Here is a 57407-nt window from a genome sequence, read left to right on the forward strand (position 1 = left end):
CGTCCAGCCGCGGCCATATCAGCATGCCGGCAGGCCGCGGCGGTGGCGGTCATATCGGCGGTGGTGGCGGCCGCGGGGGCGGCGGCGGTCGCGGCGGACGGCGCTGATTGGGGGACATGATCATGGCACATCACGCTTGGATTTCAGTTCGGGTCTCGCTCACTGTCCTGATGATGGCGGGCCCTGCCGCAGCCCAGCAGAGCTTCCCGTCACCCGATGCGGCGTCCAGTGCACTGATCGAGGCGGCGCGGGCGCGCGAGCCCGCGCCCGGCGTCCTTGATCGCATTTTCGGGTTGGGGGCCCGCGACGTGCTGAGCACCGGCGACGCCACTCTGGACCGCGAGAGACTCGAGCGCTTCAACGAAGCTGCGGCGGAAGCCGTCACGCTGACGCCGCGCGGCGACGCGACGCGGATCCTGACGATCGGCAAACGCAAGTTCGAGTTCCCGATTCCGATCGTCCGGCGCGGCGAGGCCTGGATGTTCGATATCGCAGCCGGGCGGGACGAAATCCTCAACCGCACGATTGGCGCGAATGAACTGCGCGCCATCGAGGCCTGCCAAGCCTATATCGGCGCCCAGCGCGAGTATTTCCGCATGGACCATGATGGCGATCAGGTGCACGAATATGCCCAGAACCTCATCTCGACACCTGGCACGCAGGACGGGTTGTACTGGCCAAGAACCGGGCAGGCTGATGTCAGCCCGCTCGAGGGTGCCTTGAGCGAGGCGCTGCTTAATCAGGAGAACCGGGCGTATGGCGGTTACCTTTTTCGCATCCTGAAGGCACAAGGACCCTGGGCGCCCGGCGGCGCGCATTCCTACGTCATCAACGGCAACATGATCTCTGGCTTCGGCCTCGCGGCCTGGCCGGCCGCGTGGGGCAAGACCGGCGTCATGACCTTCATCTGCGGGCATAATGGCGTCGTCCTGCAGAAGAATCTCGGCTCGAAGACCAGCGCCTTGGCGGACCGCCTCCTCCGCTACGACCCCGACAGTAGCTGGGCGCCAGTCGAATAGAAGGGGCGCCCCTGCTCCGGCGCCTCGGTGTGCCAGAGGAGGGCGAAATCGCCCTTTCACGGCCGCAGACCGTTCCCGAGAAGACCGTTGCCGGCCGGGGAACAAGGGAAACAGGATGACGAGGAATCACCTCTATGAGGGGGCGACGACACCTACTGACGCAAAACTTGCTCTTTTAAATGTCGACAGTGTGGGGTTGAAGCTCTCGAGGGTGTTGGAGTTCCGCAGCCGCATGACCGGTCGACTGACTTTACGGATGCGTCCCCCCCGGGACGTATGGCGCGGATCAGGCCGTCCCCGAAAATGCAGTGCCTTCGACGGCAACTGCGGGGGCCACTTCGGACGACCCATCTGACGCAAGCGATCTATAGATTGACCACGGAGAGAACCCTGAACCGGCGTGTGCGCGGCCTTCATCAACCGACTTGACCGGCGCGAGCCAGGGCAGCTTTCATCGGCGTGAATGCGCTAAGAGCAGGCTATCATCTATCGCTACGCGAAAGGTGATGTGGCCGATGCAATGGGAAAAGATCAATTTCCGCGCGGCTTGCGGAGCACTGCTCGCCAGATAAAACTCAGAATCCACTTCCCCGTCAGCATCGCCTCGCCGAGGGCCATTCGGAAGAGGTGGCTCGGCGCATCGACGTAAAAAGTTCCTCTCGAGGCCATGATGGGCAGACTTGCCGCGAGAATTACAAGCGCAGCGCTGCCTCGGTAAGACGACCTTCCCGCAGATGAGAAGGTCGGGCCGCGACCCTCTTGGTCTTGGCTGTTCGGCAAAGCCCCTGCGGGATTCCGTTCGTCCATGGCAGACTGTAGGAGACTGCCGTCCGCAAGACACAACCGCGCAAAGTGGGTAGCTCCGACGAGCAGCAGACCCCACCTTTCAACTTCGGCATCGGAAGCCTGACGGGGCTCGGCATTCGAACGGGGGCACATTTAGCGGCGCGGCCCACGTCAATTGGGCCCAGGGTTTCAATCCAAGGGTCAGGCGCACGACTGTTAACGTGAACTGCCCGCTTCCTTCTGGCCGCGGGCTTTTTTTTGTCTCAGATCAATGCGCGGGTGATGCAACTGCCTATATTTTCGGGCGCACCCCACAGCGGAGGAAGGAGCCATGCCATTCTCGTCGCTGAACGACCCCGTCGACCTTGCTCGGGCGCAGGCAGTTTTGAAGGCCGTATGGGACGAAGTCAGGTCGAGCACTCCTGATGCGTTTGAGCAGCGGCAACGGACGCGGTTAGCCTATATCGTGGCTGCGCTTGTGGCCGTCGCGGAAGACGAGGAAGACTTGAGGCGAAAAGTCCTCGTTCTGTACAGGCAATCGGCCGTATGAACCCGGAAGAGAAGTGGAACTATGCACCAGGCGAGCCGGCAATGTCCGATCGGCGCGTAGGACAGGGAAATCAGTAGCGGCCGTTCGCCTGCGCACGACGACGGACATCGGCTCGGAGCTCCAAAGGGACCGGGCCTCTTGCTTCCGCCGCTAGCAAAGATGCATCGCCGGTCATGGCCAGATTTTGCTTTTTTTAAGTTAGGAACTGAGATGAGGCGCCCACGTTGATGGCCCGTCGCACCAAGGTGCGTAAATCGGAGGAACCATCATTGAAACACACGATTCTTGGAATGGTCGCGGCCTCTGCGCTTATCGCCAGCTCGGCCGCCTTTGCCCAGACCAGCACTCAGATCACGATCGGTCAACCCGAGCAGACCCGGATCAAAGAGTACGTGGTCAAGGAGAATGTGAAGCCCGTCATGGTCAAGGAGAAGGTCACGGTCGGCGCGACCCTTCCGGCCGATGTCGAGCTTCGTGCGGCCCCTACCGATTGGGGACCGGACGTCAGCAAATATCGCTACGTTTACACCGACAACCATGTCGTGCTGGTCGAGCCGTCGAGCCGGCGCATCGTTCATATCGTCGAGTGATCGAGATCTTCCGGAGCCGGGTTTCAAACCCGGCTTCAGTCTATCCCCGCCATCGCTGGGACCGCATTTTGCCTGCACCTCAGCAGCGGCGGGGTGTTGTCGGGTTTCCAGGTATAATGATTTCCGGAATTCAAATCAGTCTTTCGGAATAACTTCATAGGAGGCACTAATGAACGGCGTGATTTATATTGTCGGTCTTATTGTTGTAGTACTCGTTGTCCTGTCGTTCCTCGGTCTTCGATAGGAATCGCCATGTCCATATCTGGAACTGACGTTGTCGTTGCCCCTGTGAGCGTCAACAAGGAGAACCGCTCCTATGTGCAGTGGGGGCCGATCCTCGGTGGCGCGGTCATCGCCACCGCCATCTCGACCATCATGACGGTCTTCGGCTCGGCGATCGGGCTGTCGATGGTCTCCGCCGATTTCGAGAGGAGTTCCAGCGCCACCGCACTGGCGATTGCGGGCGGCTTGTGGGCGCTTTTGGTCATGGCCTCAGCCACGATGGCCGGCGGGTATCTCGCAGGCCGCATGCGCCACCCCAGCTTCGATGCCAATGGCGAGGAGTGTAAGGTGCGCGATGCCACCCATGGCCTGCTCGTCTGGGCAACCGGCGCGCTTCTGATCTCCGTGGTCGCAACCTCCTCGCTCTTCGGCGCAGCGAAGACGGCGGCCAGGGGCGTCGGCAACGCCAGCTCAGGCGTGGCATCGCTGGTTTCGCAGAATGTCGACCCGCTCGCCATGGCGCTCGACAACGTCATGCGTTCGAACGGCCAGCAGCCGCCGACGGCGCAGGAACGCGACGAAGCCAGCCGAATACTCGTCAACGCACTCGCGAACGGCAAGATCGAGCAGGGCGACCGGGGTTATCTCGTATCGCGACTGGCTGCGCGCGCCGGCATCGGCGAGCAGGATGCGCAGAAGCGCATCGACGATACCTATGCGAGGCTCTCGCAGGCCAAGGAAACCGCCAAGCAGGCAGCGGAGCGTGCGCGCAGGATTGCTGTTTTGACCGCGTTCCTCACAGCGGCTGCGCTGCTGCTGGGGGCGGCGGCCGCTTCCTGGGCCGCGACGCTCGGGGGCGAGCATCGCGACGACAGCCTTCGGATCGACCCCGCTGTCTGACTGACGCGCAGGAGCGCTCGCCTCTCAAACATACCGCTCCCGTCTGCTTGCACGGGAGCGGCCAAAACACGCGTTCTTATAGCCGGTGGTTGGCGCGCCAAAATTCGACATGAAGAACAAGCTGAATCAGTAAGCGCTCCTCTGTGTGCCTTCCAAGGCGCCAGTTAGCTCTTGGATAGGCTCCAACCCGGCGTCATAGTCAGCCCGCGATTTGATCCTTGCTTCCATGGGCAGTAATCCCGGCGGACGCTATTTAGTTTCGACTTGCTTCCACGCTTTCCGCTACTCTTCAAGACGCTCCTCCGACCATTGCGCTCGATCCCGTGGCCATAGATCTCTGATCCGCTCTTTGGCGGCCGGCGCTTCGCGGCTGAGCTTGACGGAAGCACTCAACCGCTTGGCCAATAATTCAGCCGCTTTGAGCGTTTCGAACAGATCGGGCGACTGTCCGTAAGTGGCGCCCGGCACATCCCGCGCAAGAACAGCTCTTGGCGCGACTTGTTCCTTTCGGTGCTGATTTGAACGATTTCGTAGATCCGCGGGGGACCCTCGCTGGCTCTCCTTAGCTGGTGGCGCCCTTTTTGTTTCGAGACTGTCTCCGCCCGCTGGCTTTTTGCCGCGGGCTTTCTCGTTTGGATCAAATCTTGCAACCGGGGCCGGGATTGCCTCAGGTTCGGTCGCGGCGGAGGAAGCAGCCATACCCTTCTCATCGATGAACGACCCCGTTGATCTGGCTCGGGCGCAGGCGGCTTTGGAGACGGCGTGGAACGAAATCAGGCCTACAGTTGCCGCTGAGGATGCTGCGAAGGAGCGGGCGAAGCTCGCCTATATCGTGGCGGGCCTGGTTGCCGTTGTGGAAGACAGGAAGAATCTGCGGAAACGCGTCGTTGAGCGATACCAACAAACATCACTCGCTTAGAGATCGGTTTGGCGCTCTCCAGAAGGCGCTTGGCGGGCGAGGCGGCAAGCGCTCGGCAGCGAGCGCGATGCTCTATGCCTTCGACCTGCTTTATCTCAACGGCCACGACCTCCGTTCACTCAGCCTCGATGAGCGCCGGGCGATGTGGGAGGATGGTCTCGTCTCCCAGCCGCACGGCTCGATCCGGCTCAGCCAGGAGATCAACACGGAGGGCGCTCCGTTTCTCAAGCTCGCCTGCGAGCTGGGCCTTGAGGCATCATGGCCAAACGCCGATCGGCCCCTTATCGATCAGGACGGGGCGGCGAATGGCTCAAGATCAAGTGCGTCCAGTCTCCATCATCGGATACGAACCCTCGACCGCGGCACTCGGCGGGATTGGCCGGCTGCTGCTGGCCGCTCGCAAAGCCGGCAAGCTGGTCTATGTCGGCAGCGTCGGCACCGGCTTCAGCCACACCAGCGCGACGGCAGTGCGCAAGCAGATGGACGAACTCGTTATCCTGAAGCCGGCGATCAGCCGAAGTGGGCGTCGCCAGGCCTATCGCTGGTTAAAGCCGGCGCTGGTGGCGGAAGTCGAGTTCCGTGCGTGGACCGACGACCTCAAGCTTCGACACGCGTCGTTCAAGGGCCTGCGCGAGGATGCCGATGTCGCTGAGGTCTTCGAGCTGACCTAAATCCTGATGCGGCCTGCCCACGTCCTCAGCCTGGCTCGGCCTATTTTTGCGGAGGTACCGGTCCTTCAGCCAGCGTGTCTTCGCCAAAACCGCACGATGGCGCGTCGTCGATTTCGCATCTGCCGATCACGAGCAGGGCGCCGTCAGGGCCGCGCACGGAGTAATGCTGCTCACCATTACAGTTCGGCAAAAGCTGGATCATCTCGAAAGGGCCAGGCGGAGCGCACCGGCAAAGTTGCGCTGGAGATCGACAAAATCCCCCAGTTGATACTCCGCCCCGATCACGATTTTTCGCGCTGTGGCCTCAGACTTAGTCGGACGCACTTCGGCCCGGCGCCGGTTCAGGGAGGGCCATCGCCACGCATCGTGGCGAGCGAATCCTCGTAGACCTTCACGGCGTCGGCGATTGCCGCCATCTCGTTCCCTTGCCGCCGTTGGTGAAGCCCATGAGTTCCTGCGCGCGATCGAGGGCGGCGCGCAGTTCCTCTTCGTTGCGGATCATCAATCGGCTCATGGGTGCTTAAGGGGCTCAGTAGCGCTTCGTTCCCAGCCCCTGCACCCGGTATAACCGTCGCGCCGATGGTGACGCCTTATCTACATTTTGTAGACGGCGACGTTTGCCCGGCCTAACCTCGATTTGCCGAGACTCGGCAGGAACGCCACCGCTGCACAGCCTCCCAGCCAAGCCTCAGCGGTGGCGTTTTGCTGTGTGCCTCCCGCCGCATGGGAGCCACCGCCAAGCGCCTTTAGAACATGATCGGCATCATTGAGCCGACCGCGCAATTGCAGCGCAATCCGCGCGCTGCATTGGTGTTAGAGCGCGTTGCGTCCGCTGCTTGTTGCTTTGCGCCAAAAGGTTGCTTGCCCCTGCTCCGGGGGGATTTATCGACGCGCGCTGCCTCGCCCCATAGCCTGTGCTGTGCTCAGGTTATGATTGCGAAGCGGGCCGGGGGCGGTTGGCAACCTTGTTATTCCTTGTCAGACGCGATGCAGTCTTCTCTCGCACCGCTCCGCCCCGCTGCCTGCTCCGCACACTCCCTTACCCATGGAGTGCTCCGTTGCCCCGACCGCTCCCTTCACACGAGAGGGGTCACAGGACCGATCCCGGCTCTTTCGGCCAGTCCTTATGCGCCTGCGCCACGATCTCATCCGCGATACTCCGCGCATGGCGAAGCGCCTGTGCGGCTATGACCTCGATGACAAGGGGCCAATCCTCCTGGCGAGCGCCCGAGGCCACGACTTGCCCGATCAAAACCTCAAGCGTCATCGCGATTTCAAGCGTGGTTTTGCCCAGGTGCGGCAGCGCCGCTTGGGCGCGTTCTAGGGCGCGCTCGTGTTCGATTTCTTCCGGGGTCATTGGGCCGCCTCCTCTACCGGAGTGATTAGCCAGAGCATCTCGTTTACACCGAGAGTGTCAGATCCGGGATTCGCGCAACGGATGTTATGGAACATGCCGAGGGCGCAGACTTGGCTTTTGTGCCGCACTCATTCAATGGTTGCGTGATTCATCATTGAATGATCGGAGCCGCAATGCCGAGTTTCGACCAGATCCCCGAAATGATCGACAGCCGCGCCGTGCGCAATCTGGTCGAGGCCCAGGCGGTTCGGGGGGCGACCGTGATCGGCCGACCGGGCGGCTGGGCCGTGCTGGTGCGCTATGGTGCGCTTGAGCGGGCGGTCGCCTCGACGCGCCGGCAGTTGCGGATCTGGCGCCACCTCAACAGCGCCGCCGCCTTCGTCCAGCAGGAACTCGGCCTTGCCCGCTTCGATGTCGATGCCAGCGGCCACGACCCGGCGGGTGGCTACCGTCGACCCGATCAGGCCGAGCGCCTGAAGCACCAGCGCGAGGTGGCCGAGCGTGCGCTCTGGTTTTGGGCTTCCTCCGGGTGACTTACCCAGCCTGTGGCACCGCTGATCAATATGTCGGAAGTGGTTGATTTATATGGCGCTCCCTAGGGGAAGGGGCGTTTCGACGCGAAACTACCGAAAAATACGGTCCTGAGAGCGGGTCGTCACGGGGGTATGCATGCCAAAATGTATGACAAAAGTCATGCGGTCTTTTGGTGCTGACGCCGCTGCTCGCGAAGACGCCAGAAAAATTTCTGGACGCCCGATCCCGGACCTAAGTATCGGTAATCCCGCCTCCAGAAATCCTACTCGGTAGAAAATGCCTGACCGCGACCAACCCGCCCCGCAGCAACACCTAAATCCACTGCTTAATCGTATCCGGCCCGATCTGATGCATATCGATCTCTGAATCGCTGAGCCGGCGCTGCAGCTTCAGCACCGGCTGAGGCAAGAGGATGCTGCTAACAGCAAGCGCAGTCATCGCCTCTTCCTCTGATGCGGCGGCGACGAAGAACTCTTGGCGATCAGTCGACGTCGAGGACGTGACTTCAATCTGGTAGGCTTTGATGAGGCTCATTGCGGTTCCGGTCCTGATTGACCGGTCGCCTTAGCACACACCAAGCAGCCGTCCACTCCAGACGGAGAGCCGCGGCGGGCACATCTAGCGCCCGCCGCGCACAAATCACGCTGAGACCTTAGCCCGGTTACGCTTCGCAGCGGCTGGCGCCGCAATAGTCTTCCGACGCTGCTGACCCAGGCCCATGGATTTAGCCAGCTTCGAGCGAGCTTCTGCATAAGCAGGAGCGACCATCGGGTAGTCGTTTGGAAGGCCCCATTTCGCGCGATAAGCCTCCGGCGACATGTCGTAGGCGGTCCGGAGATGCCGCTTCAGCGATTTGAACTTCTTCCCGTCCTCGAGGCAGATCAGCCAATCGGCCGTGATCGACTTCTTGATCGAAACGGCCGGGACAGCCTTTTCTTCGGGACCCGGCGCGGTAGCTTGGCCAAGTCCTGTGAGCGCTGCATGCGTGCTGGCGATAAGCGCGGGCAGCTCAGATGTCGGCACGCTGTTGTGCGACACAAATGCCGAAACGATACCGGCAACCAACTCGACCACTTCCAGATTATTTTCTGACATTTCTTTTTCTCTCTTTGCGAATGAGAACGATGGCAAATCACTTCAGTGATTCTGAGGATTACGACAAGGTATTTTTATGGCAGTAGACATCGAAAAAATTAGCGTCATTTTAGAAATTTCAGGCATAATTTCGAAAATCAGTTAAAGAAGCAAAGCGCGACTTCTTATCGCATTTTCGAGCAGCTTGAAGACCGCGCCAGCCAAATGGAAAAAGGCATAGGCGCTTCCTTCAATGCGCTCGGCAAGCGCGTGGCCGGGTTGTTCGCGGGCCTCGCTGTTGGCTTTGCGCTGAACGATATCCGCAAGGTCGCGGATGACTACACCAAGACCATCAACACGCTGAAGGTTTCAGGGATCAACGACACGGCCAGTGTCTTCGATTAGCTATTCGCGAGCGCACAGCGCAACGCCTCGCCGCTAGATGCCTTGGCCACCCTGTACGGTCGCGTTTCGGCGGCCCAGACCACGCTAAAGGCCAGCAGAACCGACGTCATGCAGGTCACAGACATCGTGGCCCAGTCGCCCCGTGTCGGGGGTACTCCAGCTTCCGACGCGCAGGGCGACTTCTGAAGCTTAGTCTAGGTCGAGACCGGCCAGGAGTCCAACGGCGATATCACTGTCATGATTAGCGTGCAGGCCAAGATTGCGGACGACATGCTGCGAGGCCGTGGGCCGACTAGCGCGGCCCAGCAAGCGATCCAGACGAATAAGCGGTTCGCTAGCGCGAACCCTCCGACGACTGCGGATGTACCAGCGGGCCGGGTTAGTAGCCGCGACTTCAGGCTTTGGGCGCCCGCCCGCGGCAAGCGCGAACGTAATCGCGTTGAATAGCCCGCCGTTCGTCGCGAGACATTTGGCTGTTTCGTCCTTGCTTGTGCACGCGGCGGGCTTCATCCTTGCACTCCTCGCGTGATTTCTCGCTGCCACGCTGCTGCTGCGCGTGCGAAAACGTTGGGGTAAGAAAGATGAGTGTTGTCAGAACCAGCAAGGCGCGCATGCGTCGTCCTCCTAAATGGAAGATGACGCAGCGGAAGAAGCGGCGCAAGGGGCGCATGAATGCCGCCTGACGAAAACCGGCCCGTGATACCGGATGTACGTACACGGGCCGGTTCTTATTTGCCGTCAAAGGGTGCCTTCACTAGCCGCAAGGGGTTGGTTGATCTTGGCCGAGGGCTAATACGTTTGCAGATGCACCGATACGGAATGTTGCGCATCCTCGTCTTTCAGATCGACGATGTTGTGCCGGATAGCAGTAATGATGCCTCCAGCCTCGATCTTGCGTCAAAACTGCTTGTCGGTTGTGATGTTAACGTGATCCCCTACCTTGAATAGCTTGGGATCACCCCCAAGCATGAAATGCATCAGCCGGTTGCTCGCGTTATCCACGAAATAGATATTCATTTGACCTCCGCTTGCCGCGAGGTCACTCGACACCGGCGGCGCGGTCAAGGGGATACGCGCCGATCAGAGCAACTCAGTATCGCTCTGATCTTCGACGCCGTCGGCTGCTGGTGTCGGACCAAGCTTCCCGGATTTGCCAAACGTGTGACCCGTCACAGGCGGGGCATCTGAGCAACGTCCTGCGGGCGATCGACGTTAGCAAAACGCGCTCTCGTGTCCGCCGGTGGGGACCGGCAGACCGGTCCTAGGGCAGCGGATCGCGAGTTCGTGCTTAAGAATGCTGTCCGCCGGCGCGGCTATTGGCTCGACAAAGCCATCGGCAAAATAAAGCCGGCCAAAAGCAGCGCCACCAGAGCGGTGCGCGTCCACACGCTGAAAACACGATCGCCGATTAGCATTGGCACGACTCCCTGCTACCCGCGAAGCGAACCTAACCTTACGTCATCGCCAGGCGCAAACAGCGGATGAGACCTGTTCACATCTTAGAGATGGGCGACCGCGGATGTACGGGCGCGATCCGAGCTACTTAAACTTGCTGCCGGGTCGGTTCTTGAGCCTCTTCGCAACGTCCTTGATGTTAGCGACTACCAGACCTGCGGGCATTTTAGGAGCGGTAGCCTTAGCGACAGTTCCCTTTGCCCGTGGGCGCTTCCCCTTCGGCGTTGCAGCCACATGGGGTGTCTCTTCCTCACTCATCGCAGCCCCCCGATTTTCCGCAGCGTCACCCACCGCCCCGGGTGAGGTCAAGAGGCGGGCTACCAGCCACACTCGTCCCTACCCCCTTCAACGCTGCGTCAATGCCGTCAAGCAAGAAGTAGGCTTCACTTGAAGATGCGCGTTTCCCCGCGTACGTAGAAGTCTTTCTGCCCAATAAGAGAGCTTGCCAACGGGACGGCGGTTTTACCCCTAAACGGTCCATAGGCTTTTCTGTTTTCAGATGCGCTCCATACTGCGTTATGTGGATTAGCGTCCCCACCCGATGACCTGAGACCCTGATTCCCCTCCAGATTTGAGTAGAGTCCGTCGCTCATGGAGACGGGCGATGCGCCCCCTCACGGTTCACGGAAGAGCAGATCATCGGGATGCTGAAGGAGCAGGAGGCCGGAGCGAAGACGGTGTCCGCCTGCTTAGATCAAATCCATAATAATTTCAACATAATTCCTCGATTGTCCGGTTTTTCTCTAATATATCGACGATTATTACTTCATAATTCAGCAAGATAGTTTGGAAAATCTGTGTCAGCTCACAGCCGGATCGCTCGTAGTAAGGGGCGAGCCGGTATTTAGTTGTGAGCCTCTTGCGGGCTTCCGCGCCCGCGGGAGCCCGGTGAGTCAGCTTCAGAAGCGCGGGCGCGCCGAATTGAAGTCCGGCTGGTATTTGCGCATTTCCTTGGTGTCGTCGCGCACGCGGATGCCGCAAGCGAGATATTGCTGGTTCAGGCGCCTCAGCGCCGCGCGGTCCAGCCGCACGCCGAGCCCTGGTCCATCTGGCGGCGCAACCGAGCCGCTCTCGATCCGGAGCTTGCCGCCCTCAATCACCTCCTCGACCTGCCACGGATAGTGTGTGTCGCAAGCATAGGCGAGGTTCGGGATCGTCGCTCCGACATGGGTCATCGCCGCTAGGCTGATGCCCATATGGGAATTCGAGTGCATCGAGATCCCGAAGCCGAAGACACGGGCGAGATGGGCGAGATGCTGGGTGGCGCGCAGGCCGCCCCAATAATGGTGGTCGGACAGAACGACCTGAACGGCATTCAGGCGAACCGTTTCCGGAATATGCCCGAAGGCGATCGTGACCATGTTGGTGGCTAGAGGCATCGGCGCGAATGTCGCGATCTGCCCCATTTCGGCGAGCGTCCGGGCGGGGTCCTCGAGATATTCGAGCAGCCCCTCCAGTTGCGGCATGACGCGCCGAGTCGTCTCGACCGACCAGCCGCCATTGGGATCTATCCGCAACGGATGATCCGGGAACGCCTTGCGCAGGTGCCGGAGCGTCTCGATCTCGAAATCCGGCTCGAACACGCCACCCTTGAGCTTGATCGAACCGAAGCCGAACTCCGTCACCATCCGGCGCGCTTGCTCGACCATCTGCTCGTGGTTGAGCGCCTCGCCCCAATCATCGGCCGTATAGCCGGGATCGTCCTTATGCCCAGCGAACTTGTAGAAGAGGTAGGCGCTGTAGGGCACCCGGTCACGCAGCTTGCCGCCCAGGATTTCGTAGAGCGGGCGACCTGTCAGCTGGCCCTGTAGATCGAGTAAGGGGACTTCGAAGGCCGCGAGCGCCGAGGCACGGGCTTTGTCGCCGGCAGGCGCGAAGCTCTGGCCGGGATCGGGATCGCCGCCGACCGCCGCATAGACGACCCGCGTCAGCCCGTTCAGGTCGAATGGATCGAGCCCGATCAAGCCAGGCGTCACCTTGCCGAGATTGGCCAGGGTTTCGAGATCGCCATAGCTTTCGCCGAGCCCGACATGGCCATCGCCCGCTTCCACTTCGATGATGCTGCGCAGGGCCCAGGGCTCGTGCACGCCGGAAACATTCAGAAGCGGCGGATCGCGGAAGGCGATCGGGGTGACCCGGACATCGGTGATGCGCATCGGCGGCCTCGTGACGGTCAGGAGGGGAAAAGTCGGTCGCACAGGGGGCCGCACCTCAGGCAGGTGGCGGAACCGGTGCGCCGGCATATTCGATGGAGCAGAAACCGCCGCCCTGGAAAAAGAGCGCCGGCGGCTCATGCGTCAGCTGGGCCTCTCCCGCCATCGCTTCCTCGGTATAGTCCTCGGCATGGTCCTGGGGGCGGTAGCCCAGGCCGTGAGCGACGGCATTGTCGTACCAGCCGCCGGCATTGTCCGAAACGCCATAGACGATGGTGTTGTGGATGTCGGGATGCTCCAGCCCGATCAGGCAGAGCTGGGCGAGATCGCGCCCGCTGACCCAGATTTTGAGCGTGCGGGCATTGCCGGGGATGTCGGCGGCATTGCCGATCCGCACATGCATGCTGCGAATGCCATATTTGTCGGCATAGAGGGCGCCCACTGACTCGCCCCAGCATTTGCTCAGCCCATAACGACCGTCGGGGCGTGGCAGGACCGTCTCGTCGATGCGCTGCGTGCGGGGATAGAAGCCGACGGCGTGGTTGCTGGAGCCGAAGACGACGCGGCGCACGCCCTGACGCCGTGCAGCCTCATAGACATTCCAGGTGCCGACGACATTGGTCTGCAAGATGTCCTCGAACGGCGCTTCGCGCACGACACCCGCCATGTGGATCACCCCGGCCATACCCTCCATGGCCCGTTCGACGGCGGCGATGTCGCCAATATCGGCAAGCACGGCGTCTTCGTTCGCAGCCAGCTCAGCCGGCGCCACGGCATCGAGAATGCGGATGCGCTCGAAGCGGGCGCCCAGTTCCCGGCGCAGTTTCCGCCCGATATTGCCGGCCCCGCCCGTGATCAGCAGGTTGCGAAGGGCGGTCGGCGGTTGTTCTTCCATGCGTCGTCTCCCGGCTTTTATCGTTGAGCGAGATGATAGACTTGAGCGTGATGAGAGACCTGAGCTTGGCGATAGACTTGGCGGCTCCCCGGCTCAGCGCAGCAAGGCCGCGCGAAGGCGGCCGTCGAGGGCGAAGACATTGCCGGAGGTCGGAGACTCGGCAATCTGCTGCGGAGTCAAACCGATGCGGCCACTGGTGACATAGAGCAGGTCGCCATCGCGGCCGCCGAATGTCAGCCCTGTCGGGCGCGGCACGGGCAAGGACAGAAGCCGCGTGTCGGAGCCGTCGCGCCGCAGCCGCGCCAGACTCCAGCCATCCCACAACGCGACCCACAGATGATCCGGCTTTTCCAGAGCCAGCGCCATGGGGCGCCCGTGCAGGGCATCGACGCGCGCGACCAGCTCCGGGCTCCCGGGCTCGTTGCCCGGTCCGATGCGGAAACGGACGATGTCACCGGCATCCCGGAGGGCGGCGTAGAGATGACGCCCGGAGGAATCGATCAGGATGTCGGTGGGAGCAGACGGCAGTTCGGCCTCCAGCACGGCCTCACCGTCGATGAGACGGTACAGCCCCGGACGGATCTGGGGAGCCGATGTTTCCCCGACGCCGAGCCAGATCTGCCCATCGCGCCCGTGGCAGGCGCAGGTGATGCCGGCGAGCACCTCCGGCGACAGCTCGGGGCTCAACGGCGTCAAGCGCGCATCCCGGTCGACGGTCATGGCGCCCTTTTCCGTCGCGACGAACCAGCGCCCCTCGCCCATCGACGTCAGGGCCATCGCCGGCGAGGTAAACCGGGCCATCACCTCCGACCGGGGCGGAGCCGTGGGCTCCTCGTCGCGCGAACGCATGATGGCGGGCGCGAGCGCGTCCAGCCAGAGCAAGGAGCTGGTCTCGGCATCCCAACTCGGCGACTTCCCAAGGAACGAGCGGGCGCTGGAGGCGAGCGGCATCTCCCCGCCATCGGGCCGGCCACGCGGACGCGTGCCGCCGCGCCGCCCCACGGCCTCGCCAAGCCGCCGGGCTGCGGTTGCAACCTCGGGTCCGAGCTGATGAGCGCGCTCCAGCGTCATCCTGTAACAGGGCCCCGATACCGTGAAGGCTCCGATCGGGACGTCGCCATCGCCGGGCACGGCTGCGCTGACGCAGCGCACCCCCTCCATGAACTCCTCGTCGTCGATGGCATAGCCTCGCAACCGGAAGACATTGAGCTGCGAGCGTAGCTGGGTCGGGTCGGTGATCGTGCGGTCCGTGACGCGCTCGAAGCTCATGCGGCCGATCAGGGCCTCGCGCTGGGCCGGCGCCAATGCTGCCAGATGAGCCTTGCCCATTCCCGAGCAGTAGAATGGCCGCAGGCTGCCCAGAGGCGCGCCCGTGCTGACTGCATACAGGCTCACGATCTTCTGCAGGATGATCATGCTGGCGCCACCGGGCGCGGCGAAATAGACGGTTTCCCCGCTAAGTTCGTGCAGCCAGCGGATCTCCGTCATGGCGAGCATCGGCAGATCCGGGATCGGCCAAACGGCCTGGGCGTATTCTAGAAACTTGAAGCCGGGGAAATAGCCCTGCCCGGCAGCATCGACGCGAACCAGGCCGCGCTGCTGCAAGGTATTGATGATGCGGTAGGCCGTGCTGCGCGGCAGGCCCAATTCATCGGCCAGGCTTTGTGCCCGGTGCTCGCCGGGCGAGGCGGCGATCAGGTCGATCAGGTTCAGCGCCTTGCCGACCAGTCGCGTGCCGCGAACCTCGTCGCGCGGCCCCTCATCGTCGGGCCCGGCATCCTTCTCGAGGCTGGCGACACGATTGCGCATGAAAGGAAGCCGGGCCTGTCCAAGCGAGATGAAGCGGCGAAGGCCGCAACTTACGCAGGCGCCCGGCAGCTCGCAACGATGAATTACTACGATGTAAGAAATATTGATGCTGCAACTGCGAGATAAGGCATGGTTTCATACATAGTAAGAACGGCCGTTGACAGAGCCCGACACCGCTCCTAGCCTTTCACTCAAGATCGGGGACATCCCGGCTCATGGGACGAAACGTGACTATGGCGGACGCGACGACGGCACAGCTTCGTTCTGCGCAGGCCTCGCCGTCTGTCCATGTTCTCTCGGCCGGGCCGATGAGAGCGACAGTGAGGCCTCGGGATGGGGGCCGGATCGCCTCGTTCTGGCGCAGGGAGCCCAGCGGCCATCGCACCGACCTGCTAGTGCCGATGCCCGAAGCCGCGTTCGACCCTGCCATCTGGCCAAAGGCCGGCAGCTATCCGCTCGTCCCCTATTCCAACCGCATCCGTGATGCCACGTTCCGCTTCGGCGAAACCCGGGTCGAACTGGCGCCGCACCCGGCCGCGGCTCCGCACGCGCTGCACGGCTTCTGCCAGATGCGACCCTGGACCGTGAGCCGGCAGGCCGCAGCTCAGATCGAGATGCGCTACCGCCACGATCCGCAAAGTGATCCCAATGGCTGGCCCTGGGCGTTCGAGGTGGTGCAATTGATCACGCTTGGTCCTTCAGGCCTGACGCATGAGATCGGCGTTGAAAGCCGCGCGGACTCGGCCATGCCAATGGGACTGGGTGTTCATCCCTATTTCGCGGTCTCGAAGGGCGACAGAATCCGGTTCACCGCGGACGCCTTGTGGCAGGCCGATGCCGACGGGTGCGGGAAGCAGCTTCACCGGCTTGCGGGCAGCGCCCGCCAATACGACTCGGGTCATGGCGACAGGGACGTCACGACCTACTACGCCGGCTGGGATGGCAATGCCTGGATTCAACGGCATGACGGCACTGAGATTGTGATCCAGGCCAGCGCCCCTCTTGACCATCTCGTATTACATGTCCCGGCTGGCGGGCGTTATCTGTGCCTTGAGCCCGTGAGCCATGTCGCGGACGCCTTTAATCTCGCGGCAGCCGGACAGCCGGAGACCGGGATGCGCGTGCTGAACCCCGGCGAAGTCCTTCGGGCCACGGTGCGGATCGGAGTGGCTTGATGTGAACAAGACGGGCGGTCGCACCAGCCGCCGCCCGACAGCTTTCGACCCTGAACGACAAGGCCAAAGGGCCGGCAACACCTCAGTGAGGGAGGATAGCATGAGCAAGGACACCCAACGAGGAGCGTATCGGCGCCGCGGGCTCGACCGCCGCGACATGCTGAAGGGGCTTGCCGGCGCAACCGCGCTTTCGGCCCTGCCCCATGCGGCTTTCGCGCAGGCCGCCAAGGAAGCGCCGGCTCTCGCCAAACTGGCGGCGGACGGCAAGCTGCCGCCGCTGGCCGAGCGCATCTCGGCCAATCCTCTGGTCATCACGGTCGAGAAGGTCGGCCGCTATGGCGGCTCGCTCAGGCGCGGCCTGCGCGGCTCCTCCGACCATAACGGCATCCTGAGGATGGTCGGCAATCAGGGCCTGGTGCGCTGGAACCTCGCCTTCACCGAAGTCCTGCCCAATGTCGCCGACAAATGGGAGGTGAACCCGGATTCGACCGAATTCACCTTCTACCTGCGCAAGGGCATGAAATGGTCCGACGGCAAGGCGTTCACGGCCGATGATGTCGTCTTTTCCATCGAGGATTGTGCCAAGAACACCGAACTCTACAAATCCGCTCCTTCGGCGATCGTCATCGACAACAAGTCCTGCACGGCAAGCAAGGTGGACGAGACGACAGTCAAGTTCACCTTCGCCAGCCCCTATGCACTGTTCCTGGAGCAGATGGCGACGCCGCTCGGGCAATATCCGACGCTCTTCGCCAAGCATTACTGCAGCCAGTTCCACCCCAAATACAATTCCGGCATCGCGGATCTAGTCAAGGCGGCGAACCTCTCCGACTGGGGCACGCTGTTCCGAAACAAATGCGGCGATATCGAAATTCCCTCGCGCTGGGGCAATGTCGACAAGCCAACACTCGACCCCTGGGTGGTCAAGGAGGCCTATACCGGCGGCGCGACCCGCGTCGTGATGGAGCGCAATCCCTATTTCTGGCAGGTCGATACCGCGGGCAACCAGCTGCCCTATATCGATCGGCTCACCTTCAACATCTCGCAGGACGTGGAGTCGCTGATGCTCGACGCGATTTCCGGACGTCTCGACATTCAGGAGCGTCATCTCGACACGCTGCAGAACAAGCCGACGCTGTCGCAGAACATGCAGAAGGGCGGCTACCGCCTGATCGAGCTGATCAGCTCCTCGTCCCAGCAGGTTCAGATTTACTTGAACATGACCCACAAGGACGCGAAGGTCAGGGAGATGTTCGCCAACAAGGAATTCCGCAAGGCGCTCTCGCTCGGCATGAACCGCAAGGAGATCATCGACCTCGTCTATCTCGGCCAGTCGCAGCCGCACCAGACCGGGCCGCGCCCCGGGCACCCCTGGTATCATGCGGGCCTGTCGGAGCAGTTCACCGATCATGACCCGGCCCAGGCTAATGCCATCCTAGACAAGCTCGGCTATGCCAAGAAGGACGGCAGCGGCATCAGGCTGCGGCCGGACGGACAAAAGGTCTTCTTCGCGATCGACGTGATCCCGACCCTGTATCCCGACGAGGTCGACGCGCTCGAACTGGTGAAGCGCCACTGGGCCGAGATCGGCGTCGACATCAAGGTCAATACGATCGAGCGCGCGCTCTACTACACGCGGGGTGACAACAACGACCATGACGCGGCGGTTTGGCCGGGGCCCGGCGGGCTCGACCCCATGCTCGATCCGCGCGACTACTTCGCCCAGCATACGCAGGGCTCGCGCTACGCCATTCCCTGGGCGCAATGGTATGTTTCGGGCGGCAAGGACGGCCAGGAACCGCCGGAGAGCCAGAAGCAGCGGATGAAGCTGTTCGATCAGGCCCGCGCCACGGCCGATCTGCAGAAGCGCGCCGCTCTGATGAAGCAAGTTTTCGACCTTACGGCCGAGGCATTCGAGACCGTCGGCATCTGCCTTGCGGTCAACGCCTTCGGCATCTGCAAGAACAACCTGCAGAACGTGCCGGCGCGATACCCCAACGCCTGGACCTGGCCCAATCCCGGCCCGGCCCTGCCACAGCAGTTCTTCTTCGCGACATGAGCGACCGGAGCCCGGCTACGCTTCGAGCGTAACCGGGCTCCCTCACCGAAACAGGCTGTGCCATGCTCCGCTTCATCGCAAAGCGCCTCCTCTGGATGGTGCCTTCTCTGGTCGTCGTCAGCTTTCTGGCGTTCGTGCTGATCCAGCTGCCTCCGGGCGACTACGTCACGACCTATATCGCGACGCTCGCAGCCTCGAACGAAGTCGTCGATCAAAACACCGCGGCTGATCTGCGCGCCCGGTTCGGGCTCGATCAGCCCATGATCATCCAGTACTTCAAATGGATCACCAACATCGTCCTCAGGGGCGATTTTGGCCTGAGCTTCGAGTGGCAGCAGCCGGTCGGAGACCTGATCTGGGAACGGATGGCGCTGACGCTGGTGCTGACCTTCTCGACGCTGCTCGCCACCTGGGGCATCGCGCTACCGATCGGCATTTTCTCGGCGGTCAAGAAATACTCGATCGGCGACTACATCATCACCTTCTTCAGCTTCCTAGGCCTCGCTGTTCCCAGCTTCCTGCTCGCACTCGTGCTTATGTATGTCGCGGCCGTCGAATTCGGGCAGGAGGTCGGCGGGCTGTTCTCCGAACAGTACCTGACGGCGCCGTGGAGCATCGGCAAGGTCATCGACCTACTCCACCATCTCTGGATCCCCGTCATCATCCTGGCCGTCTCCGGCACCGCCAGCCTGATCCGCGTCATGCGCGCCAACATGCTGGACGAACTGCACAAGCCTTATGTGACGACGGCGCGCGCCAAGGGCCTCTCGGAATTCCACCTGCTGGTGAAATACCCGGTTCGCCTCGCCCTCAACCCGTTCATCTCGACGATTTCCTGGCTGCTGCCGAACCTGGTCTCCGGTTCGATCATCGTCGCCATCGTGCTGAGCCTGCCGACCGCAGGGCCGCTCCTGCTCCAGTCACTGATGAGCCAGGACATGTATCTGGCCGGCGCCTTTGTGCTGCTGATCTGCGCGCTGACCCTGATCGGCTCGCTCATCAGCGACATTCTACTCGCCCTCGTCGACCCCCGCATCAGGCTGGAATAGGCCATGACCGACAGCGCTCTTTCGTCCATCGACATCAAGCGACTGGCCGTCGCGTCGCAATGGCAACTCGTCTGGTGGGCATTCAAGCGTCACCATCTCGCCATGGCCGGACTGGTCGTCACGGTGTTCCTCTACATCATCGCCATCGCGCCGGGCTTCTTCGCCATCAACGATCCCTCGCAACAGAACGCGCGGGCCGCCTTTCATCCGCCGCAGACGATCCATTTCATCGACCGGGGCGCGGATGGGGGCTGGTCGTTGCGTCCCTTCATCCATCCGAACGTATTCAAGCGCGACCCGCAAACGCTCTCGGCGGTCTATAGCGAGGACAAGACTCGCAGGAGCTATGTCAGGTTCTTCGGCGAAGGTTACGAATACAAACTCTTCGGCCTGTTCAGCACGACAACCCACCTGATCGCCTCGGAGAACAAGACCCAGCCGATCTTCCTGCTCGGGGCCGACCGCCTCGGCCGCTGCGTTTTCAGCCGCATCATGCAGGGTGCCCAGATCTCCCTGTCGGTGGGCCTGGTCGGCGTCCTGCTCTCCCTTACGATCGGCATCCTGCTCGGCGGTATCTCCGGCTATTTCGGCGGTCGGATCGACTTCGCGGTGCAACGCGTCATCGAATTCGTGCTGTCGCTGCCGAGCATCCCGATCTGGCTCGCTCTGTCGGCCGCCTTGCCCCAGGATTGGCCGGCGACACTGAATTACTTCATGATCACGCTGATCCTGTCGCTCACGGGCTGGGCGCAGCTTGCCCGGGTCGTGCGAGGCCGCTTCCTGAGCTTGCGCACCGAGGAGTTCGTCACCGCGGCCCGCCTCGACGGCGCCTCGGAGGGGCGGGTCATCTTTCGCCACATGCTGCCCAGCTTCGCCAGTCACATCATCGCGTCGATCTCCCTGGCGATCCCCGCGATGATTCTGGCCGAAACCTCGCTGAGCTTTCTCGGCCTGGGACTGCAGCCGCCGACCATTTCCTGGGGCGTGCTGCTGCGCGAGGCCCAGAACATCCGCTCCATCGCGACCGCGCCCTGGCTGTTTGCTCCCGGCGTCGCCGTGGTGATCGCCGTGATCGCCCTCAACTTCCTGGGAGACGGACTGCGCGACGCAGCCGATCCGTACAACAAATGAGCGTCATCGATCTCGCCACAGGCCCTGAGACGCGCGCTGCCGCGCTAGCCCCGACAATCCTCGAAGTCACCGGCCTCGTGACGCATTTCCCGATACGCAACGGTGTCGTCCGGGCCGTCGACGGCGTCTCCTTCACCCTCCAGCGCGGCAAGACGCTCTGCATCGTCGGCGAAAGCGGCTCGGGCAAGAGCGTGACAGCGCGCTCGATCCTGCAGATCGTCGATGCGCCCGGGCGCATCGTCTCCGGTGCGATGGTCCTGCATCGCCCCAATGGCAGCTCGGTCGATCTGGCGAAGCTCAACCCGCGGGGGCGCGAGATCCGTGCCGTTCGCGGCCGCGAGATCGCGATGATCTTCCAGGAGCCGATGTCGTCGCTGTCGCCGGTCCATACCGTCGGCGACCAGATCATGGAGGTGCTGCAGCTCCACCTGAACATGGGCAAGAAAGAGGCCCGCGCGCGCTGCGTCGAGCTCCTGACGCAGGTCGAAATCCCCAAACCCGAAGCCGCCGTCGACCGCTATACGTTCGAGTTTTCAGGCGGCATGCGCCAGCGTGTAATGATCGCGATGGCGCTTGCCTGCAAACCCTCCCTGCTCATCGCCGACGAGCCGACGACCGCGTTGGACGTCACCACGCAGGCCGAGATCCTCGATCTGATCAGGAGGCTGCAACGGCAGCACGGCATGGCTGTGATGTTCATTACCCACGATATGGGCGTGGTCGCGGAGATCGCAGATGAGGTGCTGGTGATGCACCACGGCAAGGTGATGGAGAGCGGCCCGGTCGACGCCATATTCCACGCGCCGCAGGACGACTACACCCGGATGCTGATCGGCTCCGTGCTAAAGCTCGAACAGAAGGCCGAGATCAGACTGAGGCGCGCGCCGCTTGCGCAAGAGGTTCCGCCCGTCCTGCAGGTCCGCAATCTGGAAATGCATTTCGGCTCGCCCAAGGCCCCGCTCAAGGCCGTCGACGACGTCTCGCTGGAGGTCAGACCTGGGGAGACGCTCGGCATCGTCGGCGAGTCCGGTTCGGGTAAGACCACGATGGGGCGCTGCCTACTGCGCGTCTACGAGCCCAATGCCGGAGCGATCGACTATCGACGCGCCGACGGCGAGGTCGTCGACCTGCTCAAGGCTGACAAGGAGACGCTGAAGGCCTGCAGGCGCGAGATCCGCATGATCTTCCAGGATCCGGTCGGGTCGCTCAACCCGCGCATGACAGTGGCCCAGATCATCGGCGAGCCCCTACTCGTCAACAAGATCGCCTCCGGCAAAGAGCTCGACGACCGGGTCGCTGAACTGTTGCGCCAGGTCGGCCTGGAGCCCTCCTGGCGGGAGCGCTATCCGCATGCCTTCTCCGGCGGCCAGCGCCAGCGCATCGGCATCGCGCGTGCCATCTCCCTTAACCCACGCGTCATCGTCGCCGATGAGGCGACCTCGGCGCTCGACGTCTCGCTGCGCTCGCAGATGCTCGACCTGATGATGAACCTGCAGGACAAGCTCGGCTTGTCCTACGTATTCATCAGCCACGACATCGGCGTCATCCGCTACATGTGCGACCGCGTGGCTGTGATGTACCGCGGCAAGGTGGTCGAGACCGGTGCGGCCGAGCAAGTCTGCAATGCGCCCACGCACGCCTATACCCAGGCCTTGCTCTCCGCCATTCCGCGACCCGACCCACGGGCCCGCAGCATCCATCGCCGCCACCGCTACGCCGGTTAACGAGCCTACGGATCAGCCCCCATGAAGATCGTCGATATCAAGACATTCCTGATGCATGCGGGCGCCCCCAGCCTGAAGAACTGGGCTGCAGACGGCTCGTTCGGAACCCAGCAATTCTCGAAGAACCTCACCGGAAGCCGCAACTGGCTGTTCGTCAAGGTCGTTACCGACGAGGGCATCACCGGGATCGGCGAATGCTCCGGCTGGCCTCGCGTCATCAGGACGGCGGTCGAGGATTTGAAGTCGCTGCTTGTCGGCGAAGACCCCCTGCATATCGAGCGGCTCTGGCAGAAGATGCAGATCGCGATCATGGGCCACGGCATGACCGGCGTCGTCGGTGCCGGCGCGATGACCGGCATCGACATGGCGCTGTGGGACATCAAGGGCAAGGCGCTGAACACGCCGGTCTGGAATCTGCTCGGCGGCAAGCTGCGCGACAGGATCCGCATCTACGGCCACGCCAACACGCCGGAGACCGCGCTCTCGCTGAAACAGCGCGGCGTCACCGCCATCAAATGCGGCGGCGTCTCCGATCCCGTCAGGAAAGTCGCGGGGCTGCGTGAGGCTGTTGGAGCGGATATGGACATCGCCATCGACCTGCATGGCCCGCCATGGCTGACACCAGCCGATGCGACGCAGCTCTGCCGCGCCCTCGAGCCTTACAGGATGATGTGGGTCGAGGACCCGATCGCACCCGATAATCTCGACGGCTATGCCCGCATCCGCAACCATTCCTCCGTGACGCTGGCAGCGGGCGAACGCATGGCGACGATGTTCGGCGAGCGCGAGTTGATCGAGCGCGATCTGATCGATGTGGTGCAGCCCGACACCGGCCGCGCCGGCGGCATCACCCAGATGAAGAAGATCGCGGCCATGGCGGAGGCGCATCACATCATGCTGGCGCCGCATTCCGGCTCGCTCGGGCCGGTTGCGGAATACGCCGCCCTCCATCTCCTCGCGAGCTGCCCGAACGGGCTCGTTCTCGAACGCATCGAGGACGATTGGGAGGGCCGTGCCAAGACTGTCATCCCGCATCCGGTTTCACGCGCTGGCTATATCGTCGTCCCCGACGCTCCGGGTCTCGGCGTCGAGATCGACGAGGATTTCGTTGCGCAATGGCCAAGCGAGATGAACGTCTCGATCCCCGTCACCGAGGGGGCCGGCTCCTATGCGCAGGGCACCTTCCGCGAACATGTCTATGTGCAAACCCGCTGGAAGCGGGGCGTCTATTTTCCGAAGGACTGAGCCGATGAAGATCGACCGCCTGCGAATCTACATGTCGCGCGACAAGGACCGGCCCCGCGTCGTCGTCGCCATCGACACCGATGATGGCCTGACCGGCTGGGGCGAATGCTACAATCACGGCCCCGACAAGGCGCTGCCGCCGCTGCTCGACTATCTCTTCGAGTTCATTCGCGGACAAGACCCGCGGCGCATCGAGCACCTGATCCTCTATCTGCTCCAGCAGAGTCGCTTCCCGCCCGGAGCGCTCGGGCTGGCGGCGATCTCGGCGATCGATCATTGCCTCTGGGACATCTCGGCCAAGGCCCTGGGCGTACCCGTCTACATGCTGCTCGGCGGCCATGTCCGCGACCGCGTGCGTGTCTATGCCGGCGTCTATACCGCGCCGGACGCGGCCATCGCGCGCGACCAGTTCGATGCGCTGAACGCGCAATGGGGGCTGACGGCGTTCAAGCTCAGCCCCTACCGGATCGACATGCATGCGCATCGCTGGGGCGAGGTCGTGCGCACCAGCGCCGACTATTTCCGCAGCCTGCGCGAGACGGTGCAATCGGACTACGACATCGCCTTCGACGCTCATGCCAAGATCTTCGAGCCCCAGCAGGCCATGCAGCTCGGCAACGCATTGGCGCCTTATGACCCGCTCTTCTTCGAGGAGCCGATCCGGCCCGAGAACATCGAAGCCTGGGGCGAGCTGAATCGCGGTCTCAACTGCACGCTCGCGACGGGCGAGTCGCTCTACAGCCGGTTCGAGTTCCTGCGGCTGCTCTCGGTCAAGGGCTGCGACATCATCCAGCCCGATATCTGCGTCGTCGGCGGCCTGCTCGAAATGCGCAAGATCGCCGCCATCGCCGAGGCGCATTATGTGACCGTCGCGCCCCACAACCCGATGGGCCCTCTTGCCACCGCCGTGAACCTGCATTTCTCGGCGGCGCAGCCCAATTTCCGAATTCTCGAGTACAGGCTCCCGCATGGCCCCAACTACGCCTTCGGCGACGGCAGCGGCGACGCCAATGCTCAACCAGACCGTTCGCAGGGCGCCTGGTACGTCAAGGACCCCTATCTGCCGAAGGATGGCCATCTCGAATTGCGTCCCGATCGCCCAGGCTGGGGCGTCGAGATGGACATGGATGTGCTCGCCAAGGAGGACTACGTCCACTGGGAGCGCAAGGTCCCACGCCGCCCCGATGGCTCGACGGCTTATGCCTGATGGGGATGGAGTCTTCCGACAGCTTGCTCGGCGAATACGCCGTCCCCCGCCGGCATCTATTCGGGCTCGGCGATGTCCATGCCTATACAAGTATGGTCGATGCCGAGCACCGCGCCAGTCGCGGTCGCGGCGCAGGCGCTGGCTGGTTCTGCAACGCCTCGCAGGCCGATGCCCCCTGCCCTACGTTGATCAAGGTCGGATCTGCCTCGGGCCGGGATGCCCGGAGGATCAGAGCATCCCCCGTAATCATCAAACATGTAGATGTTCCGGTGGGTCGAGACTATGGGAAGATTTAGGAGCCGTACATGTCGCATCATCATTCCAGAAGACAGGCCGATCTCGCCGTTTATATTGGCAATGGATTGGGCGGTGATATCAGTGTGCTCCGGCTCTCTGGCAAAAGCGGTACGCTGAGCCCTATCCAGCGCATGCCCTTCCCAGGCGTGACCCAACCCGGTCGCTCGCTGCCACTGGCACTGTCGCCGGGACGAGAGTTCCTCTACGCAGCCATGCGGGGGGCGCCACGCGGCGTCGCAACCTTCCGAATCGACCAGGCCACAGGTGCCCTGTGCGAACTGGGCTTTGCGGCGATGACGGAGAGCGTCGCCTATATTCGCACCGATCTCAGCGGACGCTTCCTGTTCGGCGCCTCCTATGACGGAAATGTCGTCACGGTGAGTCCGATCGCGACCGACGGCGTCGCGCAGCAGGTCGCGCAGCGTGTTCCAACTGCGCCGAACGCCCATGGTATTATGGGCGACTCCGACCGGCATGTTTTGGCGACAAGTCTGGGCGGCGATGTGCTCTACAGCTTCGATTTCGACCAGGCGGCCGGGACGCTGACGCGACCGCGAACGACCGTCCTACCGAAAGGCACAGGGCCGCGCCATTTCATCTTCGATCCTGCCGGCAAGAGGTTGTACCTGCTTGGCGAGCTCGACGCTTCAGTCACGGTCTTCGATTACGATCCGAAACACGGCACGCTTCACACCAAGCAGGTCGTCACCATGTTGCCAGCCGGCTTCGACGGAAAGCCTTGGGGCGCCGATATCCAGATTACGCCGGACGGCCGCTTTCTCTACGCCTCGGAGCGGAACAGCTCGACATTGGCGAGCTTCGCGGTCGAGCCAGATGGCAAATTGCGACCGCTGCAGCACATCCCGACCGAGACCCAGCCGCGCGGCTTCGGCATCGACCCGACCGGGCGCTACCTGGTGGTATTGGGGCAGTCGACAGACCACGCTACGGTTTATGCCATCGATGGCGGGAGCGGCGGGCTCGGTGTGAACGACCGGGCCGAGGTGGGGAAAAGCCCGGATTGGGTGGAGATGGTCGAGCTGGCCTGAGGTCAGCCAGTAGAAGCGGGGGTCCTCGATCACTTCGCGGTCAAGGATACTTCTTCGCGAAGAATACCATTGTCGGAAAACTCTAGAGTCATTTTGCCAAAGGCTTTTGGCGAGGGCCGTTCTGGTTCATGAAACGACTGAGTTTCAGCTTTCGATCGCAGTGGCCGCCCTGAAATCAAATTGCTCTAGATCCGATATTGTAAAACTCATTCTTGGTGACCAACTGAACTGGGTTGGTCGAAAGCCTGAACTCTTGGGAATTGACTCGCTAGTGGTTGATTTGAATGGCGTGGTGGCGCGGGTTCGACCTGAATCTGACAGAGACCTTTCATTTTGGGAATGCGTCGAAGCGCTTGGAGCTGGCTCGCGCGTGGTTCATGCCCTTACACGGAGCGGGATTTTGCCGATCAAGCACGCTGGTAGCTTGGGGCCGAGCAAGCTCGGCATTACCATCCCGATGGCCTCGCTACGGTCGTTCAAGGACCAGTATGTATCACTTTACGACGCCTCAAAATCCCGCAGTAGGCAATGCACGTAATGAGAAGGGACCTGTTGAGGCAGGGCATTCTGCCAACTTTGTCAGCAGATCGAGCAGGAGCGACATTCTACCTGAGATCCGAACTTAGCGTCCTGAATTAGCGTATCCGATCGGTTCATTTGCGAACCCGGCCACCTTCTTAGGTGCTCGCTCGTTCGGCCAATCTCCCCGCGAAGCTGCGAGCTGGAGCCGATAAGATCGCAACCGGTCCGGTCGCTAGGCGGTATCTTCAAGATTGTCGCATGAACGAGAGTTGTGCGGATTGACAATCTTACCGACCGGTAAGTAATATCCATTTTGTCGAGCACGGCGTTAGACCGGGCCGTGAGGAAACGCCGATGAGAAGATCGATCCCGATCAAGGCGCTCCCCCGCACGGGAGCGGACGGAAGCCGCGCGCAGAGCGTGCGCCGCATCGTCTATGAGCGGGCGCTCGACCTCTTCGACAGCAAGGGTTTTCGCGCCACCTCGATGAACGACATCGCGGATGCCTGCGGGGTCAGCAAGCCGGCAATCTACCATTACTACCGCAACAAATCGCATCTGCTCGAGACTCTCTACGAAGACGTCACGGTGGAGTTCTTCAAGACGATGGAGGCTCTAGCGCATTCGCCGGGCGGTGCGGCGGCGCGTCTTGGCCGGCTTGTCGAGACGCAGGTGCTCTACAACATCGAGAACCGTCGCTTCCTGACGATCTTCTGGCGCGAGCGCCATGAATTCGATGCCCCATCGCGCAAGGGCCTTGCCGCCCGCGAGCGCGAGTTCGAAGCCTGGGTCAGGCACGTCATCGAGGAAGGCCAGGCAAGCGGCGAATTCCGTATGCAGGATCCCCAGATCGCGATGCTCGCGATCCTCGGGCTGCTGTCGACGGTGCATCGTTGGGCAGCCCATGCAGGAGCCACTCCTCAGACTATCGCCACCGAACTCGCTCGTTTGGCGCTTGACGGGGTCGCGCTTCGAAGGGGCGCCGACGGCGAGGATCACGACAGGTCGAAAACGGCCGCGCAAGGCGCATCCGCGCTTAAGCGTCCAGACGCGCCGGAGAGCGCATCAACCGAGGAAGACAAGGGTGAGCAACATGATGCTGGAGGGCAAACGGGTCCTCGTCACCGGCGGCGCTAGCGGCATCGGGGCAAGCGTCGCCCAGATCTGCGCGGAAGCCGGTGCCCGGATTGCGGTTCTCGATCTCGACGAGGCGACGGCGTCGGCCGCCGCCCGGCAACTATGCGGCGCCGGCCATCTCGGCTACGCCTGCGACGTCTCGATCGCTGCCTCGGTCGATGCGGGCTTCGCGGCCGTCGAGCAGGCCTTTGGCGGCATCGACGCCGTGGTCAACTGCGCCGGAATCTGGCGCCCTTCGTCGGACGGGCCGATCACCCGCGTCACGGACGAGACCTGGGACAAGATCATAGCGGTCAATCTGACCGGCACCTTCTATGTTTGCCGTGCGGCCGTCGCGGCCATGGAAAGAGGGGGCGGCGGCAGCATCGTTACGGTCGCCTCAGTCGTCGCTGTGACAGGCTGGGAAAAGCTCAACGCCTATTCCGCCTCGAAGGGAGGCGTCCTCTCGTTCTCGCGCGCCCTCGCGATCGAGTGCGGCTCCAAGAACATCCGCGTCAACTGCATCTGCCCGGGCGTGATTGAGACGCCAATGACACAAAAGACGTTGGCCTACTCCAAGCCGACCGTCCTCCCCATCGGACGCCTGGGTCGGCCGGAGGATATCGCCCGTACCGCCGCGTTCCTTTGTTCCGACTGGTCGTCCTTCACAACGGCTTCGACAGTCATGGTCGATGGAGGCTTCAGTGCAGCCTGAAAGCGCGGGACTGCCCTATTTGCTGTCGGATATCGTGGCCGACAATGTGCGCTGGGCGCCAGATGAAGCCGCGCTGATCTTCGGCACGCGCATCCGTAACTGGCGTGAATTCGCTGAAGACATGGCCGCGATCCAGAACGGTCTCGCGGCACTGGGCATTGGGCATGGCAGTCGTGTTGCCGTGCTTGACCGCAACAGCGACGATTATGTGCTGCTCGGCTATGCTCTGGCCGGCATGGGCGCCGTCCTGGTGCCGGTCAATATGTGGCTGCGCGCCAATGAGATCTCCTACATCCTTAACAACTGCCAGCCCCGGCTGGTGGTCACCAGCCCGGAATTCCACGCTCTGACGAAGGAAGCGATCGAGCCGCTCGCGGATAAGCCGACGATCGTGCTGCGCGGCCCGGCGCAGGATGGCGTCGTGGCTTTCGCTGCGATGACCGCGATGGTTCCAAACAAGCCGGTCTCGCGGGCCCGAAGCTGGGACGATCCGCATCTCGTGCTCTACACCTCGGGCACGACCGGGCGGCCGAAAGGCGCAGTCATCTCGCATCGGCGCACAATTCTGGACGCATTGAATGCGCTGCCGGTCTTCGGCATCAAGCGGGGTGAGCGGTTTTTCTGCTACATGCCGCTCTTCCACACCGGCGCCTGGGACTACCTCAAGATCTATTTCATTCAGCGCGGCGCGGCCGTGATCGCCGAGCGCTTCGAGCCCGAGAGCGCGGTCGCGATGATAGAGACACATCGGTGCAACGGCATGTTCGGCGTCCCGCTGGTGTTGCGCCAGATGGTCGAATCCAAAGCCTGGCCGACGAGTGACATGAGCGCGATGAAGCTCATTGCCTATGCCAACTACGACCCTTCGACCTTGATCCTGAAGATCGTCGATGCCTTTCGCGAGCGCGGTGCAGTCGGGATCGGCATCGCGAACGCCTACGGGTTGACCGAAGGCGGGCCGTATATCTGCATCAACCGGCCGGAAGAGGCGCTCGACCAGCCGCTCTCGATCGGCCGGCCGGTTCCCGGCACGCAGGTCGCGCTGCTCGACGACGCCATGAATGAGGTTCCCCAAGGCGAACTCGGCGAGATCTGCATCCGTTCGCCTGCGCTGATGAGCGGCTATCTCAACCGTCCGGAGGCGACGCAGGAGGCCTTTGCCGGCGGCTGGCTGCACACCGGCGATCTCGGTCGCGTCGATGAGAAGGGACTCGTCCACCTCGTCGATCGCAAGAAGGACATGATCCGTTCCGGCGGCGAGAACATCTTCGCCAAGGAGGTTGAACTCACGCTGATCGCTCACCCGAAGGTTCGAGATTGTGCTGTTTTCGGCCTGCCGGACGATGATTATGGCGAGCGTGTCGTCGCCGCTATCGTGCCTGAGCCTGAGAGCGGCGCGAGCGCCGAGGAACTGATTGCCTATGTCCGCGCCACGATCGCGGGCTTCAAGGCGCCGCGGCAGGTCGTCTTCATGGACGAACTGCCCAAGACCCCTGCGGGCAAGATCAAGAAACACGAGATCAAGAAGAAGCTGGCGGAAACTGCGGCCTGAAACGCCACGGCACGACCGGTTCTTGTGTTCACAACGGGAGGATAAAAAATGAAGCAGTTTCTGGCAACGCTATCATTGTGCCTTGCTGCCGGCCTTTCGGCCGCGGCAGCCCAGGAGATCGCCATCGGCGATCTTCACCCCATCACGGGCCCTGCCACCTTCTATGGCCTGCCCGAAAGCCGCGGCATCCAGCTCGCAGCCGAGCAGATCAACGCCGCCGGCGGCGTCAAGATCAGCGACAAGGCCTACAAGCTGAAGGTCGTGACCGAGGACGACCAGGCGAGCCCGACCGTGGGCGTGGCCGCACTGCGTAAGCTGATGGCGGCCGATGTCCGCTTCATCATTGGACCGCTGGCGAGCGGCGTGGCGCCGGCCCTCAAGCCGATCATCGAGCGCAGCGACAAGGTCACGCAGATCATCGACGGCTCGATCGCCGACGAATTGACCAACGGCAAGAATATCTTTCGCAACCAGGCGACCGTGAGCGGCTACAATGTCGCGGTCGTCGACCTTTTCAAGGCGCGCAAATTCGGGTCGGTCGCTATGATGACCGACCGCTTCCATGCCGGCTTCATGGGCTCGCAGGCAAAGCTCTCGGCAGATCTCAAGGGGCTGGGCGCGACAATCCTCGGCGAGGAATATTACAAGCTCAACGATACCGACTTCTCCGCCGCGCTGACCAATCTGAAGGGCAAGAACCCGGCCGTCCTGCTGATCCGGGGCTATCCGGCCGAGGGCGCGCTGATCACCAAGCAGGCGCGACAGCTCGGCTTCAACGGCCAGATCGTTTGGGAAATGGTCTCGCCACCTTCGACCGTCCTGAAGAACATCTCGGCAGCGGAGATGGAGGGTGTGTTCAACTGCATCCCGCCCACCACCGAGGATTACGTCAAGCTGGGCGACGACAAGGCGAAGGCGCTCGACGCCGCCTACCGCGCCAAGTTCGGCGACGCACCAGGTGAACTGACCGCGCTCTCCTTCGACGCCGTGCACATGCTCAAGGCCGCCTTCGAGAAGGCGGGCTCGATCGAGAACGCCGCGGTAAACAAGGCGCTGACCGAGCTCAAGCTGGCAGAGGTGCCGGCGCTGGTGACGAAGTACAGCGCCCAACCGGACGGCAAGCTCTTCGACGACAAGGGTCAAGTCGATTTGCGCGGCGTCGTTAGCATCTGGAAGGGCCAGGCGTGGGAGCCGCTCGCCAAGGTCCCGCAGTGACTTGGCAGCACTGAACCAGAGGTCTTCACCATGCTCGAACTCCTTCCTCAGCAGCTGGTCAACGGTCTCGCCCTTGGCTCGACCTATGCGCTCGTTGCGCTTGGGCTCACGCTGATCTTCGGCGTGCTGCTGATCCCCAACTTCGCGCATGGCGAATTCTACATGCTCGGCGCCTTTGTCACATATGCCCTTGTCGCGGCCGGAATCAACTTCTGGCTCGCGATGCTCATCTCGGTGCTGTGCATCATGATGCTTGGCTGCCTCGTCGATCGGCTCGTGTTCCGGCCGATCGATACGGCGCCACCCCTCTCGCTGATGATCTCGGCACTTGCGGCTTCGATCATCCTGCAGCAGGTCGCGACGCTGATCTGGGGCACGGAGGCACGTACCATTCCCGCCCCGCTGACAGGCGTGATCCGGACCGCGTTCTTTGCAGTCACGCAGCTCCAGCTCCTGGTGATGGGCAGCCTCGCGGCCGCGTTCGCTGCGGTCTGGTTGGTGCTGAACCGCTCCCGGCTCGGGCTCGCGATCCGCGCCACGGCGCAGAATCGCGACGCGGCGATGCTGATGGGCATCTCGATGGTGAAGGTCCGCTTCGCGACCTTCGCCATCGGCGCAGGTCTCGGCGCGATCGCTGGAGCGCTTCTCGGAGCGACCTTTCCGATCTATCCGGCCATGGGGGTCAATCCGGTGCTGAAGGCCTTCGTGGTACTCGTCCTGGGTGGCATCGGCAGCCTCTGGGGCGCCGTCTTCGGCGGGTTGGTGCTGGGTGTCGCCGAGGTTCTGGTCGCTGGCTACATCGCAAGCGAGCTTCAGGACATCGGTGCCTTTGCCATCCTCGTCCTCGTGCTGCTCGTGAGGCCGCAGGGACTGTTCGGCCGCGCCCAGGTGGAGCGCTGATCATGGCCAGCATGCCCCTTTCCAGATCGGCCTTCATCGCATCGGTCATCTTCGCGCTGGCCGGCGGTCTGACGCTGACCCTCAACGACTACTTCGTCTATGTCGTCACCATTGGCGCGATCTTCGCGACTCTGGCGGTTGCCTTCGACGTGCTGCTCGGCTTCACCGGCTATCTCTCGCTCGCCCATGGCGCGCTCTACGGGCTTGGCGCCTATGCCTGCGCGCTCCTGACGGCGCGCTACGGCCTGTCCTTCTGGGCAGCCCTGCCGCTGTGCGGCGCACTGACGGGGGCGGCCGGCGCGCTAATAGCGCTACTCGCCTTCCGTACCCGTGGCCTGTATTTCGCGGTGTTGACGCTCGGCATCGGCTTGATCGGGCACCAACTCTTCCTGGTGCTGCCAGGACTGACCGGTGGCGTCGGCGGCTTTGTCGGCATTCCCGGGCCGGAGCAGCCGGCATGGCTGCCGCTGCGCACGACGACTTATTATGCGCTGCTCGCGCTGGGCCTGCTCTTCGCCACGCTGATGGCTGCCCTCGCCTTCGTGCGCTCGCGGCTGGGTGCCGAGTGCCTCGCCGTGCGCGAGGACCTGACGCTGGCGCAGGCGCTGGGCATCCGCGTCGCCTCCGCGAGGCTCGCAGCCTTTACCTTCAGCGCCGTGTTCGCCGGGCTGGCGGGCGCGCTGTTTGCCGCGATCTCCTCCTTCATCGCGCCCGAGAGCTTCACCGTGCTCGGGACCGGCTTCCAGCTCGTCGCGCTGGTCGTCGTCGGTGGCATGGGCACGCTCTGGGGCCCTATCCTCGGCGCGGCCCTGCTGACGGCGTTGCCTGAGGGATTGCGGGTGGCGGCGACGCTGAGCCTGCTTGCCTATGGCGTGCTTCTGCTCGTGTTCATCATCTTCGCGCCCCAGGGCATCGCCAGCCTGATTTCGCGGGGTGCGCGTCGCCTTGGCGGACGGGAGCGCGCGCCATGAGCCTGCTCCAGATCCGCGACATCGAGGCGCGCTTCGGCGGCGTCGTGGCACTCGCCGGCGTCTCGCTCGATGTGCCCGAAGGCATGATCTTCGGACTGATCGGGCCCAACGGCGCCGGCAAGACCACCCTGATCAACATGGTCTCGGGGCTGATCGCCCCGAGCGCCGGCCACATCGTCTTCGACGGAGCGAAGGGCCCCTGGCCGATCGCGAAGACGGTTCGGCGCGGCATCGTGCGCACCTTCCAGCAGACGCGCGCCTTCCTCGGGCTCACCGTTCGCGAGAACCTGCGCATCGCCTCGGTCCACTCGCCCGATCCGGCCTGCGTCGACGAACTGATCGAGGCCTGCAATCTCGGCGATGTGCTCGACCGCACGGCGCGCGACCTGCCCTACGCGACGCTGCGCCATCTCGGCATCGCGCTCGCCTTGGCGCTCAGGCCGCGCCTCCTCTTGCTCGACGAGCCGGCGGTGGGGCTGACGACGGCCGAGGTCGAAAGGCTGGGGGCGCTGGTTCGCCGCTGGAATGCAACCGGCATCACGGTCCTGCTCGTCGAGCACAATGTGCGCTTCCTGATGGAGGTGTCGCAGCGCGTGGCGGTGCTCGATCGGGGCCGCCTGCTGTTCGAGGGCACGCCCGAGGAATGCCAGGTTGAGCAGAAGGTGATCGACGTCTATCTCGGACGGAGGGCTGCCGATGCTGAGGATTGAAGGGCTGCGTGCCGGCTATGACCGGCTCGAGGTGCTGCACGGACTCGGCTTCGAGGTCCAGGCCGACGACCCGACGGTGGTGATGGGTGCCAACGCTGCCGGCAAGACGACGTTGTGCCGCGTCTTAACCGGCCTGATCCCAGCCTGGGGCGGCACGATCCTGCTCGATGGCGAGGAGATCACGCGGCTGTCCTCGGCCGACCGGGTGAAGAGCGGCATCGCCCTCGTGCCCGAGGGCCGCCAGGTCTTCGGCGACATGACCGTTCGCGAGAACCTGCGGCTGGGCGCCTATGTCCATGGCGAACCGCGCACGAACGACTACGACGCCGTCTTCGCGCTGTTCCCGATCCTGCTCGAACGCGAGGGCCAGCGTGCCGGGCTGCTTTCGGGCGGCGAGCAGCAGATGCTGGCGCTGGCGCGCGCGCTGATGTCGCGGCCGCGCCTTCTGCTTCTCGACGAGCCCAGTCAGGGTCTCGCCCCGAAGGCGGTCGATCAGGTCGCCCAAGCCGTCAATCGCATCGCCGAGACCGGCGTCGCGATCCTGCTCGTCGAGCAGAATCTGGCGCTCGCGCAGATGATAGCACGCCACGCGGTCGTGCTCGAAACGGGTACCTGCGTCGCCGACGGACGGGCCAGCGAGATCATGGCCTCGAACGCCATCCAGGACAGCTATCTCGGCAAGAAGAGGACACAACGATGAGCTATCACAACAAGTTCGTGAAGGTCGAGGTCGATCGCGGCCTCGCCGTCGTGACGCTGGACCGACCCTCCGCCAATGCGGTGAGCCTCGAGGTCTATGACGAGTTGCGTCGGACTTTCCACCGGCTCGGCGAGGACAACGACCTGCGAGTCGCGGTGTTCACCGGCGCCGGCAAGGTCTTCTGCGGGGGCAACGACGTCAACGACTTCGTTGATCTCGATTTCGACCAGGCGACCGAGTATCTCGCCCATGTCCGCCTGACCTTCAATGCGATGTATGATTGCGCCATCCCCATCGTCGGCGCGATCAACGGCGCCGCCGTCGGCACCGGCATCGTGCTGGCTTCGCTCTGCGACATCCGCATCGCCTCCGAGAAGGCTAAGTTCGCGCTGCCCGAGATCGATGTCGGCGTGCTCGGCGGCTCGCGCCATGTCATGCGCCTTGCCGGGCAGGGGATGACCCGGCTCATGATGTATACGGGGCGGCGGCTCTCTGCCCAGGAAGCGCTGCAGGCGCATATCGTCGATCAGGTGGTAGCCCCTGAGGACCTGATGCCGACGGCGATGGCGTTGGCGGAGGAGATTGCCAGCAAGAGCCCGCCGGCCATCAGGCTGGCCAAGCAGGGGCTGAACCGCACTGAATTCATGACCCTCAAGGAAGGCTATGAGTTCGAATGCACGCTGACGGCCGCCGTACGGCGGACGCCCGAAGCCAAGGAAGGCGCGCTCGCCTTCCTGGAAAAGCGCGCGCCCTCTTATGCGACGCGGGGTTGACGCCGATGTTCGAGGTCGAGTGTGAAGGCGAGGTGGCCGTCATCCGGTTCAACAACCCTCCGGTCAACGCCGTCAGCTTCGCTCATTGGCGGACCTTACCGGGGATTATCGCGGGGCTGGAGCGGGATGGCGTTGCTGCGATGGTCTTCACGGGGCTGCCGCACAAGCACTTCTGCGGCGGCAATGATTTTAGAGAGTTCGCCGCGCTGACACCCGAGGAGACGCTTGCCGGAACCGGTGCCGTCCGCGACGGCATGAAGGCGGTGCGCGAGAGCACGATCCCCGCCATCGCGGCCATTCATGGCGCGGCGATGGGGTCGGGCTTTATGCTCTCCTGTGCTTGCGACATCAGGCTAGCGACAGCAGACGCCAGGCTGGCTTTGCCCGAAGTCAAGGTTGGCGCCTTTGGCGGTTACCGGATTGTACGAGAGGTGCTCTCGCAGGGAGAGGCGCGGCTTCTGACCTATACGGGTCAGCCCCTCTCGGGCACGCGGGCGCATCAGATCGGTCTCGTCCAGGAGCTAGCCGACACACCGGCGCGCGTTCTAGAGCGAGCCGTTGCGCTCGCGCATGAGATGGCGAAGTTACTGAAAGGCCGTCTGCGCGCAGAGATAAAGTCCTGCCTCAACCGTGAGGACGAAGAGAACCTATGGACAGCTTACGAATTTGAGCGTGATCTTGCCGCGAACGTAATGGGTACTGCAGCAGGATAGTCGGACTGGATCGTCGTGTTCTTCGAGGCGCCAGTTCCGGACATGAGATGTCTGCCCACTACGGGACATTCGACGGTCGCCTGACTGCAGACGACCGGCGCGGCGGGTTCAAATTGCGGGCGGCTGAAAGCCGTGGCCGCCCTCGGCCTTCACTTACTGGACTGTATCGTTCCGAGCGTGAGGTCTCGACCTGGTCGGAGGAGTGGCGCCACGAGTGCCAGGTCGCGTTCCTGGCGGGGCTCACTCTGGCGCAGCGCAATCAGGCGCTCGAAGGCGAGAAGGACGGCATGCGGGGCATGAAAAGCATTCTGGGCGACGCCGCGGTCGCTCGCAAAATCCCGCATTGCCGAAGCGGCGGGGATCGGACTGGACGATGCTCCGAGATCGCGGCCGCGCCCTAGGCGCGCTTCTTGGGTGTTTCGCCGATCGTTACCGTCAAGCTTCCGAGGCCCTCAATCGTGCCGACCAGGACATTGCCCGGTAGGACCGCGCCAACCCCGTGAGGTGTGCCGGTCATGATCAGATCGCCGGGTTCGATCGCGTAGTATTTCGACAATGTCGCAATGATTTCAGGGATGCGCCAAATCATCAGCGAAAGGTCCGAATCCTGCTTCGCGTGGCCGTCGACCTCAAGCTTGATGCGACCACTCGCTGGATGCCCGACCCGCTCCACCGGATGGATTGGCCCACATGGCGCCGAATGGTCAAAGGACTTCTTCAGCTCCCAGGGGAGACTCGGTCCTGCTGGCGTGTCCCGTAGCCGCCTGCGAGTCATGTCCAGGCAGATTCCGTAGCCATAGACATGCGAGAGCGCCGACTCCTGAGAGACGTCGTAGCCGCCTGACTTCATCGCGACCAAAAGCTCGAGCTCGAAATGGAAGTCATCGGTCATAGGCGGGTAGGGCACGACGCCGGCATTCTGCACCACCGCATCGGCCGGCTTTTGAAAGATCAGTGGAAAATCGCGTGTCTCGTTGCCACCCATCTCGCGCACATGAGCGACGTAATTGCGGCCGACGCAGTAGATTCGCCGAACGGGAAAGCGTGCGGATGTGCCGATGACGGGCAAGGTCGTCGCCAGCGGCGCTCGGACGGCGAACTCGTCGGTGTTCATGAGGACCTGCGATATTGTCGAAAGAGATACGAGCATAGACGGCAGGTTGTGGCTGTCTATCAGGCGAATGCCGACCGGGGCCACAACCGCGGCGCGCCCGACTCGACGCGAACATGTGACCGTTGCCTTCCGTCCTCGCCCGTTCGAACTTTCACAACTGGTTCGGCCATCTTCAAGAGGCTGCTTGGGAACGGTCCCTACAGCCAGACGTTGTCTGCACATTGCCATGTGCCCCTCAAGTCCGAGGGATGTTGCTGCTTATAGAGGACGTCGAAATGAAGACACTCCAGGAAGCTTTTGAGCACACGCTGCAGGACATTTACTGGGCTGAGAACGCCCTTCTCAAGGCGCTGCCAAAAGTCGCCAAAGCGGTAGGAAGCGCCGAGCTGAAACAGGCATTCGACGATCACATGAAAGAAACAAAAGGCCATGTGACGACACTCGAATCCGTGTTCAAGTCGTTGGGCCTGAAGGCCAGTGGCGAGAAATGTGATGCTATGGCCGGTCTACTGAAAGAGGCGGACGGTCTTATCGAAGAGGCAGAAGGCCACGCACGCGACGTCTGTTTGATCGGCGCCGCACAAGCCGTCGAGCATTACGAGATTGCCCGCTATGGAACACTGCGCGAATGGGCGAAAGTCCTGGGGCACACCGAAGCGCACGAGCTTCTGACGTCGATCCTAGACGAGGAAAAGGCGGCAAATGCCAAACTGACGACGCTGGCGGTGACGACGGTCAACGCCTCCGGATCAACCAGCAAGAAAAAGTGACGAACTGACGTTCGCCAGGGATCAAGGATAGCTCGGTGTGGCGGCATACCGCCGCCACACCCTCGGCGCGCCCGACACGATCAGAACATGTGACCTTTGCCTGTTCGGGCATTCGCTCCCGCGCCATCCGAAACGCATGCCGGGGTGTCTCTCTTGGAGCCGACCGACCTGCAGCCGCTTCGAACTTATCGATGAAACACCTCTGGATACGCGAAGAGACCAGGTGCACCGCCAGTGTGCCAGAAGACGATAGATTCACCGCAAGCGATGGCGCCATTCCTGACCAAGGACAGAAGCCCTGCCATGGCCTTGCCGGTATAAACCGGGTCTAGCAGAATCCCCTCTGTGCGGGCCATTAACTCGACAGCCTCTGTCATTGCTGCGGTGGGCTGGCCGTATCCGGGACCTACCTGGGAGTCGTCGATGTCTAAGGCAGCCATGGTTTCGCGTTGACGGCCTTCGAGAGCAAAAATCTCCTGAACCAAACCGGAAACGATCGCGCGCGCTTGCTCCGCTGAGCGCGAGACGCTGATGCCATGCACGCGGCAGGGCAACCCCGCCTCCTCGACGCCGGCCAGAATGCCGGCATGCGTGCCGCCGCTCCCGGTCGGCAGAACGATATGGTCGATGCAGCAGCCGTCATCCTTCGCTTGGGCCGCCAATTCCAGAAGCGCGTCGCGATAGGCGAGGCTCCCAAGCGCATTCGAGCCGCCGACCGGGATGAAGTAGGGCCTCCGCCCCTGCGCCGTCAGTCCGGCCATCGTCTCTGCAGCGATTGCGGAACTGTCCTCGCTCGAAGCAAGGACGCGGATCTCCGCGCCGAACAGCTTGTCTAGCAGCCAGTTCCCATTCGTTCGATAGGCGTCTCCCCGGTTCGCCACCGAGTCGCTCAAGAGCAGCAGGCAACCCAGTCCATGTCGTGCGGCCGCCGCTGCGGTCTGGCGAGCGTGGTTCGACTGGATCGCGCCCATTGTCACGAGCATATTGGCGCCGCTCTCCAATGCGTCGGCAACCAGATATTCGAGTTTCCTCGCTTTGTTTCCGCCTCCGGCAAAGCCGGTGCAGTCATCACGCTTCATCCAGATCGCCGGGGTTCGGTCATTGCTGGTCAGAGCCTGTGACAGGCGTGGCAGCCGTTCGAACGGTGTAGGCAACGTCGCCAGCCGGACCTTGTCACGCTGATTCATGTAAGCAGGCTCCTAGCCCTCATCCTGTCAGCGACGCTATCATACAACCGGGATGATGCTCCGGTGGTTTGCTTCTGCCTGCCGGCTGTGCGTCACCGACGCAGAAGATCCGCGCCACACTCGCGGCGCGCCCGACACGATTCGAACGTGTGATTATTGCCTTCGGAGGGAAAACGGGAGCTGCAGGGTTCGATCGACATGAAGCTTAAGGACAGCATCCACAGATGGGTCTGCCAGACGTGGTTGCATCGGGCTACAGCCAGTGCGTTCCGCGTACCCCCTGATCATTCAGGCGATGACCAGAGCAATATCTGAAAGGCTTTGCCGGCATGCTGCAGGCAGATGGCCCGGCCGGATGTACCGGTCTCCCCGACCGCTGGTTCGACGGCCCAGGCTGTTGGCAGGCGCCGCACGGCTCGCCAACCCACACTCCGGCAGGTTGCCGCGCTTGGGAGTTTCGATGCTACCTGTGATCTACCCTTCAACATGGATTATCGCACATAGAAACGTATCTTATTGATAAAAATGTGAATATTTATGTCGTCTGCAAGTTTTCCCGATCACGCAAGGTTACTGGTGCATCTGCTTGTCGGATTGTACTCAGGTTGCAGGTTCTGCGGCCGGTGCCGCAGCACCCGCTCGATTGCGCATCTGTACAGAGTTAGCCGCCGCGGCCGCCGATTCGGTCCCAGACCCTAAAGTCTGCACGGCCACCATGGTATCGGCGAACTCGATCCCGACCTCGGCAAACTTGGCGACCATCTTCTTGACCGCCATGCGCTGCACGTAGCTCGGCTGGATCGGACGTACGGTGAACTTGAAGCGCACCAGCATCGCGTTGTCGAGAATGTCCGCCACGCCCTGCATGCGCAGCGGCGCGAGGAACTCGTCCTTGAGCTCCGGGTCCTCCTGCATTTCGTCGCCGATCTTCTTCACTGTCTTTCGCAACTTTTCGAGATCGGTGTCGCGCTTGAAGCGGAGATTGAATTTCACCGTGGCCCAGTCCCGGCTGAAGTTGGTGATCTGACCGAGTTGCCCGAACGGAATGGTGTGAACCTGTCCGTTCTGATGGCGCAGCCGGATCGAACGGAGCGTAAAGCCCTCTACCGAGCCCTTGGCCTTGCCACAGTCGATATATTCGCCGATCCGGAACGCATCATCGCTCAGGTAGAAGACACCCGAGACGATATCGCGCACGAGCGCCTGGCTGCCGAACGAAATCGCGAGCCCGAAGACCGATGCCGCAGCTAGAAGCGGCCCAATGTTCACACCCAGCGCCGACAGCACGATGAGCAAAGCCAGTACGCTGATGCTGATGGCTAGGACGATGCGCAGAAGTGGGAGTAAGGTCGCGAGGCGCGATCCGCCACCGATAGCTTCGTCGTGACCAGCGGCGGCGATGGCAGCTGCCGCGGGGTCATTGCGACGAGTGAAGAAATCGGTGAGTTCCCATGCGACAAAGGCGAGGAACAAGGTCACCGCCGTTGCGAACGACGAACGGGTCAGTGCCAGCCAGCCCTCAGCGTCGACCAGCGCAAAGACTTCCACGATCCAGCTCTGCGCCACAAGCGCGATGATACCGATCAGGATGGCAACACGTACACAACGCACCACGACATCCGAGAATCGGCGGGACTGCGATAGCGGGAGTGAGACAGCGTCTTCTACCGACGGCGCCGGGAGAGCAACACTTGGTCGAGTGAGGTAGCGGCTGAGAGTCTGCAACAAGACCAGCGCAATTAATGCATTAAGCGTCAGAAGCACTGCATTTGGGACGGTGTAACGCACCATGACGGCGCCAAAGATCTGGGTGAGGCCCATGACGACGAAGAGCGGCAGCGTTAGATACAGCCAATGGATACCGATGCGGCGTCCTAAGCTCCGTGCTCCTTGGTCATGAGACAAATTCGCGAACCAGCGCGCCATCGGAACGCGCGACGCCACGGCGGCCCAGGTGGCGAGTGTCACGGTGGTTATTGAAACAACGATCTGGCCAGCCGCCACCACCTCGGGCGGGGCACTCGTCGCAATCAGCATGCGGATCACGATCCGCAGCGCGACGATCAGCAGGATGACCAGCGAAATTCGAAGATAGACAACGCTCGCGCCGGCATCGTCCATGCTGGCGAGCCGCGCCCCGGGCAGCGCGGGGCGCAGCAAGGCCCGAAATGCCAGCATATAGAAGCGCCACGCAAAGATGCCGGCGAGAATGGCGGCGGCGAGCTTGTCCTGGCCGCTTGCTCGTGAAAACCAGATGCCGATCGCGCCATAACTGACCAACCAGACGGCGGCCAATCCCAGCAGATCAATTGCGAGAATGCCCAGGAGCGGCCCTGCCACTGTCAACCCGGGCGTCGCTGCGGCCCTCATGCTCAGGCGACGTTGAACATTGCCGAAAAGGCTACCGACAAGCCGCTCCGCGCCCAGCGCCGCAAGGATCGAGAGCAGCAGTATCGAGACGAAGGCAAGAAGTCCCCGACCGCCGCCCGCTTCCACGACGAGTGCCGGAAGCCCCATGAGCCGCCGTCCAAGCTCGGGTAAGGCCTCGACCGCCCGGCTGCTGCGGCCGACAAATGCACTGACCTCGGACTCGACGCTACCGTCTGCCGCATCAGGGATTGTTTCAGGCGGGGTTGCAGCGACCTTGCCCGCAGGAAGGGCCTTCAATTTCACGACGACGGCCTGGCTTATCGCCTCGACCAGGGCGTCATACTGTTCCTTGCTGATGCCAGCAGGCGGGCTTGGGGTTTGCGCAGTGGCCAGCGGCGTGAAAATGCCGAAGGCCAAAAGGAAAAGTAAGCCACGCAAAAGCGCGATCAATTGATGAGGCGCAGGCAGGAGCAGTCGCATTCGTGTTCAGCCAAATCTCAGGAAGATCGCTCATCAACGTCTCGATTGACGCTAGCACAGACTACAGGCACGAAGCAGCCCCGCACCACACTTGGCCTGGCTGGGCTTCACGTTCGTGCTGCTTCGCTGCCTCGCGGGGTCAGAATGCCTCTTCATGCGGGGGCTCAATTTCCGACTTCGGGGCGATCGCGGCATACGGAAAGCTGGCCAGCGTCAGTGGTCCACCCCCCTTCGACACTCGGAACGTCCGCTTCTCTATCGCGGTTTAAGTCAAGAGGCAGCATCGATCGACCGCCGGTTGTACCAGCGGGGACGACGGCAGTGCGGATCGCGTTCAGCTGCGGTCAGTTCTGCTCGGGGGTCAATTCGGTGTGAGGTCGCCGCACGGGGCTCGCGCTTCTCTCCGGTGTCGGCGCGATGGCCGCCCCATGATGGGGTAAGAGGATGAGGCGGACCAATCTTACGGGCGCTCTTGCCGCCGTCGAGCGGCAGAGGCTGCGGACATTACGATCTCGTCTCACCACCGTCTCCGTGAGGACCTCTCCCTGCCGTGGCAGAACCCGTCGCTGCTCCTGTGCCGGTCGGGGTCAGGCCGCCTGAACGGTGGCTGCCGGGTCGCGACCCCAGCGGAAGTCGGAGACGTCGACCCACATGCGATCACCGCCAGTCGCCTGGCGACGGCTACGATGGCGCGCCGCATGCCGCGGCGCTGCGCAACCCGAGTGCCCCATGCTTTGAGCCAGGACCAGTGCCGGCTCTGCGTAAGCAGCGTCTGGGCGGCCTCGTACAGCATCGTCCGGAGCATGGTGTCGCCGGACTTGGAGATGTCGCCATCATAGTCGATCTCGCCGGACTGGTGGCGTCGAGGTGTCAGACCAACGTGCGCGCCGACCGCCCTCGAGTGAACAAAGCGCTGCGGCTGATCGACCGTCGCCCGATAGGTGAGAGCCACGACCGCCCCGACGCCAGGCGCGGTCATCAGCCGCCGGCACACGGGATCCTGGCGAGCCAATTCGAGCAGCATTTTGTGCAACCGCGTGAACTCCTGGCGCAGGACGCGCCGGACGGTGAGCAGCGGCTCCACGATCGCCGACAGACTGGACATGCCCGCCACCAGGTCGCGACGCGAGCCTCGAACCCAGCCGTGCCGACCACGCCGACCTTGAGGCCGAAGTTGCGCAGCGTGCCGCGCAGGTCGAACCCGATATCGAGCATCTTGCGCTGCAGGAGCTTCCGGCTGGTCAGCAGCATCCGCTTCTCCTGGCTCGCCAGCGTCTTGACGTGGACAGGTTTGAACAGGCCGACGCGCATCATCTGCGCGATACCGCGAGCGTCGTGACGGTCCGACTTGTTGACCTGTTGCGCCTTCAGAAGCGAGTTCATGTGCCGCGTCTCGACGCAGATCACCGGCAAGCCTGCTTCCGCCAAGCCAATTACCAGCCACTGCGAGAGCGGACCGGCCTCAATCCCGATCCGTCCATAGTCGCCGCTGATGGACTTGAGCAGCCCGACGAGATCGTCCGGCTCGGTCGCAACCTTCTGCTCGAACACAACCTTGCCGGCTTCGTCGACGACGCACACCGCCGTCTCCTGCACCGACACGTCCAGACCTACGAAATGCGCCATCGCCGTCGCTCCTTCGCTTGCTGCCGAGGTCAGGTCCGACCTCTCCGGCACCGAATGTGAAGGGCTACGCACTCCCGCTCCCAGATCGCGCGCGGCCACCGCGATACGTCATCTTATGGGAAAGGCGTTGACGACTTTCCGCGAGCGGGAAGGACATTCGCGGGGGCGTTGGTACCGACTGGGATGCAAGTCGGGCGAGGCGACAAATCGTTAGGCGCCAGCAGTCCACATTTTGTGGACGATGCCGGATGGCGAGCGTAGCCTCGGCCCGCCGCTGAGATGCGGCCGAACGCCACCGGACAGCAACAGCCCCCCAGCCCAGCGCCGGTGGCGTCTTGCTGTCGCCACCCTTAGTGGATCGTCAGACGCACCGTTACGCGACGAGATAATTGCAGACTATCGAGACCTGGTGGCCTCCCTGGAGTTGGAAGCCCAGATCTGGGCAGATCGCGAGAGCAAGAGGGGAAGACACGCTAGAAAGGGTTAGCTGGACACCCGCAACGCTCGGGGGCGGACGAGGCCCAGCCGTTCCGCGCAGGATACGAGTTCGGCTACGGAGCGGACCTGCATCTTCTCCATCATCTTTTGACGATGCGCCTTCACAGTGCGCTCCGTCGTCCCGAGTTCGAATGCGACCTGCTTGTTCTTCTTGGCCCGTACGACGCGGTCAAAGACCTGCCGCTCGCGTGGAGTCAATTGATTCAGTCGAGCCATACCCGCGCGCGCCCAGACTTCCTGCTCCATGGTGAGCCGGTGTCGTGCGATCGCCCGGTCGATCGCCTCGAGGAATTCTTGGGGCTCGACTGGCTTGGTGAGGAAGTCTTCGGCCCCCGCCTTGATCGCGTTGACGCACGCCCGAATGTCGCTGTGCTCGGCCAGGAAGATAACCGGCAGACCAAAGCCGGCCTTGCTCAAGCGATCTAGAATGTCGGATGGAGCTGTGTCGCGAGCTTGCCTGTCGATGACGATGCAGCCTGCATTCTTATCATCCGGCAGCTGCCTAAAAATCTCTTCGGCGCTGCCATAACTCCGGGTTTTATAGCCGCTGGCCCGGAGCATGTTGTCGTTTTCGGCCCGAGATGCAGCGTCGCCGTCGACGATATAGATGAGAGTAGGCATGTAATAGATGGCTTCCATGCATTCCGCCTCTGCCGGCGGGTCTAAGAACGCGATCGCCCTTCCGTAAAGCAATCAAAGCCGCAAATGGCGCGGAAGGAAGTAGGTTACAGTTTGCAACGTGGGAGCGTCGCACGCAGGCATGCGTCCAATGCGATTTCGGGCCCGCCTCAGACGCTAAGCGCGTGGCGCGCCCATCTGAGAGGCTGCGGGCTTAATCAAAAAAGTCAGTCGACGGCTCGGGTCAATGCCCTCTCGCTGAGCCTATCCTGCCATGATGTCGCGATCTGCCCAGATCTGGGCTTCCAACTCTAGGGAGGCCATCAGGTCTCGGTAATCTGCAATCATCTCGTCGCGTAACGGTGCGTCTGACCTGGTCACGTAATCAAGCCCCACATGCGCCAATTCGTACGCCTCGCAAACGTCGAGAAAGTTTTCGCTTGCGGCCAGATCAAAACGGGCCCGCCAATCAGGAAAACGCATTTTCAGACGGGCGCGCCCGCGCTCCTCGATCCGGGTCATGATGCCGACCTCGATATGTGAGGGCGGGTCGATGCACTCCTTGCCCTTCACTGATTTTGGGCATGGCGCAGCGAGCCCTCAATTGACCTTAGGGACAGCAGGGGCGAGAGTTTGGCTGACTGGTTAGCGCTCTGCGTGTCACCGCGCTGTTGCACTAATTTCTCCATCTGTTCGAGATGGTGCGTGGTCACGCGGCCGGAGTGATTGATGATGCCGACGAGTTCCAGCAGTGGCTCAGTTTCCTGCGTTGTTCCTGGGATCTCTGAAGACGATATTCGTGCCCAACTGGGTCGCATTTTAGCAAGTGACGACTTTAAGGTGCCCGAGCGGGTGCGCCGGTTTCTGTCCTTTGTGGTTGAAGAGACGCTCTGTGGCCGGACAGACCGCATCAAGGCCTATGCGATCGCAGTCGAAGTCTTCGGTCGGGATGCAAATTTCGACGTCCTGGACGACCCCGTCGTTCGCATTGAGGCGGGGCGGCTCAGGCGCGGATTGGAGCGGTATTACCTGCTCGAAGGCAGTACCGACCCGCTTGTGATCGAGATTGCCAAGGGGGGCTATGTACCCAGCTTCCGCTGGCAATTGAACGATCAGATCGACCCTGCGCCGCTTTCACCATCCGATCCCGCGCCCGACGAACCACCCCGCCCGCAAATGGGCGCGCGGTTGAGGCGCCCTTGGCTCGTCGGCGCCACTTCAGCGCTCGCGATCAGCTCGTTGGTGGCCTTCGTGGCGATGGCGAACCGACCGGTCCCGGCTGCGCCAGTGAGCCCGGCACGGCTGTCACTCGTCGTGAAGCCCTTCGTCAACCTCACTGAGAAAGCCGAATTCGAGGTTTTCGCGGCAGGACTTGCCGACGATGTCATCTCGCATCTCGTTCCGAACGAAGAGCTGACGATCTTTCGCAGTCAGACTTCAGCTGCCTTGGAATCTTCCGCGTCCGCCGCACAAATCGATCGCCAGCTTGGCCGGCGGCATATCCTGGAGGGCGTGATCCGTGCAGGCGACGGCAAGCTCAGGATCACAAGCCGCCTGCTGGATGGGCAAACGACCGCGATCATCTGGTCGGGCATCTATGAAGCGGACCAAAATGCTGGCAGCGGCTTCGATCTCGAGACAAACATAGCGGCCAAGATCGCCGCATCCGTGAGCCTGCGCTTACGACCGCCGGCGAAGATGCAGTAGGCGCATTTGCGGATGCCCATTGGTTGGTCAATGCCCGGCTCACACTAAAGCTTTTTGAAAACACGGAGCAGCACAGCGACAGTGAAAGCTGTCTCCGTGCGGATCGCCGCAATCGGGTGCCCAAATCGAGGGTCCAAGGTGATCAAATCAAGCAGCAACTGGCCACCTCAGGCCAGCGCGACACCGCAGTGCCGAAGCGGTCATTGCGGAGCCTCCATGTTACAGCCCACAACCTCAAGCCGCTCATCGCTTGAGGTGCTGGACGCATTGGACGGCGATTTTGGACTGAAAGACGGCTGCGACCAGGAACGTCCTGCGAAGATGACGCTCAGCAAATCCGCTGAATGAACGTTGCCACCTGCGTCCCGCAAAGCTTGCCAGGTTCTGGGATGAACATTCCTTCTGGTCCTGCCGACATCATGGCCCGGATGACGTAGCCAGAATTGACGTTCATAAAATCAGATAGGACTCGATCTGCTTATAGATGAGGTCGTCAATTGCGCCGGGCTTGCCGTGCCTGCTCACTTGATGGAACCCAAGCCGGCTATCGGTGGCCCACATTGGACGCCCCCCATAAAGAGGCGCGCCGATTTATGCGATGTTGCCGTCGAACATAATACTGGCGGCCAACTTGGCCGCGAGCCGAACTCTCACAAAGCTACGGCATCGAGCAGATACCTACGGGAGAGGGCAAATGTACAAACACATTCTGATCGCCACAGACGACTCCGAACTTGCTCGCAAGGGTCTTGAACATGGCTTGGCGCTCGCCAAGCCGCTCGGGGCGAAAGTCACCGTTCTGACCGTTTCGGCGCCCCTGCGCCCGGAGTTGGCATCTGCAGCCCGTCAGCAGATTGATGAGTTCATCAAGGATCGCATTACTTCCATAGAGCAACGCGCGTCCGAAAACGGCGTCACGGTAGATCTGGAACACGAGATCGATGTCTCTCCAGCCGCGGCAATCGTCCGATTGGCCAAGCTCAAGGGCTGTGACCTCATCGTGATGTCCTCTCATGGCCGGCGAGGCATACAGAAAGTCGTGCTGGGGAGCCAGACGTCTGAGGTGCTGGCAAGTACAACTATCCCTGCACTGGTGATCCGGTAGTCGATCCTCCCAGCAGAGTGCGCGCGGAGTCCGACAGCGGCATCGTGCCCATGAAGCCTTCGGGCGCCGTGCAAAGGCGATGGGCGTCACGGCTGACCGGCTAGATCCTGGCCGCCCGCACGGCGGCGCTCGCCCTGAACAGCACGAGCGCGGCGACGCCGATCGCCGACATCACCAGGGGCAACGGCAGCGCGCCGCTCTTTAGCGAATGGCCGACGAGGAGGCCGACGCAGGCCGAAAACAACATCTGGCAGATCCCGGTGAAAGATGAGGCCGCCCCGGCGCGATCCGGGAAGGGCATCATCGCCGAGGCCTGCGCCTGCGGCATGGTCAGCCCGACGCCACAAGTGTAGAGCGCCATCGGCAGGACAACGCCGGCCACGCCGCCGAAACCGCCAGCGACGCAGACCAGCATGGCAAGGCCTCCGCCGGCGAGGCACCGCACGCCGAGCGCGATGACACCGTCCATGCCTTGGCGGGCGACGAGACGCTGCGCGAGGATCGTGCCGAGAATGAAGCCGAGCACGACGAGACTGAAGGACAGGCCATACTGGACCGGCGTCAGACCATGGATGTCGATCAGTACGAAGGACGAGCCGGAGATGAAGGCGAAGAGCCCGCCATACGCCAGCGCCGTCAGCGCGACATAGACGCGAAAGGCACGGCTCGCGAGCAGCGTGCCGAAGCCGCTGATGATGGAGACCAGCGAGAGCGGCTCGCGCGAGCGGCTCCGGATCGTCTCGGGCAGGAGGAACGTCACCATCGCCACCAGGGCAGCGGCGAAGGCCAGCGAGGCGACGAAGGTCGAGCGCCATCCGAAGGCCTGCTGCAGCACCCCGCCGAGCACCGGCGCAATCGCTGGCACCACCCCCATGATCATGCCCATGCGGGCCAGTTCGCGGCCGGCACGTGGCCCGTCATAGAGATCGCGCACCATGGCGCGGCTGAGCACGATCGGTCCCGACGCGCCAAGCGCCTGGACCGCGCGGGCGCTGGTCAGAGCCTCGATCGAGGGCGCGAAGGCGCAGGCCAGCGTCGCCACCAAGAAGATGCCGAGCCCCACCAGCAGGACCGGCCTGCGGCCGATCCGGTCGGAAAGTGGTCCCCAGAAGATCTGGCCGCCGGCGAAGCCGAACAGGAAGACCGACAGCGTCGCCTGCGCGCCGGCGATGTCGGTCTGCATCACCTGGACGATGTCAGGCAGCGAGGGCAGGTAGAAATCGGTCGAGAGCGGGCCGAGCGCCGTCAGCATGGCCAGCATGGCGGTCATCGCCAGCGTGTCGGGGCGCAGTTTCATGGAGGGGCGGCCTTGCGTGAACGGCAGGCGGCTGTCTAGGCCCGGCCCGTCAAAATGTCGATGATTGGCCGCCACCCAGCGGCCTCGTGCCCTTTGCTGCCTTTGGCGCATCTCGCGGGACGTGCGGTGGGCGCCCGGAGGGGGCCATCACAGCGAAAGGGCGTGGGTAATACCACGCCCTCGCTCCACAGGAGCTAATTCGCCGTTGGTTAGGCGATAAAGACTATCAGCAGATGAAAGAAGTCATCAGTTTTTTAGCCCTCCTTTGTGCCGCAAGGTGTCGGTGGACCCCTCTCCGCGCAGTAGAGGTGGATTCATCCGCGCGAAGCTCAATCTGCCTGAGACGTTACACCAACTACTGGGCTACGGCTCGTCCCCCGACATATGTACCTCCTGTCATTCACGTCGGCCGCGTCAGCTTGGCCGCGAACTTGTAGTAGGTCTAGTAATGCGGAGCGAAGCGGGATTGACGGCCTGGTTCTTCGAGAAGCCTACGCCCGTGGACCGTGGCATGCCGTTCTCCGACAGCCACTCGACGGAGATTACGGGCAATCGCGTTCAGACCAGCGACGAATTGGGATGCACCTTTCATCAGTGCCTCACTGCAAAGAACGTAGGAACGCCACCCATGTTCCAGATGCCGCTGTAAATCCGATGCCATGATGGCAATGCTGCTACCTGTCCGCATCCGGCAGTATCGCGGATCATCCCGATGAACGGAATCCCAAGCAGGACTCCTTCATTCCGATCAATCCACTAGCGAGTTGGAAGAACTCTGTCCGACGCGGGGCGGGGTTTGGCTAGCCGGGTATGGTCCTTGCCGAGGCCGGTCGCTTCGAGAAGCCCTTTCCGCTTGGCGTCGTAATAGTACCCGCTCCGATAGTATCGGTCGGCGCGGCTCGGGTCGCGATCTGCCACGAGCCAGGCTCCCCGCAGATATTTGAGGCCATAGGTGAGATTGACCTCGGGATCTAGCAACCCCGCTGCCGGGCCGGTGTAACCCATGCTGCGCGCCGTCGCGTGTTTGATCTGCATCAATCCAAAATGACCACCTTTCTGGGCGGTTGGGCGAAAGTTGCTCTCGCGCTTGACGATTCGCCGGACCAAATCCGAGGGGAGTTCGTAATGCGCTGACTGCTGTTCGATGATCCGGTCGATGCCTGCGCGCGGCGGGGCGCCTGGTGACCGAGGGTCAACGGACTGTTCGCTGGATGCCTCCCCGGACGTTTCGTCCGTAACGATGCAACCTCCAACCCCGGCAGACAGCAAGGTGATACCGGCTGCAACGAGACGTCTTTGCCACGGCAATCTTGGTCTCCATCAGCTGACGAACTGCTCACGGGAAACCAACTCTAGGCTTAAAGGCGGCGCTGGCCAATCCTGCTGCTTGGGTCGGGGCGCTGCTCCTCGACGCCATCCAGGGTGAAGACGTCGGGAAAGGTCGCCGTCCCCAGCGCGGTCGGCGACAAAAAGCACCCTCGACCTGATCGAGCGCGCGGAGTCCGACCGCTGCATCGGGCCATGAAGGCTTTTCGGGCGCCGTGCGAAGCGACGGGCGTCACGGCTGTAACGGGCAGCAGGGCAGCGAGACGGTCTTCAGGTGCGCGACCCGGATGATGGCAGTGGGGACGGTGCAGATGACGAATCTGACGAGACGGTTTCAGCACAGGCGAAGCTGGCTGACGCCCCCGCGGCAGGTGATGACAAAGCACCCTGTGAGTGATCGTCGGCTAACCTTGCCAAGTTCGATCTCGACGTCCACGGCTTGTCCGGGCGAGATGCGCAAGCAGCCGATATCTGAGCAAGGCATTGCTCTGTGGATAGGGGAGCGGCAACTCCCGCTCCGATCCGTCTACCGTTGCGCAAAACACCTTCTGTTTGGTCACGATGAGCTGCTTGGCGGCTGGCGGCTGCTTCGTAATGCCGAACGGTTTCCTACTCAACCGCCACCTGAGTTCGACCGATCAATCTGCGCGGCCCCGCCCCTCAACAGACCATAGCGCGACTAGCCTGTCCTCAGACACAACATGGAGGAAATCATGGAGGTTGATCGTCGGATCGCAATGCGGAACGGTGCATTCGACCACCGTTCCGATCGGAATCGTGCCATGGCCGGGCTCTGGCAGGATGCGGCCGAACTCGTCGCCGCACCATTCGATCCGGCCGGTCATTTCTTTGCCCCGGAACACGCGCGGCGGCGGGCCGTCGAGCGCAAAGCTCTTGCTGCCGCCGTCGGTGATTGCAAAGCCGGCCGAGCTGTGGCCCACCACCGTGACCGCAACACGCAGCGCCGGCCCGAATTCCGGCCCGCCTCCCCCGTAGATGTCGACCGGGTTGTAGGCCTCGTCCATGAAGACATAGGAGCCAGGCTGCACCTCGGTCAGCACTTGCGCCTGTCCGTCGAGCAGATGGCTGCCGGTCCCCCCGCCGGAGACGATGCCGGGTGCGAGATCGGCCTGTTTCAGCACCGCCAGCACCGTGGCCAGGATCCGGTTGGCTTCGTCATTGGCCGCGCGGCGGGCGCCGAAGTCGTCGATATGTTGGACACGGCCCTGATAGGCCTGCACGCCGACATAGCGCAGGCTGGGCTGGTCCGTGACGGCGCGTGCGAGCGCGACCGCCTCCTGTGCATTGGCGACGCCGCTGCGCTTCAGCCCGGTGTCGAGATCGACGAAGACATCGAAGCGCGTGCCGTGGCGTGCCGCAGCCTCGGCATAGGCCGCCACCAGGTCGAGCCGGTCGACCACGACGCCGATGCGCGCGCCTCGTGCTGCCGCACGCGCCAGCGCGTCGACCTTGGCCGGGCTGGCGATCGGTGCGCTCAGCATCAGGTCGCTGGCTCCGCCCTCGAACAGGGCCAGCAACTCCCCCGGCTTGGCGCAGCAGATGCCGGATGCCCCTGCAGCCATCTGCCGGCGCGCGATCTCGGCGCATTTGTGCGATTTTGCATGCGGCCGGAAGGCGATCCCGGCGCGTTTGCAGGTCTCGGCGAGCTTCGTGATATTGCGCTCGAAAATGTCGAGATCGAGCACCGCAGCCGGCGTCTCCAGCCGCGAACGGCTGCCGGGCTCGCCAATGAGTGGCTGGTTGAGCGCTGCCGCTCCGAAGGGTTCGAGGCTCATTAGCGCTGTTCCATCAGCTCGGCGCGTGTCTGCAGGGTGGCCGTCTGGTCGACGCTCGCGCCATCGGCGGCGAAGACCACGCCGTAGTCGCGCCTTGCGCCCGCGATCGTGACCTTGCCCTCCAGCAGATCGTCGGCAACGCGCCAGGGCTCGCGTCGAAGCGCATCGCCATAGCCGCCGCCGCCAGCTCCCGTCAGGCGGAAGATGTCGCCGCGTTTGGCGTTGAAGCTCTCCATCGGCATGGTCGGCAGGTGCTGCTGCGTGCCATCCGTCCGGATGAACAGATGCGCCGAAGGTGCGCCGGTGCCGCCGCCCTCAAAGCCGAAGGGCGGGTGGTCGCGCCGGTCGCCGCGCAAGGTGAAGCGCGCATCGGCCAGGAAGCGGAACTCGCGCACGAAGGCGAGCCCGCCGCGGAATTCGCCGGCGCCACCGGAATCCGGCACCAGCCCGTAGCGCAGCACCTCGACCGGCATGTCGGTCTCGACCATCTCGATCGGCTGGTTGGAGAGATTGGCGGCGGGGTTGGAGATCCCCTCGATGCCATCCTTGCCGGCGCGCGCGCCCCAGGTGCCGACCACCATCTCGTTCAGCACGAAGGGCTTGCCCTCATGCACGCCGCCGCCGGCCAGCAGATAAGGCCCGCCCTCCGAGCCGCCGATCGCGCGTTCGGGTACGATCTGCGCCAGTGCCTGCATGATCGCATCGAACACCCGGTAGCCGACGACGCCGCGCGCGCCGCAGGCGGCCGGATAGCGCGGATTGACCAGGGAGCCCTCCGGCGCGCGCACGGTGATCGGGCGCAGATAGCCCTCGCAATTGGGGATGTCCTGCTGCGACAGGCAGCGGATCGCGCAGAAGGCAGCCGATTCCGGCAGAGAGATCGGGCAGTTGATCGAGGCCGCGACCTGATCGGCCGTGCCGGCGAAGTCGATGTCGATCGTGTCGTCGGCAACCGTCACGGTGGCGACGATGGCGAGCGGCACCGGATGCTCGCCGACGCCGTCGATATAGTCGGTTGCCCTGTAGACGCCGTTGGGCAAAGCGCGGATTACGTCGCGCATCATCGCCTCGGCATGGTCGTGCAGCGCGTCGATATAGCGGTCGACCACGCTGGCGCCGTAGCGCGCGATCAGCGATCGCAGGCCCTCCTCGGCGACGTTGCAGGCGGCGATCTGGGCGCGGATGTCGCCGAGAACCTCGACCGGCGCGCGCGTATTGGCCTCGATGATCCGGAACACCGCATCGACCGGCTCACCCGCCTCGTAGAGCTTGAGCAGCGGCAGACGCAGGCCTTCCTGCTGGATTTCGGTGGCGTAGATCGCGACGCTGCCGGGCACGATGCCGCCGATATCGGTGTGGTGGGCGACGGTGGCTGCGAAACCGGTCAGGCGTTCCTCCACGAAAATCGGCTTCAGGATGTAGATGTCGGGCAGATGCTGGCCGCCGGAACCATAGGGATCGTTGGCGATCAGCACATCGCCCTGTTTCAGCGTCGCGCCATAGCGTTGCTTTACGAACTGCATGACGCGTGGAAAGGAGCAGAGCTGGATCGGCAGCGTCAGCCCCTGGGCGATCACACGGCCCTGCGCGTCGCAGAGCGCCGTTGAGTAATCCATGATGTCGCGCACCACCGGCGAATAGGCGCTGCGCATCACGATCAGCGCCATCTCATCGGCGGTCGAGGCGAGCGCGTTGCGGATCACCTCCAGTGTGATCGGATCGATCGCGTCAGTCATCATGCGGCCTCCAGCGCGATGTCGATGTTGCCGGCATCGTCGAGGCGGGCGGTCTGGTTCGGCCCCACGACGCAGGTGCAGTCATATTCCTCGATCACGAAGGGCCCGCGGCGTGGGAGCGCGTCGAGATCGGCGCGCCCGATCACTGCGACCGTGGCAGTCCCGGCCTCATCGAACGACACCGGCCGATCGATCCGGCGCTGGGCCGGCGCGGCAGCGAAATGCTGCGGCGGCGCGATGAGCGGCAGCCTTGCCGTCAGCCGCGCATTGACGAGATGAACCTGGTCCTTGTGCGAGCGGTGGCCATAGGTCCGCTCGTGCTCCTGATGGAACAGTTCGGCCAACTCGTCGAAGGCGAGGCGCCGCGCCGGCACGGTCAGCTCATAGGCTTGCCCGACATAGCGCAAATCGGCCGCAAACCTGAATTCGGCGCGCGCCAGATCGTAGCCTTCCAGCGCCAGAACCCGGCGGGCATCCTCGGTCAACTCGGCATAGAGCTCGGCCAAGCCGGCATCGTCGAGCTCGCCCGCTCTGCGGCGCGAGGGCCGCACGAACTCCTGCTCGACATCCGAGCGCAGCAGGCCGAGCGCACTGAAGACGCCGGCCGCGCGCGGGATCACCACGCGCCGGATGCCCAGCGCCTTGGCGACCTCCGCCGCCACGACAGGCCCGTTACCGCCGAAGGCGACCAGGGTCGAATGCCGGGGATCGCGGCCGCGATAGGTCGAGACTGCTTTCACGGCTCGCGTCATCGTGGTGACGGCCAGCGTCAGCACGCCGCGCGCCGTCTTGCTGAGGTCGAGGCCCAGCGGGCACGCCACCTGATCGTTCAGCGCGGCGCGTCCCGCATCGGCCTGCAGCGGAAAGCTGCCGCCGGCCAGCGCGACGTCGTTGATATAGCCCAGTGTCAGGAAGGCGTCGGTCAGCGTCGCCTGCTTGCCGCCGAGCCCGTAGCAGACCGGGCCGGGATAGGCGCCGGCGCTCTGGGGACCGACCGAGACCTGGTTCATCCTGTCGATTGAGACGATGCTGCCGCCGCCAGCCCCGATCTCCGAAACGTCGATGAACGGCATCCTGATCGGGTAGCCGCCACCCTTGACCAGCTTGCTGGAGAGATTGATGCCGGCGCCGACCTCGTATTCGGTGGTGCGGGCCGGCTCGCCATCCTCGATCAGCGCGGCCTTGGCGGTGGTGCCGCCCATGTCGAAGGAGATGATGCTCGGCTCATTGCCTCCCGAGACCAGCCGGGCGCAGGCGATGACGCCCGCCGCCGGCCCCGACTCGACCAGCGAGGCGGCCCGCTTCACCGCTGAGCCCAGCCGCATGATGCCGCCGCCGGAATGCATCATCTCGACCGGGCAAGTGACCCCAATCGAGGCCAGGCGCGTGGTCAGCGCGGCGGCATAGTTGCGCACCACCGGGCCGATATAGGCGTTCACGACGACGGTCGAGGTGCGCTCATATTCGCGGATCTCGGGCAGGATCTCCGAACCCCGGCAGATATAGACGTCGTCGCCGAGTTCCTCGCGCAGGATCGCCTCGGCCGCGATCTCATGGTCGGGATTGGCATAGGCGTGCAGGAAGCTGATCGCGACCGCCTCGACCCCCTCGGTTCGAAATTGCGCGGCCGCTCGCCTGACATCCTCCTCGTCGAGCGGTATCCGAACGGAGCCGTCCGGCCCGAGCCGTTCACGCACCTCAAGCCGCAGATGTCGCGCGGCAAGGGGCTTGGGCTTGTCGTATTGTAGGTCGTAGAGCACCGGAATGCGCAGTCGGCGCATTTCGAGAACGTCGCGGAAGCCCTCGGTGGTCAGAAGGCCGGTGCGCGCGCCCTTGTATTCCAGGATTGCGTTGGTCGCGACGGTGGTGGCGTGGACAATGCCGGTGATGCGGTCGGGCGACGTCTCATAGTCCGCAACTAGCCGGCTCAGCGCTTCGGCGATGCCCCGACTGTAATCATCGGGCGTCGAGGGCACTTTGCGGGTCTCGATCAACCCGTCGTCGCGGGCAATGACGATATCGGTGAAGGTCCCACCGATATCGATGCCGATCCTGTAGCTGTGCTGCGCCATGGGTTTGGTCTCGTGAGGTCGGAGGAGAGATCAGCCGACGCTTTCGCGGGCGGGACTAACTAGGGTCGCCGCCATGTGGCCGCGACGCCCCTTGATGCCTTTCGGCACGGCGGCGATCAGGAGCTGCGTGTAGGGGTGGGACGGCGCGTCGAGCACCTCGAGGCACGGCCCCTGCTCGACGACCTTGCCCTTGCGCATCACGATGATCCGCGAGCACAGCGTGCGCACCAGCGCGAGGTCATGGCTGATGAAGAGCAAGGTCAGGCCGAGCTCACGCGTCAGCCGGCTCAGCAGGTTGATGACCTGCGCCTGCAGCGAGACGTCGAGCGAGGAGACCGGTTCGTCGGCGATCAGGATGTCCGGTTTCATCGCCAGTGCCCTCGCCAGCCCGACGCGCTGTCGCTGGCCGCCCGAAAGTTCATGCGGCAGGCGTGGCGCGAGCTCCGCGCCCAGCCCGACCAGCGCCAGCATCGCCAACGCCTCGTCTTCGCGCTCAAGCTTCGGTATGCCGCGCAGCGCCAGCGTCTCGGTCAGGCAGCGGCTCACCGTCTTGCGCGGATTGAGCGCGCTGCTCGAATCCTGGAACGCCATCTGGATGCGCCGCCGCCAGGGACCGCCATGGTCGCGCATCAAGGCTGACAGTGGCTTGCCGTCGAGCAGCACCTCGCCCGCTGTCGGCCTGATCAACCCCACGGCGATGTTGGCCAAGGTCGATTTGCCAGAACCGCTTTCGCCGACGATGCCGACGACGTCGCCGCGTCCGATCTCCAGCGAGACCCCGTCGAGCGCCACAAAACGCGTGTCGCGGCCGAGCAGGCGGTCAAAGGCGCTGCCCTGGGCATAGGATTTGGTGATGTCGCGCAGAGACAGGATCGGGCCGGTCATTGCGGCCTCCAGCAGGCGAAGCGGCGGTCGGCTTCAAGTTCCAGCGGCGGCATCTCCTCGGCGCAGGCCTCGACGACACGCGGGCAGCGCGGCGAGAAGGGGCAGCCCTGCGGCATGCGGCCCAGACGCGGCGGCGCACCCTCGATCGCCACCAGCGGGCCAACAGGGCCGGTCAGGCTCGGCACGCAGGCCTGGAGCAGGCCGGTATAAGGGTGGCGGGGGCTGAGCTCGATAGCCTCGACGGGGCCATTCTCGACGACCTTCCCGCCATACATGACCACGACGCGGTCGACGATCTCGGCGACAAGCTGGAGGTTGTGCGAGATGAAGATGACGGCGATACCGAGATCGCGCCGCAGCTCCGCGATCAGGTCGACGATCTGGGCCTGCACGGTCACGTCGAGCGCCGTCGTCGGCTCGTCGGCGATCAACAGGCGCGGGCGGCAGGCGATCGCCATCGCGATCAGGGCGCGCTGGCGCATGCCGCCGGAAAATTCGTGCGGATACGCATCGAGCCGCTTGCCAGCATCGCGGATGCCGACGCGCTCCAGCGATTCGGCCGCGATCCGCCGGGCCTCACCGGAGGAGACCTGCCGATGGGCCCGTACGACATCGGTGATCTGCCGGCCGATGGTCAGCGCCGGGTTGAGCGAGCTTT

48 protein-coding genes and 1 pseudogene (1 of these 49 running past the window's edge) are annotated in these 57407 nt (G+C 63.2%); 29 read left to right on the forward strand and 20 right to left on the reverse strand.

Annotated elements, in window-relative coordinates:
* Nucleotides 1-122 precede the first annotated feature (122 nt).
* From AC2FAN_RS19350 to AC2FAN_RS19365, 4 genes are all read left to right on the forward strand, one after another.
* Nucleotides 123-1019, forward strand: a complete 897-nt coding sequence (locus AC2FAN_RS19350; RefSeq protein ID WP_485175943.1) for a DUF2950 domain-containing protein — start codon at nt 123-125, stop codon at nt 1017-1019.
* 1563 nt (nt 1020-2582) lie between these two features.
* Nucleotides 2583-2945, forward strand: a complete 363-nt coding sequence (locus AC2FAN_RS19355; RefSeq protein ID WP_485175944.1) for a DUF1236 domain-containing protein — start codon at nt 2583-2585, stop codon at nt 2943-2945.
* Between the two features lie 252 nt (nt 2946-3197).
* Nucleotides 3198-4067 (forward strand): hypothetical protein, encoded by an 870-nt coding sequence (locus AC2FAN_RS19360; protein WP_485175945.1) that lies wholly within the window; start codon nt 3198-3200, stop codon nt 4065-4067.
* Nucleotides 4068-5291: 1224 nt separating this feature from the next.
* Complete coding sequence (locus AC2FAN_RS19365) at nt 5292-5657, forward strand: ATP dependent DNA ligase (RefSeq protein ID WP_476807825.1); 366 nt, start codon at nt 5292-5294, stop codon at nt 5655-5657.
* A 1090-nt stretch (nt 5658-6747) separates the two neighbouring features.
* On the opposite strand, the gene AC2FAN_RS19370 is transcribed toward AC2FAN_RS19365, so the two are convergent.
* Nucleotides 6748-7014 carry a hypothetical protein gene (locus tag AC2FAN_RS19370; protein WP_476807824.1) on the reverse strand — a complete coding sequence of 89 codons (267 nt, stop codon included), beginning with the start codon at nt 7012-7014 and terminating at the stop codon, nt 6748-6750.
* A gap of 173 nt (nt 7015-7187) precedes the next feature.
* Between AC2FAN_RS19370 and AC2FAN_RS19375 the strand changes: the two genes are divergently transcribed.
* A complete protein-coding gene (locus AC2FAN_RS19375) occupies nt 7188-7547 on the forward strand; it encodes a hypothetical protein (protein WP_485175946.1) in 360 nt (119 codons plus the stop codon).
* A 313-nt stretch (nt 7548-7860) separates the two neighbouring features.
* Here the strand turns inward: AC2FAN_RS19375 and AC2FAN_RS19380 are convergent, their stop codons facing one another.
* Entirely contained in the window at nt 7861-8082 is a 222-nt protein-coding gene (locus AC2FAN_RS19380) for a hypothetical protein (protein ID WP_476808145.1), read from the reverse strand.
* 105 nt (nt 8083-8187) lie between these two features.
* The gene (locus AC2FAN_RS19385) at nt 8188-8643 is read right to left on the reverse strand and encodes a Ros/MucR family transcriptional regulator (protein ID WP_485175947.1); all 456 of its coding nucleotides are present in this window, start codon (nt 8641-8643) and stop codon (nt 8188-8190) included.
* A gap of 204 nt (nt 8644-8847) precedes the next feature.
* On the opposite strand from AC2FAN_RS19385, the gene AC2FAN_RS19390 reads away from it, so the two are divergent.
* Nucleotides 8848-9027 (forward strand): hypothetical protein, encoded by a 180-nt coding sequence (locus AC2FAN_RS19390; protein ID WP_476807855.1) that lies wholly within the window; start codon nt 8848-8850, stop codon nt 9025-9027.
* A gap of 394 nt (nt 9028-9421) precedes the next feature.
* Here AC2FAN_RS19390 and AC2FAN_RS19395 read toward each other — a convergent pair whose 3' ends face one another.
* The 4 genes from AC2FAN_RS19395 to AC2FAN_RS19410 all read right to left on the reverse strand — a co-directional run bounded on the left by AC2FAN_RS19395 (nt 9422) and on the right by AC2FAN_RS19410 (nt 15339).
* Nucleotides 9422-9640 carry a hypothetical protein gene (locus AC2FAN_RS19395; protein WP_476807854.1) on the reverse strand — a complete coding sequence of 73 codons (219 nt, stop codon included), beginning with the start codon at nt 9638-9640 and terminating at the stop codon, nt 9422-9424.
* A gap of 1741 nt (nt 9641-11381) precedes the next feature.
* Nucleotides 11382-12638, reverse strand: a complete 1257-nt coding sequence (locus AC2FAN_RS19400) for a glucarate dehydratase family protein (protein ID WP_485175948.1) — start codon at nt 12636-12638, stop codon at nt 11382-11384.
* Nucleotides 12639-12693: 55 nt separating this feature from the next.
* Nucleotides 12694-13530: an NAD-dependent epimerase/dehydratase family protein gene (locus AC2FAN_RS19405; protein WP_265055391.1), complete on the reverse strand. Its 837-nt coding sequence runs from the start codon at nt 13528-13530 to the stop codon at nt 12694-12696.
* A 93-nt stretch (nt 13531-13623) separates the two neighbouring features.
* Complete coding sequence (locus AC2FAN_RS19410) at nt 13624-15339, reverse strand: IclR family transcriptional regulator domain-containing protein (protein ID WP_476807660.1); 1716 nt, start codon at nt 15337-15339, stop codon at nt 13624-13626.
* 308 nt (nt 15340-15647) lie between these two features.
* On the opposite strand from AC2FAN_RS19410, the gene AC2FAN_RS19415 reads away from it, so the two are divergent.
* From AC2FAN_RS19415 to AC2FAN_RS19505, 19 genes are all read left to right on the forward strand, one after another.
* Nucleotides 15648-16514 carry an aldose epimerase family protein gene (locus AC2FAN_RS19415; RefSeq protein WP_485176097.1) on the forward strand — a complete coding sequence of 289 codons (867 nt, stop codon included), beginning with the start codon at nt 15648-15650 and terminating at the stop codon, nt 16512-16514.
* 100 nt (nt 16515-16614) lie between these two features.
* The gene (locus tag AC2FAN_RS19420; RefSeq protein WP_265055394.1) at nt 16615-18573 is read left to right on the forward strand and encodes an ABC transporter substrate-binding protein; all 1959 of its coding nucleotides are present in this window, start codon (nt 16615-16617) and stop codon (nt 18571-18573) included.
* 62 nt (nt 18574-18635) lie between these two features.
* Nucleotides 18636-19622 (forward strand): ABC transporter permease, encoded by a 987-nt coding sequence (locus AC2FAN_RS19425; protein ID WP_265055395.1) that lies wholly within the window; start codon nt 18636-18638, stop codon nt 19620-19622.
* Between the two features lie 3 nt (nt 19623-19625).
* Complete coding sequence (locus tag AC2FAN_RS19430; RefSeq protein ID WP_265055396.1) at nt 19626-20753, forward strand: ABC transporter permease; 1128 nt, start codon at nt 19626-19628, stop codon at nt 20751-20753.
* A complete protein-coding gene (locus tag AC2FAN_RS19435; RefSeq protein ID WP_476807662.1) occupies nt 20750-22477 on the forward strand; it encodes an ABC transporter ATP-binding protein in 1728 nt (575 codons plus the stop codon). The genes AC2FAN_RS19430 and AC2FAN_RS19435 overlap by 4 nt, the downstream gene beginning before the upstream one ends.
* Before the next feature lie 21 nt (nt 22478-22498).
* Nucleotides 22499-23722 carry a mandelate racemase/muconate lactonizing enzyme family protein gene (locus AC2FAN_RS19440; protein ID WP_485175949.1) on the forward strand — a complete coding sequence of 408 codons (1224 nt, stop codon included), beginning with the start codon at nt 22499-22501 and terminating at the stop codon, nt 23720-23722.
* Nucleotides 23723-23726: 4 nt separating this feature from the next.
* Nucleotides 23727-24929, forward strand: coding sequence for a mandelate racemase/muconate lactonizing enzyme family protein (locus AC2FAN_RS19445; RefSeq protein ID WP_265055399.1), 1203 nt, complete (start codon nt 23727-23729; stop codon nt 24927-24929).
* A gap of 305 nt (nt 24930-25234) precedes the next feature.
* Nucleotides 25235-26275, forward strand: coding sequence for a lactonase family protein (locus tag AC2FAN_RS19450; RefSeq protein ID WP_476808013.1), 1041 nt, complete (start codon nt 25235-25237; stop codon nt 26273-26275).
* An 876-nt stretch (nt 26276-27151) separates the two neighbouring features.
* Entirely contained in the window at nt 27152-27934 is a 783-nt protein-coding gene (locus AC2FAN_RS19455; RefSeq protein ID WP_485175950.1) for a TetR/AcrR family transcriptional regulator, read from the forward strand.
* Entirely contained in the window at nt 27891-28628 is a 738-nt protein-coding gene (locus tag AC2FAN_RS19460; RefSeq protein ID WP_476807581.1) for an SDR family NAD(P)-dependent oxidoreductase, read from the forward strand. The genes AC2FAN_RS19455 and AC2FAN_RS19460 overlap by 44 nt, the downstream gene beginning before the upstream one ends.
* Nucleotides 28618-30180, forward strand: a complete 1563-nt coding sequence (locus tag AC2FAN_RS19465) for a class I adenylate-forming enzyme family protein (RefSeq protein WP_485175951.1) — start codon at nt 28618-28620, stop codon at nt 30178-30180. The genes AC2FAN_RS19460 and AC2FAN_RS19465 overlap by 11 nt, the downstream gene beginning before the upstream one ends.
* 48 nt (nt 30181-30228) lie before the next feature.
* Nucleotides 30229-31395: an ABC transporter substrate-binding protein gene (locus AC2FAN_RS19470; protein ID WP_265055403.1), complete on the forward strand. Its 1167-nt coding sequence runs from the start codon at nt 30229-30231 to the stop codon at nt 31393-31395.
* 30 nt (nt 31396-31425) lie between these two features.
* Nucleotides 31426-32295, forward strand: a complete 870-nt coding sequence (locus tag AC2FAN_RS19475) for a branched-chain amino acid ABC transporter permease (protein ID WP_265055404.1) — start codon at nt 31426-31428, stop codon at nt 32293-32295.
* 2 nt (nt 32296-32297) lie between these two features.
* Nucleotides 32298-33266 (forward strand): branched-chain amino acid ABC transporter permease, encoded by a 969-nt coding sequence (locus AC2FAN_RS19480; RefSeq protein WP_485175952.1) that lies wholly within the window; start codon nt 32298-32300, stop codon nt 33264-33266.
* Nucleotides 33263-33976: an ABC transporter ATP-binding protein gene (locus AC2FAN_RS19485; protein WP_265055406.1), complete on the forward strand. Its 714-nt coding sequence runs from the start codon at nt 33263-33265 to the stop codon at nt 33974-33976. Before AC2FAN_RS19480 ends, AC2FAN_RS19485 begins: the two co-directional genes overlap by 4 nt.
* Nucleotides 33963-34676 carry an ABC transporter ATP-binding protein gene (locus tag AC2FAN_RS19490; protein ID WP_485175953.1) on the forward strand — a complete coding sequence of 238 codons (714 nt, stop codon included), beginning with the start codon at nt 33963-33965 and terminating at the stop codon, nt 34674-34676. The genes AC2FAN_RS19485 and AC2FAN_RS19490 overlap by 14 nt, the downstream gene beginning before the upstream one ends.
* A complete protein-coding gene (locus AC2FAN_RS19495) occupies nt 34673-35449 on the forward strand; it encodes an enoyl-CoA hydratase-related protein (RefSeq protein WP_476807575.1) in 777 nt (258 codons plus the stop codon). The genes AC2FAN_RS19490 and AC2FAN_RS19495 overlap by 4 nt, the downstream gene beginning before the upstream one ends.
* A 5-nt stretch (nt 35450-35454) precedes the next feature.
* On the forward strand, nt 35455-36162 hold the full coding sequence (locus AC2FAN_RS19500) for an enoyl-CoA hydratase/isomerase family protein (RefSeq protein WP_265055409.1): 708 nt from the start codon (nt 35455-35457) through the stop codon (nt 36160-36162).
* 47 nt (nt 36163-36209) lie between these two features.
* Nucleotides 36210-36563: a DUF7696 family protein gene (locus AC2FAN_RS19505; protein WP_485175954.1), complete on the forward strand. Its 354-nt coding sequence runs from the start codon at nt 36210-36212 to the stop codon at nt 36561-36563.
* On the opposite strand, the gene AC2FAN_RS19510 is transcribed toward AC2FAN_RS19505, so the two are convergent.
* Complete coding sequence (locus AC2FAN_RS19510) at nt 36560-37276, reverse strand: fumarylacetoacetate hydrolase family protein (RefSeq protein WP_476807578.1); 717 nt, start codon at nt 37274-37276, stop codon at nt 36560-36562. The genes AC2FAN_RS19505 and AC2FAN_RS19510 overlap by 4 nt on opposite strands.
* 275 nt (nt 37277-37551) lie before the next feature.
* On the opposite strand from AC2FAN_RS19510, the gene AC2FAN_RS19515 reads away from it, so the two are divergent.
* Complete coding sequence (locus AC2FAN_RS19515) at nt 37552-38046, forward strand: YciE/YciF ferroxidase family protein (RefSeq protein WP_265055412.1); 495 nt, start codon at nt 37552-37554, stop codon at nt 38044-38046.
* 185 nt (nt 38047-38231) lie between these two features.
* Here the strand turns inward: AC2FAN_RS19515 and AC2FAN_RS19520 are convergent, their stop codons facing one another.
* From AC2FAN_RS19520 to AC2FAN_RS19540, 5 genes and pseudogenes are all read right to left on the reverse strand, one after another.
* Complete coding sequence (locus AC2FAN_RS19520) at nt 38232-39233, reverse strand: D-cysteine desulfhydrase family protein (RefSeq protein ID WP_265055413.1); 1002 nt, start codon at nt 39231-39233, stop codon at nt 38232-38234.
* 600 nt (nt 39234-39833) lie between these two features.
* Nucleotides 39834-42083: a mechanosensitive ion channel family protein gene (locus AC2FAN_RS19525; protein ID WP_485175955.1), complete on the reverse strand. Its 2250-nt coding sequence runs from the start codon at nt 42081-42083 to the stop codon at nt 39834-39836.
* 587 nt (nt 42084-42670) lie between these two features.
* Nucleotides 42671-43709: pseudogene (locus AC2FAN_RS19530) on the reverse strand (IS110 family RNA-guided transposase).
* Between the two features lie 483 nt (nt 43710-44192).
* Nucleotides 44193-44846, reverse strand: coding sequence for a response regulator transcription factor (locus AC2FAN_RS19535; protein ID WP_265055415.1), 654 nt, complete (start codon nt 44844-44846; stop codon nt 44193-44195).
* A 243-nt stretch (nt 44847-45089) separates the two neighbouring features.
* Entirely contained in the window at nt 45090-45347 is a 258-nt protein-coding gene (locus tag AC2FAN_RS19540; RefSeq protein ID WP_485175956.1) for a hypothetical protein, read from the reverse strand.
* Between the two features lie 207 nt (nt 45348-45554).
* On the opposite strand from AC2FAN_RS19540, the gene AC2FAN_RS19545 reads away from it, so the two are divergent.
* The 3 genes from AC2FAN_RS19545 to AC2FAN_RS19555 all read left to right on the forward strand — a co-directional run bounded on the left by AC2FAN_RS19545 (nt 45555) and on the right by AC2FAN_RS19555 (nt 47637).
* On the forward strand, nt 45555-46532 hold the full coding sequence (locus AC2FAN_RS19545) for a hypothetical protein (RefSeq protein ID WP_485175957.1): 978 nt from the start codon (nt 45555-45557) through the stop codon (nt 46530-46532).
* Between the two features lie 216 nt (nt 46533-46748).
* Nucleotides 46749-46880, forward strand: coding sequence for a hypothetical protein (locus AC2FAN_RS19550; protein ID WP_485175958.1), 132 nt, complete (start codon nt 46749-46751; stop codon nt 46878-46880).
* A gap of 346 nt (nt 46881-47226) precedes the next feature.
* Nucleotides 47227-47637: a universal stress protein gene (locus tag AC2FAN_RS19555; RefSeq protein ID WP_265055419.1), complete on the forward strand. Its 411-nt coding sequence runs from the start codon at nt 47227-47229 to the stop codon at nt 47635-47637.
* A 100-nt stretch (nt 47638-47737) separates the two neighbouring features.
* On the opposite strand, the gene AC2FAN_RS19560 is transcribed toward AC2FAN_RS19555, so the two are convergent.
* The 7 genes from AC2FAN_RS19560 to AC2FAN_RS19590 form a co-directional block, all read right to left on the reverse strand.
* Nucleotides 47738-48934 carry a multidrug effflux MFS transporter gene (locus tag AC2FAN_RS19560; protein WP_485175959.1) on the reverse strand — a complete coding sequence of 399 codons (1197 nt, stop codon included), beginning with the start codon at nt 48932-48934 and terminating at the stop codon, nt 47738-47740.
* 756 nt (nt 48935-49690) lie between these two features.
* Nucleotides 49691-50242, reverse strand: a complete 552-nt coding sequence (locus AC2FAN_RS19565; RefSeq protein WP_320109594.1) for a lytic transglycosylase domain-containing protein — start codon at nt 50240-50242, stop codon at nt 49691-49693.
* Between the two features lie 656 nt (nt 50243-50898).
* Complete coding sequence (locus AC2FAN_RS19570; protein WP_485175960.1) at nt 50899-52056, reverse strand: DSD1 family PLP-dependent enzyme; 1158 nt, start codon at nt 52054-52056, stop codon at nt 50899-50901.
* Nucleotides 52056-53792 (reverse strand): hydantoinase B/oxoprolinase family protein, encoded by a 1737-nt coding sequence (locus tag AC2FAN_RS19575; RefSeq protein WP_485175961.1) that lies wholly within the window; start codon nt 53790-53792, stop codon nt 52056-52058. Before AC2FAN_RS19575 ends, AC2FAN_RS19570 begins: the two co-directional genes overlap by 1 nt.
* Complete coding sequence (locus tag AC2FAN_RS19580) at nt 53792-55864, reverse strand: hydantoinase/oxoprolinase family protein (RefSeq protein ID WP_485175962.1); 2073 nt, start codon at nt 55862-55864, stop codon at nt 53792-53794. Before AC2FAN_RS19580 ends, AC2FAN_RS19575 begins: the two co-directional genes overlap by 1 nt.
* Nucleotides 55865-55894: 30 nt before the next feature.
* On the reverse strand, nt 55895-56749 hold the full coding sequence (locus AC2FAN_RS19585; RefSeq protein ID WP_476807534.1) for an ATP-binding cassette domain-containing protein: 855 nt from the start codon (nt 56747-56749) through the stop codon (nt 55895-55897).
* Nucleotides 56746-57407: the 3' portion of an ABC transporter ATP-binding protein gene (locus AC2FAN_RS19590; protein WP_485175963.1), read on the reverse strand. 304 nt of this gene lie beyond the right edge of the window; only the last 662 of its 966 coding nucleotides appear in the window; the start codon falls outside the window, past its right edge; its stop codon occupies nt 56746-56748. Before AC2FAN_RS19590 ends, AC2FAN_RS19585 begins: the two co-directional genes overlap by 4 nt.

This window comes from Allobosea sp. RIT-PG3_2 (assembly GCF_057321085.1).

What these genes read in the sequence shown, in the direction of transcription:
- AC2FAN_RS19350 (WP_485175943.1), top strand. Translation starts at nt 123, where the DNA reads ATGGCACATCACGCTTGGATTTCAGTTCGGGTCTCGCTCACTGTCCTG.
- AC2FAN_RS19355 (WP_485175944.1), top strand. Translation starts at nt 2,583, where the DNA reads ATGGCCCGTCGCACCAAGGTGCGTAAATCGGAGGAACCATCATTGAAA.
- AC2FAN_RS19360 (WP_485175945.1), top strand. Translation starts at nt 3,198, where the DNA reads ATGTCCATATCTGGAACTGACGTTGTCGTTGCCCCTGTGAGCGTCAAC.
- AC2FAN_RS19365 (WP_476807825.1), top strand. Translation starts at nt 5,292, where the DNA reads ATGGCTCAAGATCAAGTGCGTCCAGTCTCCATCATCGGATACGAACCC.
- AC2FAN_RS19370 (WP_476807824.1), bottom strand. Translation starts at nt 7,014, where the DNA reads ATGACCCCGGAAGAAATCGAACACGAGCGCGCCCTAGAACGCGCCCAA.
- AC2FAN_RS19375 (WP_485175946.1), top strand. Translation starts at nt 7,188, where the DNA reads ATGCCGAGTTTCGACCAGATCCCCGAAATGATCGACAGCCGCGCCGTG.
- AC2FAN_RS19380 (WP_476808145.1), bottom strand. Translation starts at nt 8,082, where the DNA reads ATGAGCCTCATCAAAGCCTACCAGATTGAAGTCACGTCCTCGACGTCG.
- AC2FAN_RS19385 (WP_485175947.1), bottom strand. Translation starts at nt 8,643, where the DNA reads ATGTCAGAAAATAATCTGGAAGTGGTCGAGTTGGTTGCCGGTATCGTT.
- AC2FAN_RS19390 (WP_476807855.1), top strand. Translation starts at nt 8,848, where the DNA reads ATGGAAAAAGGCATAGGCGCTTCCTTCAATGCGCTCGGCAAGCGCGTG.
- AC2FAN_RS19395 (WP_476807854.1), bottom strand. Translation starts at nt 9,640, where the DNA reads ATGCGCGCCTTGCTGGTTCTGACAACACTCATCTTTCTTACCCCAACG.
- AC2FAN_RS19400 (WP_485175948.1), bottom strand. Translation starts at nt 12,638, where the DNA reads ATGCGCATCACCGATGTCCGGGTCACCCCGATCGCCTTCCGCGATCCG.
- AC2FAN_RS19405 (WP_265055391.1), bottom strand. Translation starts at nt 13,530, where the DNA reads ATGGAAGAACAACCGCCGACCGCCCTTCGCAACCTGCTGATCACGGGC.
- AC2FAN_RS19410 (WP_476807660.1), bottom strand. Translation starts at nt 15,339, where the DNA reads ATGCGCAATCGTGTCGCCAGCCTCGAGAAGGATGCCGGGCCCGACGAT.
- AC2FAN_RS19415 (WP_485176097.1), top strand. Translation starts at nt 15,648, where the DNA reads ATGAGAGCGACAGTGAGGCCTCGGGATGGGGGCCGGATCGCCTCGTTC.
- AC2FAN_RS19420 (WP_265055394.1), top strand. Translation starts at nt 16,615, where the DNA reads ATGAGCAAGGACACCCAACGAGGAGCGTATCGGCGCCGCGGGCTCGAC.
- AC2FAN_RS19425 (WP_265055395.1), top strand. Translation starts at nt 18,636, where the DNA reads ATGCTCCGCTTCATCGCAAAGCGCCTCCTCTGGATGGTGCCTTCTCTG.
- AC2FAN_RS19430 (WP_265055396.1), top strand. Translation starts at nt 19,626, where the DNA reads ATGACCGACAGCGCTCTTTCGTCCATCGACATCAAGCGACTGGCCGTC.
- AC2FAN_RS19435 (WP_476807662.1), top strand. Translation starts at nt 20,750, where the DNA reads ATGAGCGTCATCGATCTCGCCACAGGCCCTGAGACGCGCGCTGCCGCG.
- AC2FAN_RS19440 (WP_485175949.1), top strand. Translation starts at nt 22,499, where the DNA reads ATGAAGATCGTCGATATCAAGACATTCCTGATGCATGCGGGCGCCCCC.
- AC2FAN_RS19445 (WP_265055399.1), top strand. Translation starts at nt 23,727, where the DNA reads ATGAAGATCGACCGCCTGCGAATCTACATGTCGCGCGACAAGGACCGG.
- AC2FAN_RS19450 (WP_476808013.1), top strand. Translation starts at nt 25,235, where the DNA reads ATGTCGCATCATCATTCCAGAAGACAGGCCGATCTCGCCGTTTATATT.
- AC2FAN_RS19455 (WP_485175950.1), top strand. Translation starts at nt 27,152, where the DNA reads ATGAGAAGATCGATCCCGATCAAGGCGCTCCCCCGCACGGGAGCGGAC.
- AC2FAN_RS19460 (WP_476807581.1), top strand. Translation starts at nt 27,891, where the DNA reads ATGATGCTGGAGGGCAAACGGGTCCTCGTCACCGGCGGCGCTAGCGGC.
- AC2FAN_RS19470 (WP_265055403.1), top strand. Translation starts at nt 30,229, where the DNA reads ATGAAGCAGTTTCTGGCAACGCTATCATTGTGCCTTGCTGCCGGCCTT.
- AC2FAN_RS19475 (WP_265055404.1), top strand. Translation starts at nt 31,426, where the DNA reads ATGCTCGAACTCCTTCCTCAGCAGCTGGTCAACGGTCTCGCCCTTGGC.
- AC2FAN_RS19480 (WP_485175952.1), top strand. Translation starts at nt 32,298, where the DNA reads ATGGCCAGCATGCCCCTTTCCAGATCGGCCTTCATCGCATCGGTCATC.
- AC2FAN_RS19485 (WP_265055406.1), top strand. Translation starts at nt 33,263, where the DNA reads ATGAGCCTGCTCCAGATCCGCGACATCGAGGCGCGCTTCGGCGGCGTC.
- AC2FAN_RS19490 (WP_485175953.1), top strand. Translation starts at nt 33,963, where the DNA reads ATGCTGAGGATTGAAGGGCTGCGTGCCGGCTATGACCGGCTCGAGGTG.
- AC2FAN_RS19495 (WP_476807575.1), top strand. Translation starts at nt 34,673, where the DNA reads ATGAGCTATCACAACAAGTTCGTGAAGGTCGAGGTCGATCGCGGCCTC.
- AC2FAN_RS19500 (WP_265055409.1), top strand. Translation starts at nt 35,455, where the DNA reads ATGTTCGAGGTCGAGTGTGAAGGCGAGGTGGCCGTCATCCGGTTCAAC.
- AC2FAN_RS19505 (WP_485175954.1), top strand. Translation starts at nt 36,210, where the DNA reads ATGTCTGCCCACTACGGGACATTCGACGGTCGCCTGACTGCAGACGAC.
- AC2FAN_RS19510 (WP_476807578.1), bottom strand. Translation starts at nt 37,276, where the DNA reads ATGAACACCGACGAGTTCGCCGTCCGAGCGCCGCTGGCGACGACCTTG.
- AC2FAN_RS19515 (WP_265055412.1), top strand. Translation starts at nt 37,552, where the DNA reads ATGAAGACACTCCAGGAAGCTTTTGAGCACACGCTGCAGGACATTTAC.
- AC2FAN_RS19520 (WP_265055413.1), bottom strand. Translation starts at nt 39,233, where the DNA reads ATGAATCAGCGTGACAAGGTCCGGCTGGCGACGTTGCCTACACCGTTC.
- AC2FAN_RS19525 (WP_485175955.1), bottom strand. Translation starts at nt 42,083, where the DNA reads ATGCGACTGCTCCTGCCTGCGCCTCATCAATTGATCGCGCTTTTGCGT.
- AC2FAN_RS19535 (WP_265055415.1), bottom strand. Translation starts at nt 44,846, where the DNA reads ATGGAAGCCATCTATTACATGCCTACTCTCATCTATATCGTCGACGGC.
- AC2FAN_RS19540 (WP_485175956.1), bottom strand. Translation starts at nt 45,347, where the DNA reads ATGACCCGGATCGAGGAGCGCGGGCGCGCCCGTCTGAAAATGCGTTTT.
- AC2FAN_RS19545 (WP_485175957.1), top strand. Translation starts at nt 45,555, where the DNA reads ATGATGCCGACGAGTTCCAGCAGTGGCTCAGTTTCCTGCGTTGTTCCT.
- AC2FAN_RS19550 (WP_485175958.1), top strand. Translation starts at nt 46,749, where the DNA reads ATGTTACAGCCCACAACCTCAAGCCGCTCATCGCTTGAGGTGCTGGAC.
- AC2FAN_RS19555 (WP_265055419.1), top strand. Translation starts at nt 47,227, where the DNA reads ATGTACAAACACATTCTGATCGCCACAGACGACTCCGAACTTGCTCGC.
- AC2FAN_RS19560 (WP_485175959.1), bottom strand. Translation starts at nt 48,934, where the DNA reads ATGAAACTGCGCCCCGACACGCTGGCGATGACCGCCATGCTGGCCATG.
- AC2FAN_RS19570 (WP_485175960.1), bottom strand. Translation starts at nt 52,056, where the DNA reads ATGAGCCTCGAACCCTTCGGAGCGGCAGCGCTCAACCAGCCACTCATT.
- AC2FAN_RS19575 (WP_485175961.1), bottom strand. Translation starts at nt 53,792, where the DNA reads ATGACTGACGCGATCGATCCGATCACACTGGAGGTGATCCGCAACGCG.
- AC2FAN_RS19580 (WP_485175962.1), bottom strand. Translation starts at nt 55,864, where the DNA reads ATGGCGCAGCACAGCTACAGGATCGGCATCGATATCGGTGGGACCTTC.
- AC2FAN_RS19585 (WP_476807534.1), bottom strand. Translation starts at nt 56,749, where the DNA reads ATGACCGGCCCGATCCTGTCTCTGCGCGACATCACCAAATCCTATGCC.